General features: G+C 42.9%; 49 protein-coding genes and 1 pseudogene (2 of these 50 cut by a window edge). 41 read left to right on the top strand and 9 right to left on the bottom strand.

Annotated features, from left to right (window positions below):
• Both G519_RS0103195 and G519_RS0103200 read left to right on the top strand, forming a co-directional pair.
• On the top strand, positions 1–898 hold the 3' portion of the coding sequence (locus tag G519_RS0103195) for a DUF294 nucleotidyltransferase-like domain-containing protein (RefSeq protein WP_029193452.1). 185 nt of this gene lie to the left of the window's left edge; the window shows 898 of its 1083 coding nt (coding positions 186–1083); its start codon lies off the left edge, out of view; it ends in the stop codon at positions 896–898.
• 46 nt (positions 899–944) lie between these two features.
• Positions 945–1679, top strand: a complete 735-nt coding sequence (locus G519_RS0103200; protein WP_029193453.1) for an exonuclease domain-containing protein — start codon at positions 945–947, stop codon at positions 1677–1679.
• Here the strand turns inward: G519_RS0103200 and G519_RS0103205 are convergent.
• Together G519_RS0103205 and G519_RS0103210 are read right to left on the bottom strand one after the other, a co-directional pair.
• Complete coding sequence (locus G519_RS0103205; protein WP_029193454.1) at positions 1673–2098, bottom strand: M67 family metallopeptidase; 426 nt, start codon at positions 2096–2098, stop codon at positions 1673–1675. The two genes, G519_RS0103200 and G519_RS0103205, sit on opposite strands and share 7 nt — an antisense overlap.
• A 51-nt stretch (positions 2099–2149) precedes the next feature.
• On the bottom strand, positions 2150–3454 hold the full coding sequence (locus G519_RS0103210; RefSeq protein WP_029193455.1) for an MFS transporter: 1305 nt from the start codon (positions 3452–3454) through the stop codon (positions 2150–2152).
• Positions 3455–3656: 202 nt separating this feature from the next.
• Between G519_RS0103210 and G519_RS0103215 the strand changes: the two genes are divergently transcribed.
• A complete protein-coding gene (locus G519_RS0103215) occupies positions 3657–4190 on the top strand; it encodes a TlpA family protein disulfide reductase (protein ID WP_029193456.1) in 534 nt (177 codons plus the stop codon).
• Positions 4191–4310: 120 nt separating this feature from the next.
• On the opposite strand, the gene cimA is transcribed toward G519_RS0103215, so the two are convergent.
• Positions 4311–5930, bottom strand: a complete 1620-nt coding sequence (gene cimA / locus G519_RS0103220; RefSeq protein WP_029193457.1) for a citramalate synthase — start codon at positions 5928–5930, stop codon at positions 4311–4313.
• Between the two features lie 213 nt (positions 5931–6143).
• Here cimA and G519_RS0103225 point away from each other — a divergent pair, with 213 nt between their 5' ends.
• From G519_RS0103225 to G519_RS0103255, 7 genes are all read left to right on the top strand, one after another.
• On the top strand, positions 6144–7445 hold the full coding sequence (locus tag G519_RS0103225; RefSeq protein ID WP_029193458.1) for a DNA polymerase IV: 1302 nt from the start codon (positions 6144–6146) through the stop codon (positions 7443–7445).
• 7 nt (positions 7446–7452) lie between these two features.
• Entirely contained in the window at positions 7453–7953 is a 501-nt protein-coding gene (gene mobB / locus G519_RS0103230; protein WP_029193459.1) for a molybdopterin-guanine dinucleotide biosynthesis protein B, read from the top strand.
• A 74-nt stretch (positions 7954–8027) separates the two neighbouring features.
• Positions 8028–8261 (top strand): ferredoxin, encoded by a 234-nt coding sequence (locus G519_RS0103235; RefSeq protein WP_029193460.1) that lies wholly within the window; start codon positions 8028–8030, stop codon positions 8259–8261.
• Between the two features lie 171 nt (positions 8262–8432).
• The gene (locus tag G519_RS0103240) at positions 8433–10280 is read left to right on the top strand and encodes an adenylate/guanylate cyclase domain-containing protein (RefSeq protein ID WP_029193461.1); all 1848 of its coding nucleotides are present in this window, start codon (positions 8433–8435) and stop codon (positions 10278–10280) included.
• 26 nt (positions 10281–10306) lie between these two features.
• Positions 10307–12139, top strand: a complete 1833-nt coding sequence (locus tag G519_RS0103245; RefSeq protein WP_029193462.1) for a FecR family protein — start codon at positions 10307–10309, stop codon at positions 12137–12139.
• Positions 12140–12169: 30 nt separating this feature from the next.
• Positions 12170–13792 carry a stalk domain-containing protein gene (locus G519_RS0103250; RefSeq protein ID WP_029193463.1) on the top strand — a complete coding sequence of 541 codons (1623 nt, stop codon included), beginning with the start codon at positions 12170–12172 and terminating at the stop codon, positions 13790–13792.
• Between the two features lie 131 nt (positions 13793–13923).
• Positions 13924–15477, top strand: a complete 1554-nt coding sequence (locus G519_RS0103255; RefSeq protein ID WP_029193464.1) for a L,D-transpeptidase family protein — start codon at positions 13924–13926, stop codon at positions 15475–15477.
• A gap of 148 nt (positions 15478–15625) precedes the next feature.
• On the opposite strand, the gene G519_RS52855 is transcribed toward G519_RS0103255, so the two are convergent.
• Positions 15626–15760, bottom strand: coding sequence for a hypothetical protein (locus G519_RS52855; protein ID WP_268615096.1), 135 nt, complete (start codon positions 15758–15760; stop codon positions 15626–15628).
• A 371-nt stretch (positions 15761–16131) separates the two neighbouring features.
• Here G519_RS52855 and G519_RS0103265 point away from each other — a divergent pair, with 371 nt between their 5' ends.
• The 15 genes and pseudogenes from G519_RS0103265 (at position 16132) to G519_RS0103330 (ending at position 31201) form a co-directional block, all read left to right on the top strand.
• Positions 16132–17487, top strand: a complete 1356-nt coding sequence (locus G519_RS0103265; protein ID WP_029193465.1) for an ABC transporter substrate-binding protein — start codon at positions 16132–16134, stop codon at positions 17485–17487.
• A gap of 86 nt (positions 17488–17573) precedes the next feature.
• The gene (locus tag G519_RS0103270; protein WP_029193466.1) at positions 17574–18479 is read left to right on the top strand and encodes a carbohydrate ABC transporter permease; all 906 of its coding nucleotides are present in this window, start codon (positions 17574–17576) and stop codon (positions 18477–18479) included.
• A gap of 42 nt (positions 18480–18521) precedes the next feature.
• Complete coding sequence (locus G519_RS0103275) at positions 18522–19361, top strand: carbohydrate ABC transporter permease (RefSeq protein WP_029193467.1); 840 nt, start codon at positions 18522–18524, stop codon at positions 19359–19361.
• A 142-nt stretch (positions 19362–19503) separates the two neighbouring features.
• Positions 19504–20952, top strand: a complete 1449-nt coding sequence (locus tag G519_RS0103280) for a PTS transporter subunit EIIC (protein ID WP_244279991.1) — start codon at positions 19504–19506, stop codon at positions 20950–20952.
• Between the two features lie 85 nt (positions 20953–21037).
• The gene (locus G519_RS0103285) at positions 21038–21871 is read left to right on the top strand and encodes a PRD domain-containing protein (RefSeq protein ID WP_029193469.1); all 834 of its coding nucleotides are present in this window, start codon (positions 21038–21040) and stop codon (positions 21869–21871) included.
• A gap of 154 nt (positions 21872–22025) precedes the next feature.
• Positions 22026–23123, top strand: coding sequence for a quinone-dependent dihydroorotate dehydrogenase (locus tag G519_RS0103290; RefSeq protein WP_029193470.1), 1098 nt, complete (start codon positions 22026–22028; stop codon positions 23121–23123).
• A gap of 26 nt (positions 23124–23149) precedes the next feature.
• Entirely contained in the window at positions 23150–23947 is a 798-nt protein-coding gene (locus G519_RS0103295; RefSeq protein ID WP_029193471.1) for a GTP pyrophosphokinase, read from the top strand.
• A 3-nt stretch (positions 23948–23950) separates the two neighbouring features.
• Positions 23951–24379: a DUF309 domain-containing protein gene (locus G519_RS0103300; protein ID WP_029193472.1), complete on the top strand. Its 429-nt coding sequence runs from the start codon at positions 23951–23953 to the stop codon at positions 24377–24379.
• The gene (locus G519_RS0103305) at positions 24372–25367 is read left to right on the top strand and encodes an ABC transporter ATP-binding protein (RefSeq protein WP_029193473.1); all 996 of its coding nucleotides are present in this window, start codon (positions 24372–24374) and stop codon (positions 25365–25367) included. The genes G519_RS0103300 and G519_RS0103305 overlap by 8 nt, the downstream gene beginning before the upstream one ends.
• A gap of 5 nt (positions 25368–25372) precedes the next feature.
• Positions 25373–25744, top strand: coding sequence for an ABC-2 family transporter protein (locus tag G519_RS52860; protein ID WP_051253030.1), 372 nt, complete (start codon positions 25373–25375; stop codon positions 25742–25744).
• Positions 25738–26229: an ABC-2 family transporter protein gene (locus tag G519_RS48685; protein ID WP_268633505.1), complete on the top strand. Its 492-nt coding sequence runs from the start codon at positions 25738–25740 to the stop codon at positions 26227–26229. The genes G519_RS52860 and G519_RS48685 overlap by 7 nt, the downstream gene beginning before the upstream one ends.
• Entirely contained in the window at positions 26204–26992 is a 789-nt protein-coding gene (locus G519_RS0103315) for an ABC transporter permease (RefSeq protein ID WP_029193474.1), read from the top strand. The genes G519_RS48685 and G519_RS0103315 overlap by 26 nt, the downstream gene beginning before the upstream one ends.
• Positions 26993–27154: 162 nt before the next feature.
• Positions 27155–28762 (top strand): annotated as a pseudogene (locus G519_RS41535) (spore germination protein).
• A 22-nt stretch (positions 28763–28784) separates the two neighbouring features.
• Positions 28785–29984, top strand: coding sequence for a Ger(x)C family spore germination protein (locus G519_RS0103325; RefSeq protein ID WP_029193475.1), 1200 nt, complete (start codon positions 28785–28787; stop codon positions 29982–29984).
• Between the two features lie 116 nt (positions 29985–30100).
• Positions 30101–31201, top strand: a complete 1101-nt coding sequence (locus G519_RS0103330; RefSeq protein WP_036631953.1) for a GerAB/ArcD/ProY family transporter — start codon at positions 30101–30103, stop codon at positions 31199–31201.
• Between the two features lie 38 nt (positions 31202–31239).
• Here the strand turns inward: G519_RS0103330 and G519_RS0103335 are convergent, their stop codons facing one another.
• A complete protein-coding gene (locus tag G519_RS0103335; RefSeq protein WP_029193477.1) occupies positions 31240–31749 on the bottom strand; it encodes a thioredoxin family protein in 510 nt (169 codons plus the stop codon).
• Between the two features lie 213 nt (positions 31750–31962).
• Between G519_RS0103335 and G519_RS0103340 the strand changes: the two genes are divergently transcribed.
• Positions 31963–33465 carry an RsmB/NOP family class I SAM-dependent RNA methyltransferase gene (locus tag G519_RS0103340; RefSeq protein WP_029193478.1) on the top strand — a complete coding sequence of 501 codons (1503 nt, stop codon included), beginning with the start codon at positions 31963–31965 and terminating at the stop codon, positions 33463–33465.
• A 6-nt stretch (positions 33466–33471) separates the two neighbouring features.
• Positions 33472–34212, top strand: a complete 741-nt coding sequence (locus tag G519_RS0103345; RefSeq protein ID WP_029193479.1) for a pseudouridine synthase — start codon at positions 33472–33474, stop codon at positions 34210–34212.
• A 72-nt stretch (positions 34213–34284) separates the two neighbouring features.
• Here the strand turns inward: G519_RS0103345 and G519_RS0103350 are convergent, their stop codons facing one another.
• On the bottom strand, positions 34285–34881 hold the full coding sequence (locus G519_RS0103350) for a hypothetical protein (RefSeq protein WP_029193480.1): 597 nt from the start codon (positions 34879–34881) through the stop codon (positions 34285–34287).
• 137 nt (positions 34882–35018) lie between these two features.
• A complete protein-coding gene (locus tag G519_RS0103355) occupies positions 35019–35465 on the bottom strand; it encodes a flavodoxin (protein WP_029193481.1) in 447 nt (148 codons plus the stop codon).
• Positions 35466–35892: 427 nt separating this feature from the next.
• On the opposite strand from G519_RS0103355, the gene G519_RS52865 reads away from it, so the two are divergent.
• The 6 genes from G519_RS52865 (at position 35893) to G519_RS0103385 (ending at position 49262) form a co-directional block, all read left to right on the top strand.
• Positions 35893–36966, top strand: a complete 1074-nt coding sequence (locus G519_RS52865) for an S-layer homology domain-containing protein (protein ID WP_051253032.1) — start codon at positions 35893–35895, stop codon at positions 36964–36966.
• A gap of 11 nt (positions 36967–36977) precedes the next feature.
• Positions 36978–43949 carry a PKD domain-containing protein gene (locus G519_RS0103365; protein WP_029193482.1) on the top strand — a complete coding sequence of 2324 codons (6972 nt, stop codon included), beginning with the start codon at positions 36978–36980 and terminating at the stop codon, positions 43947–43949.
• 115 nt (positions 43950–44064) lie between these two features.
• Positions 44065–44862, top strand: a complete 798-nt coding sequence (locus G519_RS0103370; RefSeq protein WP_029193483.1) for a Cof-type HAD-IIB family hydrolase — start codon at positions 44065–44067, stop codon at positions 44860–44862.
• A 121-nt stretch (positions 44863–44983) separates the two neighbouring features.
• Entirely contained in the window at positions 44984–46621 is a 1638-nt protein-coding gene (locus G519_RS0103375; RefSeq protein WP_029193484.1) for a hypothetical protein, read from the top strand.
• Positions 46622–46635: 14 nt separating this feature from the next.
• Positions 46636–48066 carry a glycosyltransferase gene (locus tag G519_RS0103380; protein ID WP_029193485.1) on the top strand — a complete coding sequence of 477 codons (1431 nt, stop codon included), beginning with the start codon at positions 46636–46638 and terminating at the stop codon, positions 48064–48066.
• 116 nt (positions 48067–48182) lie between these two features.
• Complete coding sequence (locus tag G519_RS0103385; RefSeq protein ID WP_029193486.1) at positions 48183–49262, top strand: hypothetical protein; 1080 nt, start codon at positions 48183–48185, stop codon at positions 49260–49262.
• 66 nt (positions 49263–49328) lie between these two features.
• Here the strand turns inward: G519_RS0103385 and G519_RS0103390 are convergent, their stop codons facing one another.
• Positions 49329–49958, bottom strand: coding sequence for a nitroreductase family protein (locus G519_RS0103390; protein WP_029193487.1), 630 nt, complete (start codon positions 49956–49958; stop codon positions 49329–49331).
• A 204-nt stretch (positions 49959–50162) separates the two neighbouring features.
• On the opposite strand from G519_RS0103390, the gene G519_RS41545 reads away from it, so the two are divergent.
• From G519_RS41545 to G519_RS0103420, 6 genes are all read left to right on the top strand, one after another.
• Positions 50163–50432: a hypothetical protein gene (locus G519_RS41545; RefSeq protein WP_244279998.1), complete on the top strand. Its 270-nt coding sequence runs from the start codon at positions 50163–50165 to the stop codon at positions 50430–50432.
• Between the two features lie 69 nt (positions 50433–50501).
• Positions 50502–50975, top strand: coding sequence for a 6-carboxytetrahydropterin synthase QueD (gene queD, locus G519_RS0103400; protein WP_029193488.1), 474 nt, complete (start codon positions 50502–50504; stop codon positions 50973–50975).
• On the top strand, positions 50975–51655 hold the full coding sequence (locus G519_RS0103405; RefSeq protein WP_029193489.1) for a 7-carboxy-7-deazaguanine synthase QueE: 681 nt from the start codon (positions 50975–50977) through the stop codon (positions 51653–51655). Before queD ends, G519_RS0103405 begins: the two co-directional genes overlap by 1 nt.
• Before the next feature lie 54 nt (positions 51656–51709).
• Entirely contained in the window at positions 51710–52426 is a 717-nt protein-coding gene (gene queC, locus G519_RS0103410) for a 7-cyano-7-deazaguanine synthase QueC (RefSeq protein WP_036631956.1), read from the top strand.
• Positions 52427–52454: 28 nt separating this feature from the next.
• A complete protein-coding gene (locus G519_RS0103415) occupies positions 52455–53132 on the top strand; it encodes a response regulator transcription factor (RefSeq protein ID WP_029193491.1) in 678 nt (225 codons plus the stop codon).
• Positions 53129–54529 carry a sensor histidine kinase gene (locus G519_RS0103420; RefSeq protein ID WP_036631959.1) on the top strand — a complete coding sequence of 467 codons (1401 nt, stop codon included), beginning with the start codon at positions 53129–53131 and terminating at the stop codon, positions 54527–54529. Before G519_RS0103415 ends, G519_RS0103420 begins: the two co-directional genes overlap by 4 nt.
• An 86-nt stretch (positions 54530–54615) precedes the next feature.
• On the opposite strand, the gene G519_RS0103425 is transcribed toward G519_RS0103420, so the two are convergent.
• The gene (locus G519_RS0103425) at positions 54616–55647 is read right to left on the bottom strand and encodes a YheC/YheD family endospore coat-associated protein (protein WP_029193493.1); all 1032 of its coding nucleotides are present in this window, start codon (positions 55645–55647) and stop codon (positions 54616–54618) included.
• A gap of 260 nt (positions 55648–55907) precedes the next feature.
• Between G519_RS0103425 and G519_RS41550 the strand changes: the two genes are divergently transcribed.
• Together G519_RS41550 and G519_RS0103435 are read left to right on the top strand one after the other, a co-directional pair.
• Positions 55908–56324, top strand: a complete 417-nt coding sequence (locus tag G519_RS41550; RefSeq protein ID WP_244279992.1) for a hypothetical protein — start codon at positions 55908–55910, stop codon at positions 56322–56324.
• A gap of 272 nt (positions 56325–56596) precedes the next feature.
• Positions 56597–57671: the 5' end (the start) of an efflux RND transporter permease subunit gene (locus G519_RS0103435; RefSeq protein ID WP_029193494.1), read on the top strand. It continues 2039 nt past the right edge of the window; the window shows 1075 of its 3114 coding nt (coding positions 1–1075); the start codon lies at positions 56597–56599; the stop codon falls past the right edge of the window.

The following is a 57671-nucleotide window of genomic DNA, read 5'->3' on the forward strand; positions in this document are numbered from 1 at the left end:
ACTTGCAGAACATATGTTGGAGGATGAAGGGTTCGGGAAACCGCCTGTTCCTTATGCATTTATATTATTGGGCAGTGGAGGGAGACGTGAACAAACGCTTTGGAGTGATCAAGATAACGGGCTTATTTATGAAGAAAGTGAAGATCACTCAGAGGAAGAATTAGATGACTATTTTATCAAACTTGTAGATTGTATCCTTCGTGGTCTTGATATTTTAGGCTATCCGCCATGTGAAGGCAATGTGATTTCGAGCAATAAGCAATGGCGAAAGCCGATATCCATGTATATCGAGATGATGACAGCATGGTTTATGGAGCCGGATTGGGAAAATGTTCGTTACTTGCTCATCCTTGCGGATATGCGATGTATTTTCGGTTCCAAAGCCCTGGTAGATCGGCTCAAAGGCGAATTTCTTGCTTATGTTCAGAAGCATCCGAGTATCTTGAAGTATTTGTTATCCAATACACTCCATCACAGAATCACATTAGGCGTATTCGGACATCTGATTACAGAAAGATATGGGGAGGATGCTGGAGGTTTTGATATTAAATATGGGGCCTATATTCCTATCGTTAATGGGATTCGTCTACTTGCTATTCAAGCGGGGATCATGCACTCATCTACGTTGGAGAGAATTAGATTGCTGGAGGAAACCTCTTTCATTCCTAAGCAATTAGCAGTTGAATGGCAGGCAGCTTTTGGGGTTGCGCTTAAGCTTAGAGATATGACACCTTATCAGCTTGCTGATGAGATGTATACGACAAGAGGCAAACTTAACGCTGAGCAGTTGACCAAAGAGATAAAGCAAGAATTAAAACATTGTTTGCGTACGGGGATGGAGTTGCAAAAGTATGTTAGAAAATCAATTGATTCACACATAGAGACAGAAAAAGGTTAGAAATAACGGGATTAAGGTTTCATTGGGCAGGGAGAGGTGATTCGAGATGAAAGATATGCGTCCGGCTGGCCGAATGTGGCATTTGTACAAAATGGGTGGTCTAACACCAGCGCTAACGTCCATGTTTGATGTGCAGAGTGCTCAACAGATGGCTTTTATTCGTTCCATGTTGAAGGAGCAAAGGAAAGATTCTCTTTTTGAGATACCACTTCACTCGATGGAAATCGTAGTTTTTGATTTGGAAACGACGGGATTCTCTCCTTATAACGGTGATGAAATTATTTCGTTCGGAGGCGTCTCTGTCATTGGCGGTGAAGTGCAAAGTAATCATACATTCTATAGTATGGTAAATCCAAAACGAAAGATTCCAGATGAGATTGTTAATCTAACCGGCATCACGAATGAAACGGCTGCTGATGCGCCTGAATTAATAGGGGTGTTAAGTGACTTTTTGGAGTTTGTAGGGCAAAGAATACTGGTTGCTCATGCAACTGGTCACGATAAAAACTTTTTGAATTCAGCCCTATGGCGAACCTCCAAAGTAAGCTTATCACATCGTGTACTCGATATCATGATGATCGCCAAATGGCTAATGCCTAAGAGGAAAAATTTGAGCTTAGACTCTCTGCTTCATGCCTATGATATTCCAGTAACGAATCGTCATCATGCGCTTGATGATTCCCTTATGACTGCGCAGCTATGGTCTAGATTCATGGAGGAAATAAAATCAAGAAATGTAGATACCTTAGGTGATTTGTACGCCTTATTAAGCCATCACTGACCGATGACAAACGCAAGTTTGTGATAAGCGGTCTGTGGGGCTTTTTTTATTTGGTAAAGCTGCAGCTCGGGGCGCTGCGGTTGTTGTAAGGATAAGATCCAATAGGTAGGAATTGAATGCCAAAGTGTTTGTAGATCCTGTTCCGAAGGAAGGGGAGGAGCCGTAGGGTGCGAATGGAAAAGGCCGATCACTGGATGATTGCTGTCCATTAGGTAAGGGAGCATTTCTACGGGACTTATTTCAAAAAGATTCCTTGGGTTACTTGCGATATTTCGTAAAGGAATGAAGGTACTCGTTTGCAGTTCTCCATTTCCAGAGTCTTGTCCGCCTAGAATGAAGCCGCATGCTTCTTCAGGAAGTCGCTGCAAGCTGTAAGAGATAAGATCGTTGTATACCTCTGCATTTATAAATACGTTCACCCTCAATCCATCCCTTCTAATCAACGTGCATGTTAGAATGAGGTTAGTATATCATTCTTTTTTAGTCATTTCCCCTTTAGGCTTAATAAAGAAGAACACGAGTGCAAGCATAAGAAGCGCCATGGAAGATACGGTAATAAAGATAGTTTTATGCGAAATGTTCATGAGCCATCCGAAAAGTGGGGGTCCGAAAGCCACGCCAATGAATCGGAGACTATTGTACAAAGAAGTTATCATGCCGCGCTGCTCACGCTCTACCGAGCCAGTAATCAGTGTATTTAAACAAGGCAGCAGGAGCCCGGTGCCAATACCGCTGAGCGTAAGTAAGCCGATGAAGATGTAGAGATTGGCATTTAGAAAGATGGCTAAAGCTAGCGAAACGGTCATTAGGATAAGACCAATGTTCATTAACCATCGCATGAGTGTGCCGTTTTGTTTGATTATGGCGCCGGTCGTGTAAGAGGTGATGACCATACCGAGCAAGGGGATAGCAAGAATAAGTCCTTTGCGTATACCTTCAATGCTGTAAGGCGCTTCTTCTAGTATTTGTGATAAGTAAAAGAGAACACCGAACAAGATAAAAAGTGTGACGGACCCAGCGAAAAATGCAGGGATGAGCCAGCGTCCTTTTTCTCGAAGAATCGTGCCAATTTGTTTCAAATATTGCTTGAGTGGCTCGGCTTCCTTCTCTTTGGGTGGTTCCTTAATCAGAAAGATAACAGCGAGCAGCGCCAAGATGCAGAATATAGGAAAGGCGAAAAACGGGGCAAACCATACAATTAAGGCTAATAATGAGCCTAAAATAGGACTCACAACTTTGCCTGTTCCGTTAGATGCCTCGATGAGTCCGAGTGCTTTACTGGCTTCCCCGCCTTTGTACAAATCACCGACAAGCGCCATTGCGATAGGGGCCGTACCTGCCGCACCTAGGCCTTGTATCGCTCGTGAGGCTATCATTAGGGGATAGGAATTCCAAACGGCTGCGAAGCCTGCTAGAACGCCAGCAGAGCCGTAAATGATCAAGGAAGGGATGATGACGGCTTTGCGTGTGAAACGGTCTGATAAATAACCTGATACTGGGATGATGATTCCGGCTGTGATTGAAAATAAGGTGATGACAAGTGAACTTTGGAAACGGGATATGCCCATTTTTTCTTGCATATCAGGTAAGATAGGGACGAGCATAGAATTACCTAGAACGAGAACTAAAGGGATCGTCGCTAGGGCGACGTATTCCCAGATATGACTTTTTTTGTTTCCGGATTTGTTTTCGGATTTATTTTTAGAATTGTCTTCTGATTTGTCTTCAAATATGTTTTTAGTAAATTTTTTGCCCGTGGCTGCTTTAGTAGTCATAATAATGAGAGTCCTTTCAGAACATGTTGTATGTTTACTTTTCCCATTTAGGTTAAAAGTATACTGTGAATTGTTCCTCGTTGAAAAGAATCGTATAAGTTTTGCAGCTCGTCCCCGTAGGACGACGGAGTTGTTTTATCCTAGAATGTTGGAATTTACGTGGAATTGGAGATAATATAGACAGAGTGGAGGTGGAAATGCTTTGAGAAGAAATGTGTTTGTAATCGCTTTGGTTGTTATATTAGCTGGCTTTGCTATTTATCAAAACGCCCAGCGCCAGAATAAAGCGACGCTTATGCCTACGGAACAAGCGCCAAAAGTGAATTTCTTGGCCCCTTCGTTTACGTTAAAAGGGCTTGATGGGAAAGATTACACGATTGGTGGACCGCGTGAGAAGCCTTTGTTCGTTAATTTCTGGGCTTCATGGTGTGGTCCATGTGAGGAAGAGGCGCCAGATTTGGTGAATGTGTATAACAAATATCAAGGGCAGTTTGATCTATATGCCGTTAATGTGACACCTGGTGATAAAATGGAGAGCATTACGAAGTTTGTGGAAACCTACAAATACCCATTCCCGGTGTTATTAGATAAGCAAGGAACGAACGCGGATGCCTATCGGGTAGTTGCCATTCCAACCAGTTTCTTAATCGATAAAAATGGAGTCATTCGTGAAGTCGTTCATGTACTCTCTCCTAAAGATCTGGATAAGAAAATTGCGAGTCTTATTAAAGAGTAAAAAGCTGCAAAAGAGTGCCGATGGTTGGCGTACTCTTTGCAGCTTTTCTTGTATGTCCTTTTGAAAAACTTACCTCTAACGTGATCGCTCAACGTTGAGTGGCCACGTTAGAGGTTTACATCAATGGTTCACTAAGCCTAGTCGTTCTTGTTGATCTTTATTTGTAGGCTCTACGCGTTTTCTTCCAATTAATGCATAGCGCAAACTATCTACGAGTGCGTACCAGCTGGCTTCAATAATGTTGCTGGACACTCCAAGCGTGTTCCATGTTGTGTTGAAGTCTGTTGATTCCATCAGAACGCGAACCTTACCTGCCGTTGCGCCCTTCACATCGAGGACACGTACCTTATAATCGGAAAGATGGACGTTTTTAATATCAGGGTAATATTGGATCAATGCTTTACGCAAGGCATTGTCGAGAGCATTTACAGGGCCGTTGCCTTCAGCCGCGGTATAGATCGTTTCCCCATGAACCTTTACTTTAACGATGGCTTCGGAGACTACCGATTGATTCGCGGACTTCTCAACCAGCATTTTGAATGATTCTAATGTGAAAATCTCTTCTAGACCTTCGAATGCTTCGCGCAGCAATAGCTCAAGCGTGGCATCGGCGCCTTCGAATTGATAGCCTTGATGCTCGAGATCTTTAATTTTCTCAATAACTTCTTTGGTTTTCTGATGTTCTTTATTGAAGTCTAGATTCAATTCTTGCGCTTTCACAAGGACATTGCTTTGCCCTGCAAGCTCTGAAACAAGAACACGCTGTTTATTACCGACAAGCTCAGGCTTAGTATGCTCATACGTACTAGCATCCTTGAGAATGGCCGAAACGTGAATACCGCCTTTATGAGCAAATGCCGCATTACCGACATAAGGCTGATTAATTGGCATATGCATGTTGGCGATTTCGCTAATGTATCTCGAAACAGGCGTTAAAGATTTCAGCTGCTCTTCGGAAATAACCGAATAGCCAAGCTTCAACTGAAGGTTAGGGATAATGGAGCTGAGGTTGGCATTACCGCAGCGTTCTCCATAGCCATTGATGGTTCCTTGGACTTGTCCAGCTCCTGCTTGTACGGCAGCAAGGCTGTTGGCTACGCCCAATTCACAATCATTATGAGCGTGGATACCAACTGGGGTGGTGATATTTTGTTTCACGGTAGTGACAATGGCTGTAATTTCTCCAGGTAATGAGCCGCCATTGGTATCGCAAAGGACGATCCAATCAGCACCGGCATCCTGTGCCTTTTTGATCGTTTGCAAGGCGTACTCGGGATTATTCTTGTAACCGTCGAAGAAATGCTCGGCATCGTAGATGACTTCAAGACCGCTGCTTTTTAAATAAAGAACGGAGTCGTAGATCATGGCAAGATTTTCTTCAAGCGTGGTTTGAATCGCCGTTGTGACGTGGAAGTCCCAGGACTTACCAAAGATCGTTGCTACCTGAGCACCTGACTCCACGAGTCTGTTCAAATTAATATCATCCGCAGCTAAGGAATCTTTACGACGTGTGCTGCCGAATGCAGTAATCTTCGCATTAGTGAACTTCATATCGCGAGCGCGTTCAAAGAATTCAATATCTTTGCTGTTGCTGCCTGGCCATCCGCCTTCAATATAATGAACCCCAAGCTCATCGAGCTTGCGGGCAATTTTAATTTTATCCTCGACGGATAAGCTGATGCCTTCTCCTTGCGTACCGTCTCGTAGTGTGGTGTCGAAGATTTTGACTGATGTTGGCATAGGTTCCTCCTTCAAAAGCTAGCAAAGTGACTTCGGTGCTTGATGTGCAGGTGCTTGTGCTTGCTTTAAAGCGCTAATGTATAATTTACGATTATACCATAATAGTATGGGTAAAGACATCATAACGCAAAAATACGTTTGCTTGAAAGAATAATTTTTTGTATGCTGAAAATGGCTCTTAAAGTTGTTGTTTATCAATGGGAGGGAATATAAATGGTGACAACACAGCATCATTATCCCAAGCAAGGTAGAGTCATTCTGCATATAGATATGAATGCATTTTATTGCTCTGTTCATGAGGCTGTTGAGCCGGACTTATATAAAGGAAAGCCGATTGCTGTTGCAGGTAGTGTTGAGCTTCGTAAAGGGATTATTGTTACTTCATCTTATGCAGCGCGCGCTGTAGGGATCAAGACGGGCATGCAAGTTAGGCAAGCGATGAAGCTGTGTCCGGATTTGATACTGATAAGACCTGATTTCGAACTATATCGCAGCTTCTCAAGACGGTTTATGCAGATAGCTTATAGTTATTCGCCTATGGTGGAATCCATGTCAATCGATGAGTGTTTCGTCGATATTACAGGTTCCAAACAATTTGGAACCCCACTTGAGATCGCGAATAACATTCAGCAGAAGATTATGAAGGAACTGATGCTTCCCTGTTCGATCGGTGTTGCCCCCAACAAGCTGCTCGCCAAAATGGGCTCCGATATGAAGAAGCCGAACGGGATATCTGTGCTGCGTCTACGAGATGTTCCAACTGTATTTTGGGACAAACCGTGCAACTATTTATATGGAATTGGCAAAAAGACGGCGGATAAGCTGACTAGACTTGGTATCCACACGTTAGGTCAGCTAGCTGTAGGGGACGAGTTGCTGCTAAGTAAACACTTTGGCATCTTAGGTGCACATCTGAAGCGTTCGGCTAACGGGATTGACCATTCTCTGGTAAACCCTGAACAAGAACAGAGCAAGTCAATCGGGCATACGACGACGCTGCCGCAGGATTTCACCGATACCAAGGAAATTCATCGCGTATTCTTAAATTTGGCGGATCAAGTAGCTAGAAGACTTCGCAAGCAGGAGCTGATGGCATCGACGATCCAAATCACGGTTCGCGATCCAGAGATGAGGACTATTACGCGATCCATCACTTTGCCTACTCCCACCGAGCATATGGATGATATTTATCGAACTTCGTGTCAGTTATTTGATCATGAATGGGAGGAAGGCAACCCTGTTCGGCTGCTGGGGATTACGCTGCAAAATCTGACGGTGAAGGAAGAAACATTCGTTCAGTTAGATTTATTCGATTATGAAAAGCAGCCTAAACGAGAAAATTTGAATCGCATTATGGACGGACTTCGTGATAAATTCGGAGAAAATGCGATTCTAACCGCGGGGATGATGGGCGATAATCCTTCAGCTATGATTAGAAATCATAAAACGAGAGGGACTTCCCTGCAAATGGACCATTTGAGGAACAATCCCCTTCATAAAGAAGAGGAGAAGTGACGAAAATATGGCACATCGTATGGGCTTTGCCGGCTATTCGAACAGCGGGAAAACGACGTTAGTGGCGAAGCTAATCGTAGAAATGAAGCAGCGCGGCCATCGGATAGCTGTAATGAAACATGATGCTCATGGACATTATAAAGAAGCAGCAGGGACGGACTCCGCGACTTTTGTTGAGTCGGGTGCAGAAGCGGTTATTACCCTTTCTCCAGATGAGATTCATGTGTTCGAGAAGAAGCGGAATCCAAGCCTGGAAGAACAGTTAAGTGCTTATGCGCATTTAGACTATGTTTTTATCGAAGGCTTCAAGAAGGAAAAACATCCAAAGATTGCTGTATTTCGTACAATAGAGCAAAGTGAAATTATTCAAGCACTTGAGCCAGAGCCGATTGCTATTGCAACAGATATGGACGATTTCAAATTTGGTTCAAGAACTTTTCCTTCCTTCGATTTGAACAATATCCAGGGTATAGCTGACTTTATTGAACAATATTTTGAGCGTAATTAATTTTAAGGTTTGAACTTTGTCCGTATTTATATTATATTTTACATTGAGGATAATTTGAGGAGGAGTTAGAAATCATGGCAAAGTATACATTTGTTGATAAAGATACTTGCATCGCTTGCGGCGCATGCGGAGCTACAGCTCCAGACATTTATGATTACGATGATGAAGGTTTGGCTGAAGTAATTTTTGATGGAGATGGCAACAAAGGGGTAACTGAAATCCCTGAAGATTTGTTTGATGATCTACAGGATGCACAAGATGGCTGCCCAACAGATTCCATCAAAGTAGCGGATACACCTTTTAACTAATCCGTATAAAACATAATTTTGTGAAGTGATTCGCAGAATGTCGAAAGAGCTCAGTTCCTGTAAAGGGACTGAGCTCTTTTTTTTGATACAAATTGTAGTAACTTGTAACTATTTATTGCCATTTTTTACTTGCCATCTTACAATGAAGCTAGTAAACATGGGGAGGATCTTATGGGTAAGAAGAAATGGATTCAAACTTTAGCTATAGGACTTGTGTTGATGTTGTTTTCGACATATTTCTACACGGTTAACTCTAGCGGCTTGTTTTATTTTATTGAAGGCCCCCTCCAAGATGTTTTGCGGAAAGCTAAATCTGTTGATGAACGTCAGCCGGATGATCGCATCAAGATTGTTAAGATTGATGAGAAATCACTTAAAGCTATCGGAAAGTTTCCATGGGATCGAACGACCTATGCGCAGTTGATAGAAAAGCTTGAGCAGTCAGGCGCAGCGGCAATTGGTATAGACGTAGTTTTAGCTGAACCATCGAAAAATCCCGCCGACGATAAAGCATTGGCTGATGTTTTGGCCAAGTATCATAATGTCATTATGCCCGTCCAAATTAACTATCCCTCCAAGCAAGAGCAAGCAGGCGAGCTTGTGCCTGAGAAAATCGACTACCCCACTCAAACACTAACAACCAGCAGGCAGCAAATGGCACATATTAATGTGTTTGTCGATAAGGATGGTAAGGCACGGAAGTTGCCAGTTGGGCTGCCGGATGAGAATGGAGCATACATACCTGCGTTCAGCGTTGCGCTTGCCAATCTAGTTCTTGAGGATAAGGACAAAGTGAAGCGAGATGAAGCAACAGGACAATGGAAGCGCGGCAATATCGTAATGCCAACGAACGAAAGAAATCAAGTGACGACCGAATTCTTCACACTGCCAAGGCAGAAAGTTGATGCAACTACAGGCTATGAATCGCTCTCTTTCATTGATGTTATTAATAGTAAAAGCCCCTTACCACTGCAAGGCGGCATTGTTCTGGTAGGTCCGTTCGTAACGGCTATGCAGGATGAATATCCAACACCGATCAGCTCTGTTAAGATGTTTGGGATCGAAATACATGCGAATATGATTCAAACTATATTAGAAAGCAAGTTTTATAAAGATACTAGTAAGCCGTTTGGCGTAGGTATTATCTTACTTATATCTTTGCTGGCCATTTTCTTATTTCATAGATATAAAGGCAAAACAGCGCTATTTATTTTTCTAGGCATGTTTGTGATCTATGGAGGTGTATGGTTATCCTTCTATATTGTTGGCTCAACCTTCGCTCCACTTGTGTATCCGCAATTAGCTCTTGTTTTGATCTATATTTGGTCATTAGTGAGTCATTATCTGGAAGAACGGAAGGAGCGCAACCGCGTAACCGGTATCTTTGGAAGGTTCGTTTCCAAATCGGTTGTAGACGAGCTGCTGCAGTCAGGTGAAGATGTTAAGCTTGGCGGCAGTCGTAAAGATATTTCACTTATTTTCGTTGATATTCGCGGGTTTACCCCCATGTCGGAGCGACTAGAGCCAGAGCAAGTTATTCAAGTATTGAATGAGTATCTAGATGTATGTACGAAAGCTATTTTCAAATTTAACGGAACGCTCGACAAATTTATTGGTGATGGTGTCATGGCGATGTTCGGCGCTCCGATTGAATATGACAATCACCCGGAGATGGCTGTGCGTGCAGCTATTGAAATGAAGTCCCAGGCTACTGTTCTTGAGCAGAGATTGATTGAAAAGTATGGAATCGGAGTGAAATTTGGGCTGGGTATTAATAGCGGACCTGCGGTTGTTGGAAACATTGGTTCCGAGGACCTAAGGCTGGATTATACGGCTATTGGAGATACGGTTAACTTATCGGCTAGATTAGAAGCGAATGCAAAACCAGGTCAAATTCTAATCAGTGAACAGACCTATGCGAGGGTCAAAGACCTTTTTGAGATAGAATCTATCGGTGAAATTAAGGTAAAAGGAAAAGAAAAGCCCGTGGCGGTTTATGAAGTTATCGGGAATCTCTAATAAATGAATGCTGGGAGGAATTCAGTGTGGGAATAACTAAGAAATCATTCGTGTCCTTATTCTTAAGTTTTTGTTTAGTGTTTAGTTTGGTCTCAGCGCTGCTTGTAAAGCCTGTAGACGCAAAAACCGTTCGGGTAGCTGTCATTGGAGCATTATCCGGTGACGTAACGATCAAGAAAGGCGGAGGCTCCAAATCGTACGATGCCTACGAAAGTATGAGTTTAAATCAAGGCGATACGGTTTATACTGGCGCTAGTTCATCTGTCACGCTTAATTTGAGCAATGGGGATGCAGACGTAATCTTAGGCGAAAACGCTGAGATTAACGTGTCAGACTTAAACACCTCAGCTGGAAATAAGAAATCCAAACTTAAAGTATGGGCCGGTTCCCTTTGGGTCAAGGTGAAGTCATTAGCTGGATCAAATGATGAATTTGAAGTTGAAACGCCAACCGCTGTTATGGGTGTTCGTGGAACGCAGTTCTTTGTTACTGTTGATCCGAAAACAGGCGCAATTAAGATGGCGGTTGGAGCTGGAAAAGTCTCCGCATCGACTGTGACAAACGGAGCGGACTCGACTCAAAAGTCATCCATTACATACTTATATCCAACGCAACAAATTTCTTTGGATTCTAGGGATGAGACGGATGATGTGTCCCTTAAAGTAGATTTCCTTGATCTAAATGATTTTATCAAGAATGCATCACCTGAAATCATTAAAGAGATTATCCTGAACAAAGCCGAAATCGATAAAGAAAATGAAGAGTTTATTGCTAAGAAAAAGAAAGAAATTGAAGATGGCAAACTTGTGGATGATAAAACTTCTTTATCCGTGAAGGATCAAGCTGAATTAGATAAAGTGAAACAAAACTTAGATAACTTAATTGGTAATATTGCAAAGATGGCTCTCGCAGAAAATAAGGTTGATAAAGAGTCTTTGAATAAGTTCATTGAACAAGCAAATGCAAAAATCGATAACCAAGAAAAAAAATTAGATTTAAACAAAGTTAAAGAGTTGGATAAAACGGCTGGTGTCGACGCAGAAAAGGAAAAAATAAAGAAAGAAATGCTTCAAAAGCTTGAAGCAGAGAAGCTCAAAAAGCAACTTGAAGAAACGAAGAAGCAAGAAGAGCTCAAAATAAAGCTGGCAGCAGCGCTTAAAGCTTTGGAAGAGCAAAAGAAAAAGATTCTCGAAGCGGCGAAAGCAGCGGAAGAGAAGGCTAAAGCTGAAGCTGAAGCGAAACTGAAAGAAAGCTACACGGATAAAGAGAAAAAGGATTTTGATGATAAGAAGAATGGGCCGAATACTACAGCGCCGGGAGGAAATCCGGGGAATTCGGGGGGGTCAGACCCGGGGACACCCGTATTAACACCGAGTATTAGTCTTGCACCTGGCTCTGTTAGTAACCTCGGATTATTTAATTTAGATGTTAATCTAAGTGACTTTGTCGGCAACAATTCAATCTACGGTGTAGAAGTGCACTTATCCTATGATTCCAATATCGCTCTTAATGTTAATGAGCTGCACCCATGGGTAAGTAATTCGGATATTTTTAGCCAAACCAATAGTGCAGATCATATTAAAGAATATTCTAATGGTGTACAGAAAGAGCTTGTGTATGCAGTGACAAATTTCGGTGCAAATTCAAATAATGTTGAAGTGAAAAATGGAACTAAAAAGTTAGTTACCATTCCGTTTTATGGTAATTCGGTGGGGGCAACTTCAGGATCGTATAAGATTAAAGTCGAAAAAATCGTTATTGTTCATAAAAATGGTTTGGACGTTCAAAAAATAGAAGTTCCTTTGATACCAGATAGAACTGAGAAAACAGTCATTTTGCCTCCAAAAAATAAAAATTAATCATTTTAACATAGCAAAAAGGAGAAACCAATGAAACCCTTAAAACATATATTCGTTTCATCCCTAGTGGCCGCAACCTTATTGGGAGGTTCATCCGCATGGGCGGCAGGATTGTCGACGGATGCACTATTATCCAGCAATGGACAGATCCTTTCGGATGTCTCGACCTTCGCGGGAATCGGCGATTTTGAAGATAAGAGCGGGGATGCGCTAAGTGCGGCATTCCGTGCTCCGGGCAGCGTTGTTCAACTTTCGGATGGCAGTATTCTTGTTGCTGATACACGGAATCATCTTATTCGTAAAATTTCAGGCGGGAAAGTAACCACTTTCGCAGGCCCGGAAGTTGTCGTGACGAAGAATAACCAGGGCTTTCCTACAGGAGGGCTTGTTAATGGGAAATCTTCTGAAGCTTTTTTCAATGAGCCGACAGGATTAGCTGTTGATGCTAAAGGGAATGTGTATGTAGCTGATTCGGCAAATAACGCTATTCGGAAAATAGATACGAATGGACAAGTTTCCACATTGGCTGGAAATGGCGTTCCTGGCCTTAAGGATGGAAAAGGTGCTGAGGCAAGTTTTAATCGCCCAAGCGATGTTGTTGCAGCTGCAGATGGAACTCTGTATGTCGCGGATTCGCTCAATCATGTTATCCGTAAAATAGCAGTTGACGGCAGTGTTTCTACTTTGAATGCGGCTGCGACTCGAGCTATTCAAATCCGTCCAGGTGAAGCTTCTTTCGCTGGTGAATTTCAAGATGGCAGCTTAGCTGCATCGAAGTTCAATGAACCCGCTGGATTGGTTTTAGATAGCAAAGGCAATTTGTTCGTAAGTGACACAGGCAACCAGCGTATACGTTATATCGACCTTCAAGCAGGGACTGTGACTACGGTGGCTGGTTCGACACCCGAATTAAGCAATCATACCATTTATGATAAAAATGAGTTATATGCAGGTGGAGACTTTGCAGATGGAGATGCGCTTAAAGCGAAGTTTGACTTCCCTAAAGGGCTTGCCGTAACTTCCGAAGGCGGGGTTTTAATCTCAGATAGTCTGAATCATGTGATTCGTTATTTGCTGAATGGAAAGGTTTCAACGATTGCTGGAACAGTCCAAACGGGTGAAGCGGACGGCGTGGAGCAAGCTGCTGAGTTTTACAATCCGAGTGACGTTCTAGTAACCGCTCAAGGTAATATTGTGGTCGCAGACTCCTCGAATAACAAAATTCGTAAAATTACTCCTTACCAATTACCAGGAAATCTAGCAAACAATGATCAAGTAAAAGTGGTAAATGGTGATAAAGTGGTTTCATTTGATGCCCAACCTGAAATTCAAGGCGGCCGCACAATGGTACCTGTTCGTGCAATAAGCGAAGCATTTGGCTACGAAGTCAAGTATGTCGAGCAAGCTGGGAAATCAATCGTAAAGCTTATCAAAGGTGATGTTACGGTTGAGCTAACGATTGGTGAAACAGGCATTGTACGCAAACAAGTCGGTCAAACAGACATCAAACAAGTGACGGATGCTTCTCCTTATGTGAAACAAGACCGTACGTATGTGCCGGTGCGTTTCTTTGCAGAGCAAATCGGCTTGGATGTACAGTGGGATGCCGCTCACCAAACAGCCATTTTACGCACGAAATCATTTGTGAAATAAGCAATTCGCAAACCGAGCTTGGCAAGGGGAAACCTTTGTCCAAGCTCTTTTTTTTCATGACTTCATCTCTAGGTAATTTTTGCCGATAAACGAAAGAGAGCTACCGTGTACTCGATAGGAGGTTTTCTAGATTGAAGGACAAGAATCGCATGGATCAGTTAGAACGATTTTTCCAACATAATCCGATCGAAGATCCTCTTTATCTCAAAAAATATGTGAAAGAACATCCTGATCATAAAATGGCTTGGTACTTATTGGGCAGAGAATACGCGGCGCAAGGAAAAGAAGGCAAAGCAGCGTATTGTTTCGCGCAGTCAGGGGAGATCTATGAGGCTTTCGAACGTCAGAAAATAGCGTTTGAAGGTCCTTTGCCTGCTTCATCTTCTTCGGCCTTACATAAAGGTGCCATGACAACTGTTAAAAGCAAGCCCAGCGGTAAAGGGAAATGGCTGCCGTTAATGGTCATGCTATTCCTGTTGGCTGTTCCCGCTGCAATGGATTTAGCGAAGAACGAGGATACGGGGAACGTCCCGAAGGAGACTTTTGCTGCAGCACCAGCGGCAGCTAATGTGCCGGCAACACCTAAACAGGATGCACCTTCTGGAGTAAAACTGTATTTCTCAAATGGAGATTGGGGCAACAAGCTTCAACAAGTACTGTCATCCTCAGGATCAGGAGCTGGGGAATCTGTTATCATGGGAGTTCCAAGGAGTGAAGATGGTAAATGGAACGAGTGGAACAGGTCGGTGAAGCCTTTGATCAGCGTGGAGAGTCATGGTGGAGGCGGGGGTTCAGCAGCATTAAAATATTACCAGTCGCAGACATGTTCCTGTCAGGTCGCGGATAGCTCCAAGCTTGTTCCCGTCATAGCGAATTGGATGCATGATCGTGAGCAAGCTATTGTCTTACAAAGCGCAATCCAGGCCTTCCAAAAAAAGACGGGAACGCTGCCAGAGAAGCCTGAACAGCTTTCGAAGCCTTACCCGGATAATCTCTTGCCAGGACTCTCCCCCGAAATGCAGGAGGCGTTCCCTCAAGCTGTAAGTAAGGTTAATGAAATCGCAAAAGCGGGCAAAGCGCCGCAGGATCCGGTACAATCAGCTGACAAAAACGAGCAGCCGAAACAAGAGCTCAAGGAACAGGCCGAGCCATCAAGTTCACAGCCGAAAGCTTCCGCAGACCCACTGCTTGAACCGCTTAGGATTGTTATAGATACCGATAAACATCGTTTGGCCCTTGTTAGTGGAGATTTCATCATCCGAAATTATCCGGTTGGCTTAGGGGGAGAGAAGACGCCGCAAGGGGAGTTCTTCATTAGTGAAAAGGTGCGCAATCCGAATGGCAAATCGAATGGAGAGTTTGGCAGCCGAGGAATGACTTTGTCGGATACGCTTTATGCAATTCATGGTACGAATAAGCCTTCCAGCATCGGGAAAGATGAATCACACGGCTGCGTTCGGATGCAGCAAGCGGACATTGAAGAGCTCTATAACATGGTAACTCACGAAACGAAAGTGACAATTGGTAAAGGGGTATTACCACCTTCAAATCCGGACGGAGGAAATGGTAATGGCGGCGAAAACCCGGGAGTAGGAGCTGGGGGAGGGAAGCTAGATCAATCCTTCGGCCTTCCGCTGCAAACCGATGACAGCAACCCTAGTAAGAAATATAAATGGCTTGATTAAACGGAGTAGGAACAAGACAAAAACCGTCTGAATAAGCTTCGGACGGTTTTTGTCATGAAGTACTAGCGTTCCAATGTTTTACTCTTGACAACGATGTAGAAAGCGATTACAATTCAAAATGTGATGAATTCAATCACTTCTATCCTAATCATTTGTTCAAAATGATCAGTAACGTCATCGTAATGATGACAACAAGCATTATGGATCCTGTCCAAATGATCGCTTTCTTATTGACTTCTTCTTTGGCTCTACGATTGGACATCATCGGTTTACGTTTGGACATCGGAATCACCTTTTCCTTGGAGATTAAAGAATATGGTTCTATCATAGCATAAGTAGGGTCGATCATAGAATATGCATGTAAAAATGATTTTTAAAATCAAGTATTGACGACCATGTCATTTTATTGTAAGATTTAATCACACGAAACACCGAAATCAACTGAATATGTCAGTTTTAATAACATGTTACCGTAAGGGCATTAGTTATTGAAGAATGTAAGTCTTCTTCTATAACTATGCCCTTTTTATTTTTGCCAAAAATGATGAACCCTGAAGGGAGTTGGTAGCGCAAACTACAAGGAAAGTTAAATTTAGGAATACGCTACTTCATAAATAACCATCAGATTTATTAAAAAAGGGAGAAGATGAACACATGAATATGAAAAAATGGTCAACAATGGGCTTGGCTGCATCCATGGTACTTGTAGCAGCAGGCTGTGGTAAATCTGCACCAGTGGAAACAACAAAACCAGCTGCAACGGCGGCGCCGACGACAGCTGCTACAGCGGCTCCAACAGCTGCTGGTCCCAAAAAATTAACCGGCGATTTTGAAATCCAGTACTTTGTTGGCGGTTATGGCGACAAATGGTGGAAAAAAGTTATTGCTGATTTCCAAGCAGCTAACCCTGATCTGAAAATTAAAGAAAGTGCGGGACCAAAAATCAACGAACAAATGAAACCTCGTTGGATCGCAGGTACTCCACCGGATTTCGTATACATTGACGGACCTGAATTGTTCGATCGTCAAATGGTAACAGACGGACAGCTTGAAGATTTGACGGATTGGATTAAAGATGCTAAAAACGTTGACGGCGAGAAAATCATTGATTTGCTTGCTCAAAAACCACAAGAGTTTGATGGTAAAATCTACAATGTTCCTTTCGTAATGAGCTCATGGGGTATTTTCTACGATAAAGCCCTGTTCAAAGACAAAGGTTGGGCAGAGCCAAAAGATTTCGAAGAATTCTTAGCGGTAAGTGAGAAAATTAAAGGTGCTGGCATTAATCCTTTCATCCACACAGGTAAATATCCATACTACATTAACGGTGGCGTATTGCTTCCAGCTATCGTATCTGCAAACAATAATGACTACAAATTGCTGCAAGACATGTCAACAAATAATCTAGAAGCTTGGAAAAACCCAGCAATCATTAAAGGTCTTAATAAAATCGTTCAGCTTCGTGACAAAGGTTACATCGACAAAGCATCCGTACAAATCAACCACACGGATTCCCAATCCTTGTTCCTGCAGCACAAAGATGCTTTTATCCCGAACGGTCTGTGGCTGCCAAACGAAATGGCCAAAGACGTTCCAGCTTCCTTTGATTTCGGATTCATTCCATCCATCACACAAGATAAAGGCGGAAAAGTGGTAGCTAATACTTCGACTTCGACCTTTGCAATTGCTAAAAAGGCGAAAAACAAAGAAGCAGCAAAAGCGTTTATGCAATTCGTATTCTCAAAAACTCAAGCTTCCCAGTGGGCTGAGTTGAGCGGTGCTCCTTCGAACGTAAAAGGTGACATCTCCTCCTCGAAAGCACCTAACTTTGTTAAAGATGCGGCGAAATTCTTGTCATCCCCTGACACAGTTGTAGTGCCAACAGTCTCCTTCGCGGCAGACGTTGACAAAGCCATGCAAGATGCAACAGTGGCATTGACGATTGGTACTATTACGCCTGAAGAGTGGGTCAAACGTGTGTCTGATGTCGTAGCGAAACAAAAGAAATAGGAACTGAATGAAGCAGTGCGGAGAACTTGGAAGGCAATAGCCTTAGGAGTTCTCCGCCATTTTAATGATAGGACGGTGAGGATAGAATGAAGACCAAATCGAAAATGTGGAAACGGAATTTATTCATCGCTTCATTCATCATTCCGACTTTTCTTTTCTTCTGTGTGTTTACGATATACCCTGTGATACAGGCTTTGCAGAAGTCATTCTATGATTGGTCAGGAATGTCGGAGAATAGCACGTTTATTGGATTTGATAATTTCGTCGAATTAGTTAAGGATCCCATTATACTTAGAGCCATCGGAAATGATTATTTTTTAGTCGTAGGTAAAGTCATTGGCATTATGATTCTGGCGACGTTTTTCGCAGTTGCTTTAACTCGTTTCAAGCTGAGAGGCTCTGGCTTCTTCCGCGCAATATTCTTTATCCCGAATGTGATTTCAGTCGTTGTTATTGGTGTTCTCTGGAACTTCATCTACAACCCGCAAATTGGATTCCTGAATGCGTTCTTATCACTATTCACAGGAAATAAAGTCGATATTACTTGGTTAGGATTTCCACAGCATACGATCTGGATGCTTTTACCCCCAACGATTTGGGCTGGTATCGGCTTCTATATGATCTTGATGATTGCTGCAATCGTGAATATTCCTGCTTCCTACTATGAAGCAGCTAATATAGACGGAGCTGGTCAATGGTCGCAATTCCGTCACATTACCATGCCGCTCATCTGGGAACAAATTATGGTTTCCATTGTTAACATAGTCATTACGACACTCAATGGATCATTCGTAATTGTTCAATTAATGACAAATGGCGGACAGCCTGATAATACGACCCAAGTTATGGGATCTTATCTGTATCGGATGGCTTTTCAACAATATCATTTCGGTTATGGAGCAGCCATCGGTGTCATGATCTTAATCGTTTCACTGATTACTACCCTTGTTCTGCAGCGTATCATGCGCCAAGAAACAATCGAAATGCATTAGAGTCATCATAGATAAGAATACTGAAGGAGGGGGAACCATCGTATGGTCATCAAAAATCCGTTAGCCAAAATGTTTGTCTGGATCATTCTTCTTATTTGGAGCGTTGCCGTCCTGTATCCATTGATTTGGACATTACTTGATGCGCTCAAAAATAATGAGCAATTTTTCTTAAATGCCCCATGGGCATTGCCTAAATTCCCGCTGCTTTGGGCAAATTTCTCCTATGTTTGGAGTAAATATAATTTTAGCACCTATTTCATGAATTCCATTATTGTGACGGTTGGAAGTACTCTTTTGGGTATGATCCTTGCTGCAATGACAGCCTACATCCTGGCTAGGTATGATTTTAAAGGGAATAAAATTCTCTTAACGATTTACATTTCATCCATGATGATACCGTTCGCGCTAGCACTGATCCCATTGTTCTTCTTATTAAATGATTTGCACTTAATTAATACGTGGTTAGGATTAATTCTTGTCTATGCGGCACTCAATCTTCCGTTTGGAATTTTCTTGCTTGTAGGGTTCTACAAATCACTGCCAAAAGAAATTGAAGAAGCGGCGATTATTGACGGGACCTCCCATTACGGAACGTTTTTCCGTGTTATGCTGCCTTTGTCTCAACCGGGTCTAATCACGGTGATGATTACAAACATGCTGAATAACTGGAACGAGTACTTCCTAGGGGTTGTCTTGACCAATGAACCAACCAAGTATACGCTTCCAATCGGTCTTGCGGTTATGCAGGCAGAAATGCAGTATAGAGTTGAGTGGGGACCGTTATTCGCAGGCCTGCTTATAACGACACTTCCAACGTTGATTGTGTATATGATCTTTCAGCGTCAAATCGCAAGTGGCATTACTGCAGGTGCTGTGAAATAACTGTATAATGGGTTGCATAGAAAAAACACCTTATCCTAGAGGATTTTATCCTTTCGGGAGGGTGTTCTTTCTACTATAATTGGGATAGGCAAGAGCAAACAAGATACGGCCAAACTTGTGGGCTTTTATAGGGGAACATGACATGAGAGCTATGTATATATTGCAGAAAATAGGACGTTCATTGATGATTCCGATTGCGGTGCTGCCGGCGGCATCCATTCTTTTACGTATTGGGAAAATGACGTTTAGTGATCCATTTCTTATGCAGGTGGCTCAGATTTTTGAGTTAGGCGGAAGTGCGATTTTTGATAATTTGCCATTCATATTTGCAATTGGTATTGCCATTGGACTTACGTCGGGAGACGGAATTGCGGCACTTGCGGCCGCGGTTGGTTATTTAGTGTTCGACAATGTCTTGAAGCATTTTCAAGTGGGGACTGACTCCGCGGAACGGCTGGATATGGGTGTTCTAGGCGGTATGCTAGTTGGCATGCTATCTGCTGCATTCTTTAACAGGTTCCAACATACGCGGCTGCCCAAAGCGCTCGGATTTTTCGGAGGCAAGCGATTCGTTCCGTTAATTACATCTTTGGTCATGGTTTTCCTAGGGGTTTTGATGGGTTTCATCTGGCCTCCAGTTCAGAAGGGCATAAGTGTAATCGGGTTATGGATCGTTGATAATGGGAACATTGGCGTTTTTATCTACGGAATAATGAACAGGCTTCTAATTCCAACGGGTTTGCATCACATTATTAATAATATCGCCTGGTTTCAAATCGGAGACTACACCACACCAACGGGTAAAGTGCTGCATGGCGATATCTCACGATTTTTTGCTGGAGATCCAGAAGCGGGACTATTCATGACAGGTTTTTATCCTGTGATCATGTTTGGGCTTCCTGCAGCAGCCTTAGCTTTAAGTAGAAGTTCGTCTTCTAACCGTCAGTTTGTTGTTCCTGTGATGCTTAGTGCAGCATTAACCAGCTTCCTTACAGGCATAACAGAGCCAATAGAGTTTGCTTTTATGTTCGTAGCACCAGGCTTATATCTCATACATGCCGTTTTAACTGGCTTTTCCATGGTGATCATGAATATGCTACAGGTGAAAATGGGATTTGGATTCTCAGCTGGATTTATTGATTTCGTTCTTAGCTGGCAACAATCTACGAATCCTTTTTGGATTGTCCTTGTTGGCGTAGGGTACTTCTTCCTTTATTATGTGGTATTTCGGGCATATCTGCATTTCTTTCCATTCAAATTGCCCGCTCAGGACGAAGCTGCTCCGCTTGAAACAGAAGATACCCTGGAGGCTGTCAAAGAAACGAAAGAAGACCGTCCAACCAGCATTCTAAGGCATATTGGCGGACCTTCTAACATTATTTCGATCGATGCTTGCATTACACGACTGCGTTTGCTGGTGAGTGAAGAAAATTTAATCATGGACAGCGAGCTTAAAGACCTTGGCGCAATCGGGGTTATCAGGCTGGGGAAAGGAAACGTACACATTGTTTTTGGTACGGAATCGGAACAAATTCGAGAAAGTATTAAACCCTTGCTGCACTTGCAAAAAGACAAATCAGGACAAGCCTAAATTTACCCCACAAAGTGACGTATGCCTTCGAAGTCTATTCCGATTACTTTGCGGGGACCCCGAAACAAAGATTAGGAGGTGTCTTATGATTGAACGGACGATCATTCATGTACTGTCCCATAATGTGGTGATGGCACATTTGACATCAGGGAAAAATTCCATTGCTTTCGGTAAAGGAATTGGCTTCAAAAAAACGCCAGGCATGCTCATTAGCGAAGGCGAAATCACACAAGAATTTCTCCTGCATACATCCGAAGTTCTTAAAAACTACGAACAAATTCTGAATGCGGTCGATTTGAAAATTATCGGGATTACAGAGGAAGTCATCGCTTATGCGCAAAGCATGCTGGAAGGCGACTTCTCCGAAACGATTCACGCCTCGCTCGTTGATCATATTAACTTTGCTGTCGAACGACAAAAACGGGGTATTTTCATCACGAATCCATTCGCTTATGAAATTGGGTATATGTATCCGGAAGAATACAAAGTAGCCAAAAAGTCCGTAGATTTCCTCAATGCTCATTTGGATGTGAAATTGCCGGAGGATGAAGTTGCCTTCTTGGCCATGCATTTCAATGGCGCTCGTAAAAAAGAGCAAGCTTCTGATTCCTTAGCGGTAGTTAGAGTGGTGTCGCAGACGATTGAATCTGCCAAAGAATTAGGCTTTAATTTCGATGATTCATTCTCAACGCTGCGGTTCATTAGTCACTTGAAAGGTGTCATTGAACGGGTCAAACAAAGAAAGACGCTCCAGAACTCGCTACTCGAAAAGATTAAAGAGGAGTATGGAGACACCTATGTAAAGGCGAAGGTGTTATCTCTGATGCTGAGTGATTCGCTTCAATTAGAAGTGCCTGATGATGAAACGGGTTACTTGACTATGCATTTGGAACGACTGCTGCAGCGTACCGAAGCCTAGGTTGTTAAATAACTTTCTGGATTCCCTTGCAACCTTCATGGAGCAGGGATTTTTTGTTTGAAATAAAGGTGAAATGCCTTTCCGTGGATTGCATATTTGCACGTTGTCAGCTAAACTGACTGTTAGAGTCATTAGAGAACGGAGTGCATAGGACATGCTGTATAAGAAGTTAGCAAAACCAATCTTGTTCCGAATGGATCCGGAGAAGGCGCATCATCTTACGATTGACGGGCTAAGCGCAGTGGTGAGCTTCCCCGGTGGGAAACAACTGCTCAAATCGATGTATGGAGTGCCCAATTCACCACTTTTAGCCCAACAATTATGGGGACTACAATTTGCAAATCCAATAGGTCTGGCAGCTGGATTAGATAAAAATGCGAAGGCTGTTAAAGGATTCTCACAACTAGGCTTTGGTTTCATGGAAGTAGGCACAATTACACCAAAGCCACAACCGGGCAATGAGCTGCCGCGGCTATTTCGCCTTCCAGAAGACAAGGCGCTTATCAACCGAATGGGCTTTAATAATGTAGGTACGAATGCGATGGCCCAAAACTTGATGAAGACAGGTAAACGTGACATCCCCGTAGCTATTAATATAGGTAAAAATAAGACGACACCGAATGAACAGGCGGAAGAGGATTATCGAGCTTGCATTCGGGAGTTATATACATATGGTGATTTCTTTGTTGTGAATATTAGCTCACCAAATACACCGGATTTGCGTAATTTACAGCATGGGAATGATTTAAAGCGATTGCTTGATGCCGTTACAACGGAAATGCAGCTGCAAGAGAAAAAGAATGGTCATTCAGGTAAACCTGTTTTGGTTAAAATTGCGCCGGATCTCACGGATGAAGAGCTTGAATTAACCGTACATACGATTAAGGATAGCGGCATTTCTGGGATCATCGCCACGAACACGACGCTCAGCAGGCAAGGGCTGGTGCACCCTAATCGCGAACAAGCAGGCGGACTTAGCGGAAAGCCACTAACGCAGCGAACGACGGAAGTTATTAGGCGTGTCTATCAGCTGACGGAAGGCAAACTGCCGATTATTGGTTCCGGCGGGATATTTACAGCCCAAGATGCCTATGACAAAATACGGGCCGGAGCAAGCTTAGTTGAAGTGTATACAGGCTTTATTTATGAAGGCCCAGGGATGCTAGCAAGCTTGAATAAAGGTCTTCAAGATTTGCTGAGGAGAGATGGCTACACACATATTTCCCAGGCAATCGGCGCAGATCAGCACTGACTTCATTCAGAATGGAGGATAAAAGAATGGATGGACGAGATTGGAAAAAATTTCTCCTGCCTTACGAGCAAGCGGTGGAGGAGCTAAAAGTAAAATTCAAGACACTGCGCGGCGAACTCAAGAGCAGAGAAGAATATGCACCTATTGAATTCGTAACGGGTCGTGTCAAAAAGATATCAAGTGTGTTGGAGAAAGCAAAACGCTTGAGTGTGCCTATGGATCAATTAGAGTCTGGTATCGAGGATATTGCGGGGATTCGGATTATGTGTCAGTTTGTAGAAGACATTGATCGTTTGGCCGAGCTGATTCGCAGCAGACAGGATATGCAAGTAGTTTACGAAAAAGATTATATTGCCAATAAGAAGCCAAGTGGCTATCGCAGCTTTCATATTATTATTGAATATCCCGTTCAAACCGCTTTGGGAATGAAACGAATATTAGCTGAGGTGCAAATTCGTACGCTTGCCATGAATTTCTGGGCGACGATCGAGCATTCTTTGAATTATAAATATAAAGAACAATTGCCGTCTGAGGTTAGAGCACGCCTTAGCAAAGCGGCAGAGGCTGCTTATCTGTTAGATCAGGAAATGTCCAGTATTCGTGGTGAGATTGTCGCCTCTCAGAAGATGTTTGAGGATAACTCGAATTTGGTAAACATAGTACTCAATAATATTCAGGAGCTTTATTTCTATCATCGAGTTCGGGAAGCCGCTCAATTTCAGCTGAGATTTAATGAGATATGGGAGACAGAAGAAGGTTTGAGTGATCTGTCATCCGATATTGAGGCTGCAATCGCCAGAGCGAAAAAAGGAGACAATAACTGATCTATGAGTACCTACGATCGATTATATGTGGCTTACTTATACTATTTCAATGATCAGCGAGACTATTTCGAATGTCATGAAGTGATGGAGGAGCTTTGGCTGGAGGAAGGCCGAAGCCCCTTATACCAAGGTCTACTGCAGGTTGCAGTGGGCCTTTATCATCATGCCAATGGAAACGTAAGCGGTTCCATTAAGCTCTTTAGCGCAGGACTGGACAAACTAGCGCCATACCCTGCAGATACGCTCGGTATTGATTTGGAAAGATTGATCCGAGATAGTGGGGAGTACTTAAATAAGCTGATGCGTGTGGAGCAAGAACCGTTCGCTCCCTATGACCTCACGATTCAAATCCTAGATGATGAACTGGGTGAACTTCTTGCGAAATTGAAGCTGAACCCCCCTGGGCATAACGAGGAGGAAATCCATGATTGAGGTTCGCCAGCTTAGCAAATATTACCAAGTACATGAGCGAGAGCCTGGATTCATGGCATCTTTGAAAAGCTTGTTTCACCGCAAGTTCCGCACTGTGAAAGCGGTAGATGATATTTCCTTTTCCATACCGGAAGGTGAAATTGTTGCATTTCTGGGTCCGAATGGGGCTGGCAAAACGACGACGATGAAAGTATTAACAGGACTGCTGCATCCTTCAGGCGGTGAAGTGAATGTGGGCGGTTTTGTTCCTTTTCAGCAAAAGAAAGAATTCAAGAAGCAGATTTCGCTTGTCATGGGACAGAAAAGTCAGCTCATCTGGGACATTCCCGCGGTGGAAACGTTTCTCGTTAATAAGGTCATTTATGAGATACCTGATCGGGAATATGAAGAGACCTTAGGAGATTTGGTACAGCTCCTCCAGTTGGAAGAAGTCATCCGCAAACCGGTACGACAGCTTTCGCTGGGAGAGCGGATGAAGTGTGAACTGGCAGCGGCGCTGCTGCATCGCCCGCGCATTGTATTTCTTGATGAGCCGACGATTGGCCTCGATGTGAATATGCAGGAAGTGATGCGTCGATTCATTCAGGATTACAGCCGTAAATATAAGGCGACCATTTTGCTGACAAGTCACTATATGGCGGATGTTACGGCGTTGTGTGAGCGAGTGCTGGTGATCGGAAAAGGCCGTCTCCTCTATGATGGTGCTATTTCCCAATTGGTTGATAAGTATGCGCCTAATAAGCGTATTCGTCTTCAATTAGCAGAGCGGGTAAATGAGTCAGAGCTTATCGATGTAACCCATGGCTTAGGGACGTTATTTCAGTATGAGTTTCCAAATGTGGAATTAGACGTGCCGAGAGAGCAAGTTTCTGAACTTTCAGCCCGATTATTAACCCATTTGACGGTATTGGATTTGACCATTGAAGATCCTTCCATGGAATCGGTGATCGCACAAGCGTTTGAAGCGGGGACCGGAGGGGGAAGTTAAGGACCATGAAAGCATTAGCTTTATTTTGGCAAAAATATCGCATGCTGCTTAGGGTTGAATGGGCGGTTATGTTTGCTTATCGGAGTGAATCGCTCATATGGATGATAGGAGCATTCATTCAACCTCTGGTCAGTATGGCCGTTTGGCTCTCGATAAGCGATAACAATTCCATTGGTGGCTATACAGCTCATGATTATATGGTGTATTTTCTGGGAGTCCTACTTGTAGATCGATTGACGAGTACATGGGATGTGTGGGAGCTGGATGCCAGCATTCAGGACGGGTCTCTCTCCACTAAGATCGTACGCCCCTTCCATCCGGTTCATTGGAGTTCTCTCAAAACCTCGTTTATAAGTTGTTTTTTGCTGTTTTGCTAATCCCCGCATGGGCGATAGCTGCTGCATGTATCCCGATGCTCAGGATGACTATTTCCTTGGAAATAATTGCACTCTCGTTCTTCGCTATTTTTCTTTCCTCTGCAATCCGTTTTCTAATCGGTTTTGAGTTTGGTCTGCTGGCTTTTTGGACGAACAGGGCAACTGCGATTTATAGCCTATATGAGGGTATACATTTGTTTCTAGCTGGTCGGTTAGCCCCGCTGAGTATGTTTCCTTCTTGGGTTGAAAAAACGGCAGCTTGGCTGCCCTTCTATGGAACCGTCGGGTTTCCAGTTGAGCTGCTGACAGGCAAGCTTGAGCTTGGATCATCCGAGATATTTCACAACTTTGCGATTCAGCTTATTTGGCTTATTGTCCTTCTTGTCATGTTTGTTCATGTGGAGACAAGGGATGAAGAAGTATGGCGCTGTGGGCGGATGAGGGAGGAACGGTGCGACAGTGATCAAATACTTACGACTATTTAGGGAGTTTATGCGGGCATGTTTAGTCGAAGAGTTCGAGTATAGAGCTAATTTTGCCGCAAATCTCCTATCCACGGTTTTTTGGCTATTCATGGCAATCTTGACCGTTCAATTATACTTTTATCGTACACAAGAGATTGGCGGCTGGGGTTTCTATGAGGTACTGGTACTTCTAGGTATTTTTAACGCGGTTCACGGTTTTATTGAATTTATCCTACAGCCGAATATGTCTCGTCTCGTCAGTCATATCCGTAAAGGGACATTGGATTTCATCCTGACAAAACCAGTTGACAGCCAATTTTACATTAGTTTTAGACATCTGGTTTTCTGGCGAGTAACCGATATTATTCTAGGTTTTGGCTTGACGGCTTACGCACTCTGGGAACTGGACGCTATTCCTAGTATTGCGGGGCTTATACGCTTCGTCATTGTCTTCCTTGCATCGTTGGTTGTGGTCTATTCGCTTTGGATGGGCATGATGATGTTCTCGTTCTGGGCGGTTAAAGTCGATAACTTATCCTATCTATTTAGTTCATTTTTTGAAACGGCCCGGTTTCCAGTTTCGGTCTATAAAGGCGTATTACGGTTCGCCTTAACCTATATATTTCCGATTGCTTTCATAACGACATTCCCAGCTTCAGCGCTCATTGGTCGAATCAGTGGATGGGAAGTCGTTTGGAGTGTTGGGATTGCTATGATCTTTTTCGGATTGACGAGGGTATTATGGAAGATCGCTTTACGCCATTATACCAGTGCGAGCAGTTGAGTTTTTGAGGCGAAAATAGAGTAGGACTTCACACCTTAAGGTGTAAGAAGTCCTTTTTTGCTTGGAGTGAGTTACCCGACATTTCATACATAAATTTACGGGAAGTGGGAAAACTTTTCCATAAGACATCGTTATTCCTATGAATTTGGTGGTGGCGAGCTCATGAAATCTTGGACGAAAACGCTACATCAACTATTTAACAGAAAGAAAACCACTCTCCCCCTTTCACAGGAGAGGGGGCCAATGGAACAGCATATTTTGCAGCAAAGCCTTTATCTAGATATTGGACTGAACATCGCGCAAATCAATACAATTTTTGGACATAGCTCCGATATCGTAACTGGCGAGTTGTGCCTGGATGCCGAAGCTAACTATAAGATTGGCTATGTATATTTAGAACAATTGGTTAACAATTCAGCATTTCAAGATGTGACGAACGCTTTGCTCTCGGGATCAGCCCAGCTCATCGAAACCATAAATACTGGTTTCTATCATCCACCAGATTTGATTAGGAACACCATTCATGCCTGTGGGAAAGTCCAAACGATCGAGGATTTTCACGGATTGTGCCAAAATATGTTAACTGGTGAGACCGTTATTCTGATCGATGGCTATGCAATTGCACTTTCTGTGAATACGGCAGGCGGAGATATGCGTTCTGTGGAAGAGCCTTCAACGCAATCTGTAGTAAGAGGACCTCGTGATGGATTCACGGAATCGATCGGTACGAACATATCCCTTATTCGCAAACGAATTAAGAGCCCCAACTTATGGTTAGAAACCATGGCGATTGGCAGAGTCACTCAAACTACGGTGTCCATTATGTACATAAATGGAATCGTAAATGACAAAATTGTCGAAGAGATTCACCGCAGACTTGCATGAATTGATATTGATGGAATCCTGGAAAGCGGTAATATCGAGGAACTTATACAGGATGAAACCTTCACGCCGTTTCCAACACTTTACAATACAGAACGACCCGATGTGATCGCCTCAGGATTGCTTGAGGGTCGCGTAGCCATCCTGGTAGATGGAACCCCATTCGTGCTTGAGGCACCAGCACTGTTCACCCAGTTTTTTCAATCCGCTGAAGATTATTATCAACGAGCTGAATTTGCCACACTTATTCGCATATTGCGATATATTTGTTTCTTTATCTCTTTGATGGCTCCTTCGTTCTATATCGCTATGACAACGTTTCATCAAGAGCTGGTGCCCAGCTCTCTGCTGTTTAACTTAGCCGCGCAGCGAGAAGGTATACCTTTTCCAGCTTTTGTAGAGGCGCTCCTTATGGAGGTTACCTTTGAAATCTTGCGCGAAGCCGGGGTCCGTCTCCCCAAGACAGTAGGCCAAGCTGTATCTATCGTAGGTGCATTGGTTATTGGGCAAGGTGCTGTGAATGCGGGGCTAGTTTCACCGGCTATGGTCATTGTAGTGGCCATTACAGCTATTTCCAACTTTGTAATCCCGTCTTTCAGCATGGGCATTCCCATACGTATCATACGGTTTATTTTGATGATATTTGCGGCCACGTTTGGTTTATTTGGTGTCACGGTCGGCTTAATCGGGATGGTCCAACATTTATGCAGCTTACGCTCATTCGGCGTGCCGTATATGTCTCCAATGGCGCCATTCATCCTTGATGACCAGAAAGATACCATTCTAAGATTTCCTCAATGGGCGCTATTTGCTAGACCTCGTTTCATCAGCCAAAAAAATAATATTCGGGAAAATAATGCCCCAACAACGAAGCCAAAATGGAAGTAAGAGGGAGGGAGGACTCTACCCGATGATTAGATTAGGTCGTATTTTTTGTACACTTATCTTACTAGGCGTCGTGCTCTCCGGATGTTGGGATCGACATGAATTAAATGATCTGGCCATTACGGTTGGTGTAGGGTTTGATAAAAGTGGCAAAGAATATTTAGTTACAACACAAATTGTGAATCCGAACGAAGTTGCATCTAAAAAAGGGAGCGGCTATAGCACCCCAATTACAACCTTTTCGGCATCGGGGGTTTCCGTGTTAGAGGCAGCAAGAAAGTTGACGACATTGACCCCGAGAAAAATATTCGCTTCGCATTTACGTATTCTCGTCATTAGTGAGGAGCTTGCCCGTGAAGGTGTTTCTAAGGTGTTGGATGGCCTTTCCAGAGACCATGAAGTCCGATCCGATTTCTATATCATTGTTGCCAAAGGAACAACAGCTGCAAAGGTTCTTCAAATTTTAACACCAATTGAGAGAATACCAGCTAATAAAATGTTTAAAACATTAGAAACGTCAGAGAAAGCGTGGGCACCCACCGTTAGCGTTCAGCTAGATCGCTTTATTAGGAATCTTTCTAAACCAACCAGAGATTCGGTACTTACAGGAATTCGATTAAATGGAGATTTAGAGAAAGGAAAGTCCAAATCTGTTTTATCAGAAACTAAGCCTAGCACATATTTGGAATATTCAGGAATTGCTTTATTTAAGAAGGATAAGCTGGTCGATTGGCTAAACGCGGAAGAAAGCAAAGGGTATAACTACATCATGGGAAATGTTAAAAGTACCATGGGGCATGTCACCTGTCCCAAAGGCGGAACGATAACCTTTGAAATCATCCGGGCAAAAACAAAAATGAAAGGACATGTTGTAAACGGCAAGCCCGAAATTAACATTCAAGTTTTTCTAGAGGAAAATGTAAGCGAGGTTCAGTGCCAGATTGACTTGTTGGATCCAAACACGGTCTCTGAATTAGAACGAATCGTTGAAACTAAACTAAAACAGGTCATGTTTTCCACAATTAAAAAGGCCAAACAGAATAAAGCTGATATTTTCGGCTTTGGAGATGCCATAGAAGATGCCTCCCCCAAGACTTGGTTGAAAGTGAAATCGGATTGGGAGAACGAATTCGCCAAGTTAAAAGTGAACATCGACGCCGAAATCAACATTCGCCGTTTTGGAACAACGAATAACTCGATCATTGTGCGGCCCATAGAGGAGTGATCTCGAAATGCTAAGCATTCTCGAGTAAAGCTACCAACCCCACTTGACTTGATTACCTTCATCTATAAACCAGTCAGTGAATTTGTTTTCGGTATCCTAAAATAGAGGTGTTTCCAATGATTGAGCAAGGTAAAATTGGCGTCCATCAATTTACCATATTAACCATCCTGTTTACAGTTGGCAGTTCCATTCTCATAGCTCCCTCGGGACTTGCTTTCGAGGCCAAGCAAGATGCATGGATTGCTGCAGTGTTGGGTCTACTTGTCGGTCTGCTGCTGATTATGCTGTATCATGCTCTTGGAAGTCGCTTCCCCCAAAAAACTTTGGTTGCATATAGTATGGAGCTCATTGGGAAATGGCCTGGTAAAGCGGTATCCTTACTTTACTTTTGCTTTTTTTTCATTCTCGCGGCACTTGTTCTTCGCAATCTAGGTGATTTTATTACGACTCAGGTATTGGTGGACACCCCGCTGCAATTCACTCATATCTTCTTCTTAGGCATCATCATTCTTGGCATTCGTAATGGGCTCGAGACATTCACTCGGACTTCGGAAATTTTCTTGCCATGGGTATTAGTTTTCTTCTTTCTCATGTTCATCCTTCTCCCATCCCAAATGAAAATGAGCTATATACAGCCCATCTTCGGCTACGGTTTGAAGCCTATCGTTCGTGCTTCGGTTTCACTTATTGGAACCCCTTATTTGGAGCTTGTTGTCTTCCTAATGATTATTCCTTTCGTGAATCAAACCCGAAAACTGGGGAAGGCATTTTTTATCGGGGTTTCCATTGGAGGAAGTTTGTTAGTTCTAATATCGCTCTTATCTATTCTAGTATTAGGGGATGATTTAACAGCCGTCCAAATGTATCCGAGCTATAGCTTAGCCAAAAGAATTAGTATTGGCTCCTTTCTCGAGCGTCTCGAGGTCTTCATGGCAGGGATCTGGTTTATCACCATCTATTTCAAGCTTACCTTATGCTTCTATGCGGCCACTATGATTTTCGGTGAAGTATTCAATCTGAGAGATGTTAGGCAGCTTTATCTACCTTTGGGTATGATTTTAGTTGTACTTTCGATCATTGCGTACCCTGACGCGGCTTATTTTATTCAGTTTGCGAGTAAAATATGGGTGTTCTATTCGGGGACATTTGGGTTTGCCATTCCTCTGTTACTACTCGTTTTAGCGATTTTTCGAAAAAAGAAAACAGTAGGTGAATAGCAAAAAGCAGCGGAATCTCCGCTGCTTTTGTCGTAGGATTAACCTTTATACTTTTGGAAAAATGCTTTGAATGTCTCAGGTGTGTTACCGCCAGTTGCGCCTGCTTCTGGAACACCGCCAACAATTCGTTCGACTTCTACACCATTTTTGTAGTAGACGAGTGTAGGTGTGGATTCGATTTTATATTTCTGCCAGCCATCCTTGAATTCTTCCAAGTTGAACTGTTTGACGTCAATACCTAGCTCTTTTTCTATGGGAACAAGAACTGGGGTTGTTAATTTACAATGTGGGCAGGTCGAAGCGTAATAATATTGGAAAAATGTTTCTTTATTCTTCAGTCTTTGATCCAAATCCTTCGGTAGAATGAGGTTTTGATAGTTCGGATCAGTTAATTGTTTCACTGTTTCCGGATTTAATTTGGAAGCGGCAACGCCATAGGGATTGCCAGCATTCGCTTTGTCCGAAGTTTTGGTAGACTGCTGATTAACGAAATATAAGCCTCCAAATAAAACAAGAACAATGCCAAGATAAATAAGCAGCTTCTTCATGAATGCACCTCTTTATAATGTTTACTTTCTACTATCTTCTTTAAAAAGTATAGCATATCCTGTTGATATTTTGAAAATAATTGGCTGTTTGGTGACAAGTCAGCTATAATACCGATAGGTTATTGGATGAAAGTGAAATGAAGACTGAAAATGAAGACAAGAGATTGAAAAGATAAAATACCAAAGATAAAAGATGAAAGAGAAGATGTCCGGATGACAAAGCAGCTGCCAGCCCTTTTTAGAGAAAAAATGATTGATTTATTGGGTGAAAATGAATTTGAGCAATTTCTGGAATCGTATGACCAAGCGAGAACGTTTGGTTTAAGGGTGAACACGGTGAAGGTGGAAAAGGCGGATTTTTTGGCGAAAAGTCCGTTTGCGCTGAGCGCAGTGCCTTGGGCATCCGAGGGGTTCTATTATGAAGAAGGTGAACGTCCTGGCAAGCATCCCTATTATCATGCAGGACTTTACTATATTCAAGAGCCAAGCGCGATGGCGCCAGTTGAATTGCTGCAAGTACGCCCAGGGGAGCGTGTACTCGATTTATGTGCAGCACCTGGCGGGAAATCAACGCAAATAGCCGCTAAGCTTCAAGGCGAAGGGGTGCTTGTTGTTAATGACATTCATTCTGATCGTGTGAAGGCACTAGTGAAAAACCTTGAGCTTTTGGGAGTTAGGAACGCTATCGTATTGAATGAGAAACCGGAGCGGATGTTAAAGGTCTTCCAAGGCTATTTTGATAAAATATTAATTGATGCGCCTTGTTCGGGTGAAGGAATGTTCCGCAAAGAAGAAGAGATGATGCAGCAATGGGAGCGTCATTCGGTGCAGGAATTTGCCAGTATGCAGAGAGAGTTGCTTGGTCAGGCTGCACAAATGCTAGCGCCCGGCGGAATGATTGTCTATTCGACTTGTACGTTTTCACCGGAGGAGAATGAAGCACAGATCGCGGAGTTTTTGGACAAGCATCCGGCTTTTGATGTGGTTCCGGTAGAGGGTTTTGGCTCTGGTAGGCCGGATTGGCTGCGGGCGCCTTGGTGTGAGGAGGAATTTTCGGACCGCGCTCGGGAGGCTGTGGCTGGGACGGCAAGGCTTTGGCCTCATCGCCTGCGGGGCGAGGGGCATTATGTTGCGGTTTTGCGGCGGGATTCGAGTGTGGATGCTAGTGCGGAGGGAGTTGATGCCGAGTTTGTTTCGGCATCGGGGAAGCGCAGCGGCCGTGAGGCACTGCGGAAAGGTCGCGCGGAGACGTCGACTCGCGCGGCAGTGAGCTTGGAGCCGCTGGAGGCGTTCTCGGTCGAGCTGCTGCGCAGCGAGCCCTTCGCCCCTGCGCGGCTCGTGTGTTACGGCGAGCACGCGTATGCGTCGCCGGCCGGTTTGCCCGAGCTGCACGGACTGAAAGTCGTGCGGCCGGGCTGGTACATCGGCGCGCTGCACCGCGGCCGATTCGAACCGTCCCATGCGCTAGCCATGGGACTGCGCATGCTCGAAGCCAAGCGAGCGCTGAGCTTGGCTTCGAGCGACGAGCGAGCCCTTCGGTACCTGAAGGGCGAGACGCTCGAAGTCGCGGAGAGCGAGATTATCCGCGACCCGGAAGTGACCAAGGCAGCCAAAGGCTACTGCCTGGTCTGCATTGAAGAGCATCCCGTCGGCTGGGGCAAATGGCACGATGGGATGCTGAAGAACGAATACCCGCCCGGCTGGAGGTGGACCTAAGCGGTCATGAAACAAACACAAAGGCTCGATAAAATACTCGCCCATGTGGGCATCGGCACACGTTCTGAACTCAAACGCCTCGCCAAAGAAGGCGTGATTTTCGTCAACGGTGTGAAAGTCAAAGACAGCGGTATGCAGGTGAACCCCGATACCGATATTATCACTGTAAACGGTGAACCTGTGCTATACCGTGAGTTCGTTTACCTCATGATGAATAAACCGCAGGGGGTCGTTTCTGCCACAGAAGACAATCGCGACCGCACGGTTGTGGATCTTTTGGATAAGGCATATGCGCCATTCGAGGTTTTCCCTGTTGGACGCCTGGACAAGGATACAGAAGGCTTCCTTTTGCTAACGAACGATGGGAAATTGGCCCATAATCTTCTTTCACCACGCAAACATGTACCCAAAACCTACTTCGCGAAAGTGGAGTGGGAGGTAAGTGAATCGGACCGCGAAGCGTTCTCCCAAGGTGTTACCTTGGACGATGGTTATGAAACACTTCCGGGTATTTTGAAAATTTTGAAGACCGGCAAAGAGTCTGAAAATGAGCTCTCGGAAATCGAGCTAACGATCATGGAGGGCAAATTCCATCAAGTGAAACGGATGTTTCAAGCCGTCGGCAAAAAAGTCGTCTACCTGAAACGAATCTCGATGGGGCCACTTGAGCTAGATCCAAGTTTAGCATTGGGTCAAGTGAGAGAGTTGAGTAAAGATGAACTCTTTGCTTTGCAGAATGCCACTTAAAGTCAAAACCGAGTAACACGCACAGTCACCGTTTGTACGAAACGGATTGTGCGTTTTTTATTTTAAATCTTGCTAAAGCTCTTCCCATTTTTTTAAGATGGATGCAATAATCTCCTTTTTGGTTTCCTCAGCAAGTCCGTTCCTTAGCTCTGTGATAAATTCAATAAAAAGCAAAGACAAAAGCTCATTCAGGTCCATATCCAATGGGATCTCATATTTACAATCCCAATCATCGAAAAATACAGTTATTCGGTTGACGTCTCTAGGATGGATGTCCACGTTAAGGGTCAAATAATCTCTTACACCGGTCATACTAGACACGTTAGACAAACTCCATTGAAACTTAGCAACTCTATTCATATCTCGCAGATTGTTACCGAAGACGTCGGTATTCATGTTTAAAAAATGACTAAAGGTTTCTCTCAAATCCAACAGGTAATCGTACAAATCTTTGCCTTGGCGTACGTGATCAAGAAAATTTTCAAATAATAATTTTACGAGAAATGTTATATTCATACCAAGCAGTTCTTCATTAGTGGTGTATTGGATATCTTCAATGAAAACTTCTGCTCGGTTAAAAAAATCGCGAGGTGCACGGACTTTAACGGTTTTATAAAAATCGGGCGTTTCCCTGTTAAATAAACTCGTCCAAGATTTTAAAGTTAGCATACAAGCGGTCCTCCTTTTCTTCTCTATTACTACTTATTCTAAATCTAGCACACATATGACAAGAGCCTGTGATCTGCCGTTTCAAATAAGAAACAAGCAGGCTCACAGGCCCAATATAGTTGGCAATTTAAAATGGATTATACGCCTAATGATTGCACGAACTGTTTGCCGAAATTTCGGCAGAGTGCTTTGTCATCTTTTGAAGGAGACAGTTCAATCTTTAAACCTTCCAGAGTTACTTCCGCTCCCAATTCTTTCAGCTTCTTCACTAATGTATCAACGGCAGCCCCATATTCAGAATAGGAAGAATCACATGATCCGAAAACCGCCGCCTTTTTCCCATCTAACAGAATGCTGTCCATCTCATCGTAAAAGTCGAGGAAGTCGTCTGCTAAATCTCCGTCTCCCCATGTGTAACTGCCAAGTATGATACCGTCATAGTGGGTAATCTCCTTAGCGTTCGTGTCGACTACATTCTTCACAACAGGCTCAATGCCTGCTTCTTTCAATCCTTCTGCAATCGCATCAGCCATCTCTTCCGTATTACCTGTCATGCTTGCAAACACGATAATGATTCTACTCAACCTAATTCCCCCTAATGGTTATGATTTCATATGCTGGCTTACGAAGTTCTCCGGTTTGTAAATCATATAATGTTGATAGTTCTTGTAATAGTCCCACTATAAACACACTCCTATCTTATCAAAATTATATTGATAATGATTTTCATTTTCACTTACTACTAATATGAATGATAACGATTCTCATTTAAAATGTCAATGTATCTGGAACAATTTTCACAAAATACTTTAAGTTCAAGGAGGGGAAACGAAGCGGAATCGCAACATTTTTAAAATTAGAGATTTACAAAACTACTAGTTTATGGTATTTTCAAACAAGAAGAATATGGAATGCGAGCGGAAGAACCGCCCATGTGTCGCTGTGTGCTAGGCGATTGCTGGGCGGTTTTTTATATTTTGCGATACTTCCGATAAGGAGAAGTTACGTTTAATGAGTGACCAATTGAAAGAGGGGATTTTTATGAGAAAAAGATTTTCAATTATTTTATGTTCGGTACTATGCACTGTATCCATTGGGTATGATGCGATTAACTCTTCAGCACAAAGCCCTATCAAGTTCGTTGACACATCTCAGCATTGGGCGGAACAGGCTATTCAAACCGCAGTGGAAAAGAAATACGTCGATGGCTATGAAGATGGAAGTTTTAAACCGGATTTACCGATTAGCCGTGCAGAGTTTATCAAAATGTTATCTTCTGCAGCAGGTGAAAAAGTAGAAAAGGTGGAGGGAAATGATTGGTTCGTTCCTTATGTTAAAAGGCTGAAGGAGTTAAATGTTATTCCAGTGGAATTTCCAGAGAGATATAATGAGCCGCTTCAACGTTTTGAAATGGCTATGTTAAGCGCTCGGAGTGTGGATACAACTTTGAAGGGGACAATGCTTGACGCTGTGAAAATAGGCTTGATTCATGGTGTTAGCACTACTGATTTAGCGCCTTATGGGACAAGCACTCGAGCACAGGCGATTACGATTATTGAGCGTATCTTGTCGGTTAAAAGGGGTGAGAAATTACCGGTAGATAAGTATGCTGCAAGTGCTGCTGAGATTGCTGAGACTGGTAGTAATGTGGGTACAATGCTTGGTTTGAAGGCAAAGGAGATGGGAACCACATGGAAATATGCTGATGGCGTTACGGTTAAGTTGAATAAACTTATCGTTGCCGACCCTGCTGATCCGGATGATCCTTACATGAAGCTAATTGACATGCGCACTTGGGGTAAGTCCACCAGCAAAACAGACAACAAGGTAATCTTCGCAAACTTCACTGTAGTAGCTACCGATGCTGGAATCGGGGCGCCTGATATTCTTCCGGTGCAAGTCTTGACACAACTAGACACATCAGACTTCTTGCTCCTTTCTGAACAAGAATTAAGTGGGTGGATGAAGTTCGACAAGGCACAAACTCATGAAGGTTATGTAGCTTACGCATTACCTAATAAGATTGCTAATGATATTATAGTTTTTGATATTTTAGGGAAAGAAACTATATTAGCAGGTAAATAGGGGGTAAGCACTTGCGTAAATTTTTACATCGAGCAATGCTGTTCTTGCTTTTAATGGAGCTTTTATTGCCATTTATTAATCCAGAGGGAGCATCTGCTGCATCTTCAATAAAGTTATATTATAATTTCGAGCTAGGTTACTATACAACGTCACCAGTTGCATCACAGTATTCATCATCTCAAACTAAAACATTTACTAAGGATATTAGCTCTCTAGTTGACGGTACAATAACTGGAGTCACTTTGAGTAATCAAGGGGGCTCTGGCGGTACTGCATCATTCACAGATACCTCAGTGACTATAACAAGTTTGAGCGGGGGCAATACAACAGTATACGGTAAATCGGTTACTAAACCAATGCATCAAATTTATAGACAACCAAATAGTAAAATATGGGAACACAAAGGAAGCAAAACTGTTCCTGCTGAATTTGATGGAGCTGGTGGTAGCCCATCTCCTTACCCTGGAAATATACCATTATATGGTAGATTAAGGTATTTAACTACTTCTTTCAATTACAGTGATGTTAACTCATTTGGACCAGATTTGAGATACTCCTATGACTCTCCCTTGTACTATAAGGACGGGCAAACAGCAATTAATGGTCACGTAGCCAGTGGGGACCTAGTAAAAGATTATCCAAAGGAAGGCGCAGCGGTAACAACAGCATATGAGGTTGAACGCGCACAAAAATGGTTTTTAGTTGAAACCTCTGCAAATTTATCAGGTACAGGCGCAGACATTACTGATCCCGACAAGTTAGAACAAAGCTCCATAGAAATTTATAGTGCTGAGAAACCCAATGATGATTACGGAGCAGTTCCCCTTTCTGTTGGTAAGGGGACTAATGCTGGTCAAGGTATGATCAGGACTATGATGATGCTTGATGGTGAAGTTCCTTCAGATCAGATACGAGAGCGTTTGGATTCTGATGGATCAGGTGGATTATCTCGTGATTATACAATGTTCGCCATCGGACTTTGGAAAGGCACTACATACAAATACCAAATGTCCATAGACGTTACTTACACCCCACCTATAAAAGCAGATCTAGCCTACATCTCAATTGACGCCGGAGCCTGTGTGCCACAAAACACAAGCGTAAATATTACAATTAAATTCAAAAATATCGGCGTAGCAATTCCAAGTGGTGATTCCTTCAGTGTGACTCTAGCTGCGGATGGCACGGTTTTCAAGACATTCATTTACTCCTCAGGTTTAGGTGCAGGTCAGATGATAACCGAATCTGTACCCTATACATTCAGTAGTATGAAGAGCATCACCATGAATCTAGATTCCAATGATGACATCCCCGAAGCAAGTTCTAGCAATAATGTTCTAAGTCAATTCATCACACCCCAAGCTAGCTGTACACCAAACGGTGGAAACTTTAGCGGAACTACCTCAGCAGATAAACCCTCAATTCCGTGGAAAGATTCCAACCTTATTAAAGCAGACTGGACGATTCCCTCTGGCTGTACGCCTGTTCAAGGGAGGTTCATTTTATCCCAAACTACGGGTGCATATATTCAATACGGTTGGAGTTCTCTAAATAGCACTTCTGTGAGTGACATGTCTATTTTTGCTTATGGGATGATGGGTTTTACGGGTTATCCAGGCAATATTACAAGCGGAGAAGTGGTTATTGAATACAAGCTTGAGGATAGTTGCGGAGGAACTTCCTATTTCTATGAAGGTAAGTTTACAGTTGGCCCAAAACCGCCAAATAGACCACCTCAATTTGAGATTGGATGGTTTGCTGATGCGGATTACTATAGCAGGACACCTATATCCGATTCCATTGTTGGTGATAAATTAAATGTGAGGTTGTTGCCAGAAATTGCTCCTAACCACTACGATCCTGACGATGATATTGTTACTTTCGAGTGGTTGTTCCCAAGCAGCTCAAGTAATTGGATTAAGAGCTTCCCTTCTATGGGTTATCTAAAGGGTGAGGATAAGCTTACGTGGCTAACAGCATCAACAGCTGGAGACCATACAATTACTGCAAGAATGTGTGACGATAAGGGAGCTTGTACACAAAAAGATGCAACAATATCTATCATGCGCCCTGAGCCTTTACCCTGCATTAACGTACCCAATCGCGTTGTGCAAAACCGTCCACTTGCAGCCAATGCGATTAATGGAGCTTGCAGTAAGCCAGCCAAAAACAGAACGATAACGGAGTATTTCTGGACCAATAATCTCCCCATCTATCCGAATGTTGGTATTGAGACTGTAACCTTAGAAGTAAAGGACAATTACGGGGTACGCAGCTTGCCAGAAAACAAAGCAATTAAAAACATAAATGTTGTGGAGGATAAACCTCCTGTAGCTGTTATCAATTTACCTATCTTTGCCGTTAGAGGAAATGTTCTATTTAGGGATTTATCTTACAGTCCCGATGGGGATGTAATCGTAGAAACGTCTATTACATATGTGTACGATAGCAATGACGATGGAATTTTCAACGATCATATGCCTTTAAATATACCGATATCTGTTGGTAGCTCGGCTATTCTTACAGCTCTTAAGGTTGGTAAGTATAAATTAACGGTAAAAACAAAGGAGGATTGGGGTTTAACGAATACCAGAAGCTATGTGGTTGATATCAAAAATGATTCCCCCGAAGTTTCATTCTCTGTTACAAGCGCGAATCCAGAACCTCCTTTATTTCATACAACCTCGGAAAATGAAATGTTAATGGCATATGGAGATCAATGGCAAGGCTCTTCTTTAACAAATCCTAATTTGAATAAAGTGAGAGATATTGGATTTACATATAACACTGCCACCAATGGTTTAACATCTCATTATGGTAAACAACCATTTAATGGACCTGCGACCGGATTAACGATTACTCCAGAACAGTACCAAAAAACAACTTATAGCGCTTGGCATACCTTCCCCATTCCTCAGTTATTTAACACACAATTTTTGGGCAATAGATATGGAGTTGGTTCTGTTGGTTCCATTCCATTTTTTGATGGGTCGAACACTAGGATAGATGGAGGGTTGGGAAATACGTACGATTCTGTTCAACAAAAGTATATCCCTATTAAGCCTACACCTGATAATCCAGGAAAGTTTCTAGCATATGACGCTAAAGGCGGAGCTTATTCGGTAGATTTCAAATCCGGTTATTATAATGATAATGATTATAGTGAGACATGGACTATTTATCGTAAAACGGCAGATGGCACAATATCTTGGAAACGTTCTGGTCAGTACATCTATGACGGCTGTTCTGGCGACTGTTCGTCCAGTGAAAGTGGAACAAGATCACCTCATGCTAACCTGAAACTAAACAATGACGGAACTAAGGTTTCGCTTGGAGGTAACTACTCATGGCAATGTTGGTGTGTAGTGACTACATGGCTTGACGTAGAGACTGGTTTAGAAGTGCCTGCGAATACGGTAACTCCTGCACCTACTCTAACGGGTATCTATGAGGACTCAGAAGTATTTCTGTATCGAGAACAACCAATGAATCTAACTACGGATACATATAGTTCTGGGAGTTCGGGTTCTAGCAGTAACCGAGCAGGCACGGTTAGTGAATATTTTGTTTCTTATAATAAACAAACAGGTGCTACTAAGAAGATAGAAATATTCAAAGATATCTACTTCAATAATCGTTCCAGGACTACAGATGGCAGCGTAATTCGAGGTGATGGTTCAGATAGCGATAGTTCAACTGTAATTGATGTGAACTATTCTGTTTCGGCTGATGGTTATGTCTATATTGTTGACGGTATGAACAAAATCGTAGTTGCTGATAAGTTCGCAAATCAACTCGCTTCATATACAACAAAAGGAATTAGACCAACTAATACCTTCACTCACGAGCAAACTCTTCAAGAGAGGTTTAGATATACAGTATCTTCGGCAGGATTAAGTGCAGATGGAGAGTTTCAAGTCGTTCTTCAAGAAGAGCATTATAAATTGAGAAGATGGAACTTCCAATGGACGTCTTGTGGTTCTTGTAGTGTCGGCAGCTATGTTTCTCACTATGATGAAGATGATAGTCAATCTGAACGTAAATTTTACTATTTTAAGATAAAAGGTGGAACCACTAGTCCTTCTAGTTACGCTTTAGCGGAAATTGGTCAAACCATGAAGAAGGATACGAGTATTGCAGACGCTGATTACGTGTTCGATTTCTTACAATCTAGTGTGAATACGAATGTGAATGCTCCTTCGGGTTTAATCTTCAGAGCAACTAATAACAATACGATGTATCGATTAGAGTTTACAACGAACAAAATAAGCTTATCGAAGCTCGATGGTGGTATACGTACCGAGTTACGGTCTACTCCAGTCTGGTTATCTACGACATCTTTTAACAACATAAAGGTTAGTGTTAGAGGTGGAAAAATAAAAGTGCGGATGGGTACAGTTCCTATAATGGAAGTAACCGATCTTGCGCTTACTGAAGGTACTTATGGGTTTTTCATAGGCGGGTATGGTTCTCATTTCCGTAACTTCTATGTTAAAGTGCCGATTGTAGATAACAACAAAATTAGCGATACCGGCATTGCGGGAGAAGAACTGACTTACTCTACGGAGTTTGTGGATCCTGAAAGTGATGATCATTTGATTAGTAAGGATAAGTGGAAGTACGAGCATACGAACTCTACGAAATTTTTAGATTCGGGGGATGGTAAAAGTGGACTTTCAGCTTACAATAATCAAACATTTAATGGAGATCCGATAAAAATACTAGATAAGGTAGGGGTTTATAAAATAACCTTTATTGGTGCAGATGATCCTACGCCTGCTGGCTATAAATATCCGAACCCTGCCTTTGCAGAGTACCTCTCTGAATCTGATCCTTACTCTAGAAATGTATTGATTCATCGTAGACCTATAGGGGTTTTGAATGTAAATCAAGATATTTATTATAACGTAACTTATGATGATCAGAGCTATGACCCGGACCGTTGGTTAAACGACTGGACTTACTCTACGGAACCAACTGGCATTGATTATCCGGCTTCGCGAGGAATTATTGAACGCAGATACGAGTACATAAAACCAGATGGTACAACCGTAAATGGAAAATTAACGAGAGTAAAAGAAATGGGTGCTTATACGTTTAGGGTAGCTGTTAAAGATGAATACGGTGCGTGGTCTGATTGGGCAGAGGCTATATTGTGGCTAGACGCACCACCTGCGAATCATGCGCCTTTCGTTGATATCACGAGCCATACGAGTACGGATATGAATAATCCGTCTGGATCAGCAGGGAATAATCCTTTATTTACTTGGAATGCGGTAGATTACGATGCGGATAGCCGAATTGTACGCTCAGAAATTGATGTGCAACAATACTATTATAATTATTATAATAATCCGCAATGGCAATGGTTTAGTATGAATAACCCTAATCTTGCAAAAGTCTCTAATGTACTCAGTGATGGTCATACAGTTTCATTAAGCTATAACTATCCAATGACTGTATACTCCAATCTAACTTACAGAGTTAGAATTAGGGTACAGGATGAACAAGGAGAATGGTCTGGATGGTCGGAAAGGTATTTTGCATTAGGATTCCCTCCCACGGCTACTTTGACTTTCCCCAACGGAACCCAAGCCAATCCTACACCTATTTCTGACGGAGTTTTGAAACCTTCTTGGAATCAGAATGATCCAGATGTTCCTACGGAGTATCGTAGTTTCCAATACCGTATTCTAGATGCTAATGGAACTCAAGTTCAGTATAACCAATATGGGTACGTGTACGATGCTCAAAGATATGGTAGTTTTGCGCACTTTTGCAGCTATGATAGCGAAAATAGCTCTTGGAACAACTGTGAATATTACACAATTTCCAATACTTGGAATACTCATCCTACAGAGTGGTTTGGTCTTTCGTTAATCCAAGGTCAAAACGGCCCCTTCCAAGTTCAAGTTAGAGTACATGATGGAAGATACTGGTCGGCGTGGTCTAATTCCGGTTGGTTTACGACGAATAGACCTCCAGTAGCCAACATGACGATTCCAAGTGGGACGCAAGCTGCGCCTACCATTTTCTCCGAGCTGCGCCCTACTTTTGAGTGGAGCCAAACCGATCCTGATCCGGGAACAACTTTCACTTATTTCCAAATGCAAATTACCAATGAGGCTAACAATGTATTGTTGCTGGATTCAGGGCAGTTCTACCAAGGGACGGTTTCTAACGTGGGGAGTTGGATGGTTAATCAGGAACTTCCAGCTGGTCAAAAACTCCGCGTCAGAGTGAGAGTATTTGATGGGGTTACATGGTCCGATTATTCAGCACAAACATGGTTGTATATCAATCGAGCACCTGTAGCCGAATTTGACTGGACTCCAAAGCCGGTTTGGGAGGGAGACGTTGTGACAAGCATGAATGCCTCTTTCGATCCGGATGGTGATGTTCTAACCTATGCGTGGAAATTAGAACAGCCAAACGGCGTTACTTCCACTTTTTCCACTAAGGATATTTCGCATCGCTTCCTAGTTCCTGGTATGTATAAGGTGTCGTTAACCGTATCAGATGGACGTCTTTCTAATACCGTAGTTAAAATGATTTCGGCGATGCCCTTGACGATTCATTCGGATGTCACTTATACAGACAACTGGCTGATTTTGCATGAAAAGAGCGGTCATCAAACGGTATCGGCACCTAAGGACTTTTACTCTGGGGAAATTTTCATAGTTTCTAGCAAAAGTTCACCTGCTCCTGTAGACGAAGTGACAGCTTGGATCGATACGACAGGGTTAAATGGGCATGCACTTTATGTGTCTGAGCGTTTAGTTGCAGCAGGAGGGGATGCGACCTCTTTTAGCGGAGAACTATTTGATGCGAAATTCCAGTCATTTGTGGAGGGCTTGCCTAAAGGACTGCAAACCATTCATTTTCAAATTCGTTACCGCAACGGTATTGTGAAAACGGAGGACATTTCTGTCCAAATCATTGGCAATGTCAATAAATCAGTTGGAGTTCATAGGGTTCAATAATTGGAGGCAGTTATCTTCGGATAGCTGTCTTTTTTATGTAAATTCGATGAATCCCATGTCTTCCTATGGTACAATAGGTCGATAAAAAGGCGAAGCATAGGGGAGAGAGAAAATCTTGAGATATCGATTAATTGCACTTGATGTAGACGGAACTCTTTTAAATGATGAGCATGAATTATCAGAACGCACGATTGAAACGATTCAGGAGGTACATGATCAAGGGTGTCATATTGTGCTATGCACCGGAAGAGCCCCAGCAAGCACGCTGCCAATTTTACAACAGCTTGGGCTTGAAGGAACGATGATTACGCATAATGGCGCGGCAACAGTTCACGCGGATGAACGGGGTCAGACGTTGATCAATGAGTTTGCTTTTACACTTCCTGAAATTGAGCCTATGTTGGATTATGTACGGAGAGAAGGCATTCATTTCGATGTATGCACCTCTTTTAACATGTATATTGAACGGATTAGTGAGTACGAAAAACAGATGTATCAAAAGTATCTGATTAGCCCCAAACTTGTGACTAATGTATCAGAGCTTGGGCTGCCATTAGTGAAATTTACACTTTTTAGCCAAACTGAGCTGGACCGCGTTCAAAAGGAATGGGAAGAACAGAAGCTGTACGGTCAAATGAGGATGATTCGCAGTGGCGACCTCTTCATTGATGTGATGAGTGCAAAGGCCAATAAAGGCAACGCCTTGAAAGCTTTGGCTGCTTCATTAGAGATTGATTCTAGTGAGATCATGGCTATCGGCAACTACTATAATGATCTGGAAATGATGGAATTTGCAGGACTCGGAATCGCTGTGGAGAATTCGCCAGATGGTGTGAAAGAAGCAGCGGATGCGGTAACTTCCTCTAATAATGACGAGGGTGTACGTGAAGCTATCTTGAAATACTGTTTATAATCTAAAATTTCGAAAAAATCCTCGGTTTTTGAGGATTTTTGTCGTTTTAGGAGGTTCTTCCAAATTATGACGTATGGTAGAATGAGAGAAAGAAAATTGATAACGGTGGTGTAGAGGGAAGATGGAGAAGAAACGATTGACCGAGAAAAAACGATATACAAAGAAAGAAAAGGTAATTGCAACAGTAGTGTCTACTGCCATTGCGACTATTCCCTTTTTTATTGGGATGCCGACTTATGAGGTTGCTGCTAATGGTTCAGAAGCCCCAACACAAACACCAATACCCACACAAACCCCGATACCAGTCCATGTACAAGATTTAGTGATACCGCAAAATGGAAGTTCCAGCATCATTAATCTAAGAACTCTTTATAACTTATCTAAGTATTCAACTTTTTCAGTTACAAATGGTACAAATCCTTCTGCTTCGATTGAGACCAATTTTTTAGAAAAAGGGTTCTTGAAAGTAAAAGGAGGAGTAGAAACAGGAAAGGCTAGTTTCACGGTTACAATCGAAGATGATGGAGTCATGTCCCAAGATTTGATTAACGTAGCCGTTGTTCCTGCGGAATCTACTGGAAAAATAAATATTGGCAATTTAGTAACTTATATGACTGGTCATTCAGAGGATTTCACAACTGCAGCTCACATAAAACAATTGTTAACTGGCATTTCCCCGAGTGTCTTAGATGAAAACTCCGTAGAAGGTGCGACTAATCTTCTAATAAAGCCATTTTCAAACTTTACGCTGAATAAAAATTCGGAGTTTTCCATTAATAGCGTTATTGATGTGTATGAATATTTTAAACAGCGTCATGTAGAGGATAGATTGACCTTTTATGTATTTTCTTCGAATCCGAACATTGTAGATATTTATAATGATGGAGGCTGGTATGTACGTACATCTACTCTAGCGGGTGATGCAGATATAACGGTAGTGGCCGTTAACGATTCTGGGGATATGGGCTATGATACGTTTCGTGCAACCGTATTAGCTGAAAATCAACCACCGGTTATCGGTAAGAGCGTTTATAATAAATACCATATTTCTCCTGGTGGATTTTATGTACTAGATTTGAATCAATATTTCACTGATTCTTTGGGGGAACATTTAAATTTTGAAGTGATTGGGACATCAGTATCTGCGATTTCAGGATCAAAGCTATATTTAAGTTCAGGAATGACCGATATTGTTGGCGTAAAAGCAACTGATACGGCTAATCACGTGGTTTCACAACAATTTACAGTAATTGGCTCTACTTATAATCCATTTAGTGTGCATGAGCTTTTTGTAGGCAGCACTTTGGAGTTAAATCTTACAAACGCTTTTGAAACAACGGCACCTTTAAATTATTCCTTCGATTTCGTTGATGGAGTTGATAATAACACTGTTACGGTATCGAAAGAAGTTTACAATTCTCAGAACTATCTTAAGCTTTCTAACATAGTGAACTATCCTTCTTCATCATCCAATCTTAAAATAAATGCGGTTAATCCTACTACAAATGAAGTTTTTATAAACGATTTGTTTATGTACCAAACATTCTTTGGAGGCAGTTTTGATATCGAATCCATATTCCCTAAAGAGAATGGGAAGGAGCAATACATTCAAGTATTCTCCAGTAACCCCGATATGCCTATAATGAAAGATGGAACTTACTACTATATTAACAGTTCAGGAACTACAACGATAACTGTTGATGTTGATCATGGCAAGAAAATTTTAACAATTCCTTACACCAGACCAATGATTCCTTAAAAAGCAGGTGACCCATGCAATCGACCTACGCGCCAATCATCGAACTTTTACAGCAGCAAAGATACAAGGAAGCGGAGGTTGTGGCGAAGGATCTAATCCGGAGTAATACATTAGAAGGACAGGCTTGGGTTTTCTTGGGAGAGGCTCTGTTGCATCAAGGCTATGGTCTAACGGCCAAGCGGGTATTCAATCGTGCATGGCTCCTCGATCCAGAGGCTGCATGGGTTAAATCGGTTTATGAGGCTTTGGAGCAAACACCAGATGGTGATGAACGGGTTGATATCGTAGGGCTTCTTCATGTACCGAGGGTTACGGTTGCCGCAGCAATTTTAGCCCGAAACGAAGAGCAACGAATTGAAAAGTGCATAACTGCTCTTTATGAGGCTGTGGATGAAATTATTCTAGTCGATTCATCGACTGACCGTACACGAGAGATAGCGTCCAAATTCAGCAAAGTGAAGGTGGTATCCATTGAGTGGAGGGACCATTTTGCCGCTGCACGCAATGAGGGCTTGAACCATATTCAAAGTGATTGGGTACTTTGGGTGGATACAGATGAGCTTTTACTCGAAGAGGATGTTTGTGGAGTACGAGAATTAGCGGGTATTTTCCATCACCACCCCATACCGCCAGTTCTACATATTTGGCATCTCAATCAGATTCGCGGCGAAGTTCATCATGACTTTTCTCAGACACGGATGTTTCCAATGAAGCGAGGACTGCAGTTCTGGGGAAGAATTCATGAACAAATGAGCAGTTCCTTAGGTATGTACGACGAGGAAACTTATCGTCGTGCCGTTCGAATTCGATTTCTCCATGATGGGTACGACCCGTCTGTGATTAAGAAAAAAAATAAACTAGAGCGCAATTTACGCTCACTTAAGATGATGATTGAAGAAGATCCGAACGATCCTGGCAACTGGCTTTTTTTTGGTCGGGAGTCTTTATTAGTAGGGCAGGAAGAGCAAGCGTTTGAAGCGTTACTTGAAGCAGAGCGGATTGGCTTGCAAACTCCGCGCTTTGGTAGAATGCTGGATGTTTATAAACTTCTGACGCAATATTATATGAGCCGTAAGGATTGGAAACAGGCAGAAACAACTTGTCTTAAAGCTTTAGAACATAACAACCAATTTCCCGATGCCCATTTCCTTCTTGCCCAAATACGAATGAAGCAAGCAGATGAGTTATATCTGCAAGCGGATTTTCATCTCAAAAAAGCGAAGACGTCCATCAAGGAGTACAGAGGATCAGTCTCGGCTGATTATCAAATAGGGCAATGGAAAGCAGATTTGGCCGTAGCCGATCTAGCTTTAAGAGCCGGCAAATTGGCAGAAGCTCGCCATATCTATCAAGTTCATGCAAAGCGCTACCCGAACATCGAAAGCTTGTCCCAACGACTGGATATGATTGAAAAACAGAAACAGCTATTGAATAGACCCATGTAACGGAGGCGTCCCTTTAAGCCTCCGTTTTTTCGTTTATCCTAAATACTCATATTTTGGACGATGTTGGGACAATCTACAGAAGAATCATAAGATCTGTAGAGGAGGCGAGTAAAGTCGTGGCCGATATTATGCTGAGACCCGACCTGAAAACGGCAGGCGGAGAAGTCTGCGATATTGTGTACAATGGGGAGTTTGTCGGTACGTTAACGCTAGTCTACAGGGAATCGGATCGACTTAAAGGCTCGATTCATCTGGAGCAGCAGTCCATTACGATCGTGGACAAAGAGAAGGTGTATGATTTCGTTCAGTCATATGTTCAGAATGTCATTGATGCACTGTCTATTGAGGAGTGCGAGGTATTATTTAGTTACAGTGATTATGATCTCGTTATCGCGACGGACAATGCCTTACAATCTACCATGACCGAAGCGGACTCTCATTCGTACACACGTCATGATCATGACGATGAGGTTGATTATGAGTGGGTGAGGGACGAAACCCGATTTGATGACATCGACTCAGAGAATGCTCCGGATAAAATGGAAATGATTCAGGAACGCAAGAATCAACAGGGCTATGAGCTTGTTATTGTAGGTGAAAGTAGAAACCGTGTGGATTATCATGTTTATGATAAAGACTCGGAGCTCGTTGCAGAGATAACTCTTCATATGTTTGGTACGGATGTGATTGGAGATATAACGTGGAGATTCGATCCTTTTGATGAGGAAATGGATAGGGTGTCGGAGCTTATTGTTGAAGATTTCAATGAGGATGAAACGGATACGTTTATTTTTAATATGATCTATAATGGGGAAACCGTAGATACGGTTGAATTAACGCACATTGATTTGTTAGATTTGGTTGATGACATAGAAGCAGATACGATGCATCCATCTCCGGAGGATTATACGATTAATTTGGCCAGAGATGATGGCGATACCCTCACGTATGAAATTTATCAGCAATCCCATGGTGGTTTGCCAATTGGTACTGCAACGGTGGATATCAGTTCTCGCCAGCTTACAGGATTCATTGATTTCCGAGAGCCAGGAGATTCGGATGATCGAGAGCTAATTGCGACATTATTGCTTGAAGAGTTGGATAAAGAAAAAGAGTATGAAACTTTTAATGTATCGATGCTGTATAGAAATAAGCTAATTGATGAAATTTGGTTCGAAACGGATCAGTATCATTGAGTTAGCAGCAAATGAAAAAAAGGCATGAACTCCCATGAAAGATGGAATTCATGCCTTTCTGTTTAATTAAAAAGTGTTGGAAATGATGATTTGATCCAAAGGAAGGCGACCTGCGGATCTTGCAGGGGAAGCAGCCAAACCTACGCTAATCAGCATAACAGGTACATAACGTGCAGGTACATTGAATGCTTCAACGAATTTGCCGGCATCATAACCACCCATTGGGCATGTGTCATAGCCAAGTGCTTTAGCAGCAATCATAAGCTGCATAGCAGCTAAGGATGCGTTACGAATAGCTTCGTCACGAGCAACTTGTGGGTATTGATATGCGCCTTCGATTTGAGCGGCAAGAGTGTCATACAATTCTTTTGTCATGTGGCCAGCTTCAACTGCTGGACCAAAAACGCGTTCTGTGTTTTTGTTAGCTTCGAGATCGCCTAGGATTGCGATAACAACGGAGCTCTCAACGATTTGCTTTTGTCCGTATGCAATAGGAAGTAATTTCTCTTTTTGAGCTTGATCATCAATAACGAGAAGCTTCCAGTGTTGAAGATTCCATGAAGATGGTGCTTGTGACGTTGATTTCAGCAGCTGCTCAAGATCGGCTTTCGGCATTTTGTGCCCAGCTTGATATTGCTTTACGGAATGACGGTCTTCTAAAACTTTCAAAACTTCGGATTTAACTTCTGTACTCATTAGGTTTCCCTCCAAGGTTATAAATTCTTTTTAGTGTGTTTCGAAGCATTCAGTTTTATCATTTGAAAAAAAATCCAATCAGTGAACTAATTCATAACTATTACTGTAATCATAAATGTTATAGTTTAAGTTGTCAAGAGAGTCTTTCGCGATGTCGGAAAATGTTGGATAATGGAAGCAAGAAAGGGGATGTTCCTCTTGAAAATGACGCAAAAAGAATTGAGTCACCTTATTTTTCTCTCCGAAGTCGTCTTAACCGGCAAGAAGAAGAGCCTTATGGATGAGACGCTGCAATGCTTGCTTTATATTGTAAAATCAGTTGAAGAGGTTGAGCTTCCCGATACCGTGGTTGATCAAATTGAAAGTCTTACAGCTCTCATTGAATCGGATTTGCGTAATGAGAATGAACGAATTCAGGAGATTCGGGGTCATTTGGACTGGTCACAAAAGGGAAGACGAAAAGAACAAGATTGATTGTGAAAAACGGTCTCTTCGTGATAGAATGTAGAGTACTGTTTTTTTCATAATTATGAGGTGATAGATATGAGCTATGATATCCCCAGAGATGTGCAAATGTTGGGGCGTGACATCCAAGAGAACCAATTAAAATATCATCACAAGTCCGTTTTGATTTCCAAAGAATTTACGTTTGACAGTGCGCATCATTTGCATTGTTATGAAGGAAAATGTAAAAATCTGCACGGCCATACCTATAAGCTGCAAGTTATTATGCGCGGAAAAGTAGATAGCCGGGGGATCGCTATAGATTTTGGTGATATTAAACGTATTGCAAAAGAACGTGTCGTTGACCGATTGGACCATAAATATTTGAATGATGTGCTGCCCGCTATGAATACAACCGCTGAAAATATGGTCGTTTGGATGTATGAGGAAATTCATCAAGCTTTGCTTGAGGAACAACTTTATCCAGCGATCAGGCTGGAAGAAATCCGGCTGTGGGAAACGCCGACGAGCTATGCGGCCATCACACGCTCGATGATGGAGGAGGATGTGTAATGCGAGATATCCGCATTCCGATGGTCGAGATCTTCGAGACGGTTGAAGGCGAAGGGACCCGTGCCGGGTTCCCGACGGTCTTCGTCCGTCTTTTTGGTTGCAACCTGCGCTGCACCTGGTGTGACACCAAGTACAGCTACCCGCCCGCGGAAGCGGAGAACGTCATGACCATTGCTGAAATTATCAGCAAGGTAGAGACGTTCCGCTCCCGGCATATTTGCCTTACCGGCGGCGAGCCGCTCCTGTACGGCGAGAAGTCGCTCGCGTTAATCGACGCGCTCGCTGAGCTGGAGCAGGTCGATGACCTGCATATCGAGACGAACGGCGCGATCGATCTCGCTCTGTTCGTGGAGCGGGCCGCATCGCCGAAGGTGCGATACATTATGGACTTTAAGCTGCCCGACTCTGGCGAGATGGGGCAGATGATCATGAGCAATCTCGCCCTGCTGCGCGAGCAGGACGAGTTGAAGTTCGTCATCGGCAGCGAGCACGACTTCCGCACCGCGGTGGAAGTGCTGGAGCAGCACCCGACGAAGGCGCTGCCGATGTTCAGCCCGGTGTGGGAGACTATGCCGCCGCGCAAGCTCGTCGAGCTGATGCTTGACGCAGGGTTGTCCAAGGTGAAGCTGAACATGCAGCTGCATAAGATCATTTGGGATCCAGCAATGCGCGGCGTCTAAGCGCGTAACTACTTATTTATCTATTTTTCACTAGAAGAAAAAGAGGTGTTTATAATGAGCGCAAGCAAAGATAATAAGAAAAGAGCCGTCATCATTCTAAGTGGCGGATTAGATAGTACAACATGCATGGGAATTGCCAAAGAAGAGGGATACGAGCTATATCCGATTTCTTTTGACTATGGTCAGCGCCATAAGATCGAAATCGAGAATGCCAAGCAAGTCGCAGAGCATTATGGTGTAAGTGCTCGTCATAAGATCATCAAGCTGGATTTCTTGCGTGATTTCGGCGGCAGCGCATTAACGGATGATAACATTGATGTTCCGAATGTGGTGGATGGATTAACGGAAGGGTCAGAGGAATCTGAAATTCCAGTAACGTATGTACCTGGACGCAATCTGCTATTCCTTTCCATTGCTACCTCTTATGCGGAAGTAACGGGATCAGAAGCCATTTATATCGGAGTAAATGCCCTCGATTACAGTGGATATCCGGATTGCCGTCCGGAATTCATTCATAAAGTGGAAGAAGTGATTGCCCTTGCGACTAAGGTCGGTGTTGAAGGGAAAGGGATCACGATTGAAACACCACTCATTGATTGGACCAAGGCACGAATTGTGCAAGAAGGCTTGAAGATCGGCGTTCCTTACGAGCTAACCACGTCTTGTTACAATGGTAAAGCGGAAGCTTGCGGGGTTTGTGACAGCTGCCGGTTACGGTTGAAAGGTTTTGAAGAAGCGGGTTCAAAAGATCCGATACCATATCTAGCTTAAGTTTCACGCAAGAAAGGCGGAGCGTTTCGTGACCAGAATCATGGTGGTGGATGATGACGCAGATATCAGAGAGCTGATTCGCGTTTATTTGGCCAAAGAAGGCTTAGTGGTTATACAGGCAAGCAATGGACAAGAAGCGCTCAGCATGCTTGAAACAACTCCGGCGGATTTAGTCGTATTGGATGTCATGATGCCATTGATGGACGGCTGGGAACTTTGTCGCGAATTAAGGGCGCAATATGCGGACTTACCTCTTCTTATGGTGACAGCCAAAAGCGAGTCGGTCCACAAGGTGAAAGGTTTTCAGCTTGGCACGGATGACTATCTTGTGAAGCCTTTTGACCCCGTGGAGTTGGTTATGCGTGTCAAAGCTTTGCTGAAGCGCTATCGAATCAACACTTCTCAGACGATCACACTCGGAAATGTGATGATTGATCGCACGGCATTTGAGGTGCGGTTGCAGGATCAACGCTTGGCGCTTCCTTTAAAAGAGTTCGAGCTCCTCTATAAGCTTGCTAGTTATCCGGCACAAATCTTCACCCGTACGCAGCTTATTGAGCAGATCTGGGGTATGGATTATGAAGGTGATGACCGAACGGTTGATGTTCATATTAAACGTTTGCGTGAGCGGTTCGAACCACTGACGGAGGAGTTTCGGATTACGACCATTCGCGGACTTGGGTACAGGCTCGAGGTAAATACATGATTAAGATAAAATCGCTTTATCTGCGCGTTGTACTGACATTTCTGGCTATCGTTGTGGTTAGTTTGTCAGTCGCCTTTTGGCTGGCAACTTTCTTTTTCATGAATAGGATTGCGATGGATAATCAAACGGAGATGTTGGCGAAAAGCCGGCAAATTGTCAAACTGATAGAAGACGTACAGCCGAGTAATCTTGATTCTTTTGTGGCTGGGAGCAATCGCCTAAATGAGAACTACATTTTTACTTTATTTAACGCAAAAGGCGAGCCTGCTACAGAAATTTCTAAGGATAAAAAAGGGAAGCCTCGTATTTTAGCATCGGAAGTAGACTTTGTTTTACAAGGCAACATGTATAAAAGCCTAGACTATGGCATACCTAAAGATCCCATAAACCAGATAAAGGTAGGGATACCGCTCCGTGTAGGAGATACGACATATGCTCTTTTCATTCATCAAAACATCTCCGAAGCAGCCCGGCGTCAAGGGCAGACAGCCATCATTACTGTACTCCTCATCGTACTCATTGTAGGCAGCTTGCTCATTCTCGTCGCCTCTCGCTATCTAGTAAATCCACTAAAGAAGTTGACGCTGGCTACGGAACGGTTAGCTCGAGGGAACTTCAATGTTCATGTTTCTGTTAAGCAAAAGGATGAACTAGGGCAGCTAGCTCAAAGTTTTAATCATATGGCTGGAGAACTGAAACAGCTGGAACAGATGCGGCAAGACTTTGTTTCGAACGTTTCCCATGAAATCCAGTCCCCTCTTACGTCGATTCGAGGCTTTTCCAAGGCACTAAGGGGTTCAGAAATTGATGAGGCGGAGCGCGGACGTTACTTAGAAATCATTGAACGCGAGAGTGAGCGGTTAGCTCGCCTCAGTGATAATTTATTGAAGCTGGCCTCTCTGGAATCGGAGCATCATCCTTTTCACCCAACCACTTACGATTTGGATGAACAGCTGCGTAGAATTGTTGTATTTTATGAACCCCAGTGGTCCAGTAAGCAATTGGAGCTTGATTTGGAGCTCCCTCGAGTGAAAGTTACCGCGGATGCAGACCAATTAAGTCAGGTATGGATGAATCTTCTTGGGAACGCAATCAAGTTCACACCTGTAAAAGGGACGATACACATTCAGTTGGAACCTCTCAATGACCGGATTCGCATTCGCATTCAAGATAGTGGGATAGGAATCGCTGCATCTGATCAAGAACGGATATTTGAACGATTTTATAAGGCGGATGCGTCTAGACATCGCGAGACAGGTGGAAGCGGTTTGGGACTTGCGATTGTACGGAAAATTGTTGAACTTCACCATGGTACTATTGAACTGCAGAGTGAGATTGATATAGGAACGTTGTTTACCGTTACGATACCGATTCTGATATATCCAACTAAAAAATAAGAGGACAGCATGCGTTTATGCTGTCCTTTTCCTTTTTAAGATGTAACCAAGCCAAGCTGTAACCCATATATTAGTTTAACTGCAAATCATTTTTTTTGTAAAAATTGAGCATATTCTAATGGGCGTTTATAGACGCTATCGCGCTTATCTATCTCATCATACAGTTCTTTTTGTGGCTTTCCGTTCACTTCAATGATCCAAAGAAATCCGGCGCTGTCCAGCACAAGGTCAACACTAAGTTCACCTAAATGGCAGTGGGTACCCATTTCTATGATTTCCGCGGCTCTTAAGCTTATGTCGTAAATTGAGCGAATGATGGCATCAACTTTATCAGGAGGATATAATTGTTTAAGTGCTTTTTCGGATAGACAAACCTTCTCGCACATGCTTGTGTTAAAGCAACCTTTATGAGCTAATCGACTGACAACATTCGTGGCTGACCATTGACCTCGCTTATTTTTTTGTGCGAGTACTCGGATATCGAAAACTTGTTCGTTCAGTGATTGAATATCGACACCTTTTTGGATAATGTAAGGAGTCGAACCCACAAGCTTATCGATACTTTCTTGAAGTTGTAGGGAGTCTTCTACTATGATTTTAGGAGAAAAATGATGCTCTCCAATGTGAATCGCCTTCGAATCTTTCACTTCTACTCGATAAACACTTTCCCCTTTATTTCCATAGCAAGGTTTAACGTATATGACCTTATGAGTATCTAGTAAGCGCAAAACATTTTCCTTGTCGTACAGGATAGTTTCCGGTAAATATTGTGCGAGCCATTGGCTTAAATGAATATGAACCTCGTGTTTATTAAATTGGTTGATATGATTGAAGCATTTGTTACTGCCGATAATGGTACCTAAACGTTCGATAATTTGAGCATTAAAACGGTAACAACGGTTGTAAACAACATCGGGGAAAGGAAATTTGCTTAGAAGCCATTTTCGGTTTATACGATGTATGCCGGTAATGCAATTCCGTTTCCAATCAATGTCAGCCGGGGTAAAACAGAATAATTTCAAATTAGTCGTATTACAATTCAGATATTTTTGCAGGGCATACTTTCTTTCATACTGGTTAGCAACCATGATACCGACTAAACCGCTTCCTTTGTCCATCATTTTCCTCCTTATTGCTGTAAAGAAAGTCCAATACAGAATATGTTTAGGAAATTGGAAATGTATGGACAAGAATACAATCGAATAGAAAATGTGCGTATTTGTTATTTTGAAAAATAAAATGGCCTTTAGGGTAAATTAGCCCAGCCAAAACGTTGTTAGGTGAATAACTTGATTTTGAAATCAAATAAGGAGTAGGACCACAAGGACCGCAAGGGCCAGCAGGAGGGATAGCTTCATTTGCTTTCCTTTGCAGCACAGTGGAACAAAACATTGCTGCTGCATCAGTCCCCGGCGGGCAAGGCGGAGCCGTCTCTTTCAATGATTCTCTTATCAACGGTACGGCCATTTCATTCACAGCTCCGCAAACGATCAACATCCTTGAGTCTGGCACCTATAATATAAGTTGGGAAGTATTCCCTACACAAGGTAATAATGCGTTTGGCTTGTTTTTTGATCCAGCTGGTCCTACTCCAGCTAACTTGGTACCTTGCAGCAATTATGGCACAAACGCAGGAAACCAACCTTACCAAGGTCAGGTCGTTGCTCAATTAACGGCAGGAGGTACATTGACTCTGAATCGGATTGATAATATGGGGAATTTGGTATTGCAAAACGCTATTGGTGGAGGCACACCTGTAGTAAGCGCATCCATTGTAATTGAAAAGTTAGCATAATGTCAGATAAATAAGCATTAGACAACCACGATTAGCGATTGGTTGTCTAATGCGTTCCCTAGTTTTACCTCCCGAAATTTAGCGGAAAATACCATTTACATATGCCGATAATATACATAAGTAAGTCCAAGTATTTCTTATTGAGAGGTCTCCAATAGTCCCCGTGTTTTCAACGGAGATGATTGGTGACCTTCTTTTTTTTGGTTTGTTCATATTGGGTTCATATTCAGAATGTATCTTTAACGTAATCAGTTGATGAGGGGAGTACAGGAATGAATCGATTAACACAGTTTTCCATGAAAAATGTCTCGGCATTATTCATTATCATGATCATGCTTTTTGTTGGCGGATTTTATTCATCTACGCAGCTTAAAGTAGAGAACATGCCCAACGTTTCTTTTCCAGTAGTTGCTGTAACAACTACATATACAGGAGCGCCTAAGGATGTCATGGATGAAATTACGGCTCCGATTGAAGAAAAGCTAGCGAATATTGAAGACTTGGATTCCATGTCTTCAACTTCGAGTGATAATTTCTCCACGATTATCATTATGTTCAAACAAAATGTAGATATTGACAAGAAAAAACAGGCCGTTCAAGACATGCTGGCTCAAGTTTCACTTCCAGCAACGGCAGGTGCGCCTAAAGCCTCCACATTTGGTGCGGCATCTTTCCCTTCGAATTACTTAGTCGCTTATGCGAAGGACGGGGTAAGTCAAACAGAGCTCGACAAATCTTTTAAAGATAAAATCAAGCCAGGTCTTGAAGGAATTAAAGGGATCGACCATATGAACGTTATTGGTTCCAGAAGCACATCGCTCGATATTGAGCTGGATGCTGCTGCGCTTGATGTTTATGGATTGTCACCGGCTCTAGTGAGTAATGCGATTAATTCCGCCGCGACGAAGAGTCCGATCGGTAGTGTAGAAATTAGCGGCAACAATAAGATGACTCGTGTCACTGGCAATTTATCAAGCTTGTACGATTTGGAACAAGTCGAAATCACTACACCTAAAGGAGATATCGTAACACTAGCTCAAGTCTCCAAGGTAAAGGCGATAACGGAATCTAACTTCAATGGCAGACTGGATGGAAAACCTGCTATTGGTATGATTTTGTATAAAGCAGGCAGTGCTAATGCGGTTGATTTCTCAGGATCCATCGAGAAGCAGATTCATGAGTGGGAGACGACCCTACCCAATATTACGTTCAAAAACACCTACGATAGTGCAGATCAAATTAAAACATCAATTGCAGGACTTGTACGTGAAGGCGTTGTAGGGGCAGTACTGGCTTCCTTGATGATTCTCATTTTCCTCCGGAACATTCGGATGACACTCATTGTTC

Source organism: Paenibacillus alginolyticus DSM 5050 = NBRC 15375, from assembly GCF_000422905.1.
GTDB classification, from domain to species: Bacteria; Bacillota; Bacilli; order Paenibacillales; family NBRC-103111; genus Paenibacillus_E; species Paenibacillus_E alginolyticus.

What these genes read in the sequence shown, in the direction of transcription:
- G519_RS0103340 (WP_029193478.1), top strand. Translation starts at nt 31,963, where the DNA reads ATGACAAAGCAGCTGCCAGCCCTTTTTAGAGAAAAAATGATTGATTTA.
- mobB (WP_029193459.1), top strand. Translation starts at nt 7,453, where the DNA reads ATGGCACATCGTATGGGCTTTGCCGGCTATTCGAACAGCGGGAAAACG.
- G519_RS0103295 (WP_029193471.1), top strand. Translation starts at nt 23,150, where the DNA reads ATGGATGGACGAGATTGGAAAAAATTTCTCCTGCCTTACGAGCAAGCG.
- G519_RS0103390 (WP_029193487.1), bottom strand. Translation starts at nt 49,958, where the DNA reads ATGAGTACAGAAGTTAAATCCGAAGTTTTGAAAGTTTTAGAAGACCGT.
- G519_RS0103210 (WP_029193455.1), bottom strand. Translation starts at nt 3,454, where the DNA reads ATGACTACTAAAGCAGCCACGGGCAAAAAATTTACTAAAAACATATTT.
- G519_RS0103225 (WP_029193458.1), top strand. Translation starts at nt 6,144, where the DNA reads ATGGTGACAACACAGCATCATTATCCCAAGCAAGGTAGAGTCATTCTG.
- G519_RS0103265 (WP_029193465.1), top strand. Translation starts at nt 16,132, where the DNA reads ATGAATATGAAAAAATGGTCAACAATGGGCTTGGCTGCATCCATGGTA.
- G519_RS0103300 (WP_029193472.1), top strand. Translation starts at nt 23,951, where the DNA reads ATGAGTACCTACGATCGATTATATGTGGCTTACTTATACTATTTCAAT.
- cimA (WP_029193457.1), bottom strand. Translation starts at nt 5,930, where the DNA reads ATGCCAACATCAGTCAAAATCTTCGACACCACACTACGAGACGGTACG.
- G519_RS0103240 (WP_029193461.1), top strand. Translation starts at nt 8,433, where the DNA reads ATGGGTAAGAAGAAATGGATTCAAACTTTAGCTATAGGACTTGTGTTG.
- G519_RS0103375 (WP_029193484.1), top strand. Translation starts at nt 44,984, where the DNA reads ATGGAGAAGAAACGATTGACCGAGAAAAAACGATATACAAAGAAAGAA.
- G519_RS52865 (WP_051253032.1), top strand. Translation starts at nt 35,893, where the DNA reads ATGAGTGACCAATTGAAAGAGGGGATTTTTATGAGAAAAAGATTTTCA.
- queD (WP_029193488.1), top strand. Translation starts at nt 50,502, where the DNA reads ATGAGCTATGATATCCCCAGAGATGTGCAAATGTTGGGGCGTGACATC.
- G519_RS0103325 (WP_029193475.1), top strand. Translation starts at nt 28,785, where the DNA reads ATGATTAGATTAGGTCGTATTTTTTGTACACTTATCTTACTAGGCGTC.
- G519_RS0103200 (WP_029193453.1), top strand. Translation starts at nt 945, where the DNA reads ATGAAAGATATGCGTCCGGCTGGCCGAATGTGGCATTTGTACAAAATG.
- G519_RS0103350 (WP_029193480.1), bottom strand. Translation starts at nt 34,881, where the DNA reads ATGCTAACTTTAAAATCTTGGACGAGTTTATTTAACAGGGAAACGCCC.
- G519_RS0103305 (WP_029193473.1), top strand. Translation starts at nt 24,372, where the DNA reads ATGATTGAGGTTCGCCAGCTTAGCAAATATTACCAAGTACATGAGCGA.
- G519_RS0103405 (WP_029193489.1), top strand. Translation starts at nt 50,975, where the DNA reads ATGCGAGATATCCGCATTCCGATGGTCGAGATCTTCGAGACGGTTGAA.
- G519_RS0103275 (WP_029193467.1), top strand. Translation starts at nt 18,522, where the DNA reads ATGGTCATCAAAAATCCGTTAGCCAAAATGTTTGTCTGGATCATTCTT.
- G519_RS0103420 (WP_036631959.1), top strand. Translation starts at nt 53,129, where the DNA reads ATGATTAAGATAAAATCGCTTTATCTGCGCGTTGTACTGACATTTCTG.
- G519_RS0103425 (WP_029193493.1), bottom strand. Translation starts at nt 55,647, where the DNA reads ATGGACAAAGGAAGCGGTTTAGTCGGTATCATGGTTGCTAACCAGTAT.
- G519_RS0103285 (WP_029193469.1), top strand. Translation starts at nt 21,038, where the DNA reads ATGATTGAACGGACGATCATTCATGTACTGTCCCATAATGTGGTGATG.
- G519_RS0103335 (WP_029193477.1), bottom strand. Translation starts at nt 31,749, where the DNA reads ATGAAGAAGCTGCTTATTTATCTTGGCATTGTTCTTGTTTTATTTGGA.
- G519_RS0103330 (WP_036631953.1), top strand. Translation starts at nt 30,101, where the DNA reads ATGATTGAGCAAGGTAAAATTGGCGTCCATCAATTTACCATATTAACC.
- G519_RS0103250 (WP_029193463.1), top strand. Translation starts at nt 12,170, where the DNA reads ATGAAACCCTTAAAACATATATTCGTTTCATCCCTAGTGGCCGCAACC.
- G519_RS0103280 (WP_244279991.1), top strand. Translation starts at nt 19,504, where the DNA reads ATGAGAGCTATGTATATATTGCAGAAAATAGGACGTTCATTGATGATT.
- queC (WP_036631956.1), top strand. Translation starts at nt 51,710, where the DNA reads ATGAGCGCAAGCAAAGATAATAAGAAAAGAGCCGTCATCATTCTAAGT.
- G519_RS0103380 (WP_029193485.1), top strand. Translation starts at nt 46,636, where the DNA reads ATGCAATCGACCTACGCGCCAATCATCGAACTTTTACAGCAGCAAAGA.
- G519_RS41545 (WP_244279998.1), top strand. Translation starts at nt 50,163, where the DNA reads ATGACGCAAAAAGAATTGAGTCACCTTATTTTTCTCTCCGAAGTCGTC.
- G519_RS52860 (WP_051253030.1), top strand. Translation starts at nt 25,373, where the DNA reads ATGAAAGCATTAGCTTTATTTTGGCAAAAATATCGCATGCTGCTTAGG.
- G519_RS0103345 (WP_029193479.1), top strand. Translation starts at nt 33,472, where the DNA reads ATGAAACAAACACAAAGGCTCGATAAAATACTCGCCCATGTGGGCATC.
- G519_RS0103235 (WP_029193460.1), top strand. Translation starts at nt 8,028, where the DNA reads ATGGCAAAGTATACATTTGTTGATAAAGATACTTGCATCGCTTGCGGC.
- G519_RS52855 (WP_268615096.1), bottom strand. Translation starts at nt 15,760, where the DNA reads ATGTCCAAACGTAAACCGATGATGTCCAATCGTAGAGCCAAAGAAGAA.
- G519_RS0103270 (WP_029193466.1), top strand. Translation starts at nt 17,574, where the DNA reads ATGAAGACCAAATCGAAAATGTGGAAACGGAATTTATTCATCGCTTCA.
- G519_RS0103290 (WP_029193470.1), top strand. Translation starts at nt 22,026, where the DNA reads ATGCTGTATAAGAAGTTAGCAAAACCAATCTTGTTCCGAATGGATCCG.